This window comes from Rathayibacter sp. AY1C5, from assembly GCF_002931705.1.
Classification (GTDB): domain Bacteria; phylum Actinomycetota; class Actinomycetes; order Actinomycetales; family Microbacteriaceae; genus Rathayibacter.
The window spans coordinates 1-57,671 of the sequence record NZ_PSWD01000014.1 but is presented as its reverse complement, the minus strand read 5'-3'; the positions used below and the strand labels follow the sequence as shown (position 1 = coordinate 57,671).

Sequence of the window (57,671 nt, the reverse complement as noted above, 5' to 3'; positions counted from 1 at the left end):
CATCGCGCTGATGCTCTCGCCGTCGCGGATGACGACCCGGTGGACGCCGCGCACCTCGCGGGACTTGGCCTGGACGCCCAGGCGTCCGGCGGCTCCGACGATCGCCATGGCCGCCTCGTTGCCGGGGCAGACGATCTCGAGCGCCGCGGAGCGGCCCGGGTCGGTCAGCGAGCCCTGGGCGAGGAAGGCGCCGCGCCACAGGGCGGCGAGCTCCTCGCGGGAGCCGGTCGTGAGGCGGTTGGGCAGGCCGCGGACGGGCCGGCCCCGCTGGTCGAGGAGGCCGGTCTGCCGGGCGAGGGTGTCCCCGCCCTCGACGACGCGCACCAGCCAGCTCGTGGTCCTCCGGGATCCGCCGGCCGAGACGATGCTGCCCTCGCTGCGGACGCCGTACAGCTCGGCGAGGTCGCGGCGCACGCGGGTCGCGAGCGGGGCGGAGTCGAGCTCGACCTCGACCGCGAGGCGGTTGGAGATGATGTGCAGTCCTCCGGAGAAGCGGAGGATGGTCGCCAGTTCGGCGGCACGGACGGTGTTCTTGCGCGAGACGATCGCGACCAGTTCGCCCTTGACGTCTGCGGTGAGGGCCACGGAGTCTTCCTTACGTCGGGTGCGCGGCTGAGCGCGCGGGGATCATTCTCGGCCGAGGTCGCGGTGCGCCACGTTGACGGCGACGCCCGGCAGCTCGGCCAGACGGGCCGCGACACGGCCCGCGACCGCGACGGAGCGGTGCTTGCCTCCCGTGCAGCCGATCGCGATGGTCGCGTGGCGCTTGTTCTCGCGCTGGTAGCCGTCGAGCACGGGGCGCAGGGCCCGGGAGTAGGAGTCGATGAACTCCTCGGCGCCCTGCTGGGCCAGCACGTAGTCTCTCACCTCTTCGTCGAGACCCGTGTGCGGACGCAGCTCCGGGATCCAGTACGGGTTCGGCAGGAACCGCGCGTCGGCCACCATGTCGGCGTCCGTCGGCAGCCCGTACTTGAAGCCGAAGCTCATCACCGTGACCTGGAGGCCCGCGCGGCCGGCCTCGGCGAAGCGCTCGGTGATGCTGGTGGCCAGCTGGTGGATGTTGAGGTCCGAGGTGTCGATGACGATGTCGGCCGACTCCCGCAGCTGAGCGAGGCGCGTCCGCTCGGCGGAGATGCCGTCGAGGAGGGTCCCCCGGCCCTGCAGCGGGTGCGGACGGCGCACCTGCTCGAAGCGGCGGACGAGCGCGGCGTCGGTGGCCTCGAGGAACACCACTCGGAGGTCGACCCCGGCGCGCAGCTCGCGGACGATGTCGCCGAGGTCCTCGAAGAAGTCGCGTCCGCGGACGTCGACGACCGCTGCGATCTTCGGCAGCGTGTCCCCTGCACGCTGCGCCAGGTCGACCAGCGGGCGCAGCATCTGCGGCGGCAGGTTGTCGACGACGTACCAGCCGAGGTCCTCCAGCGCGTTCGCGGCCGTGGACCGGCCCGCTCCGGACATCCCCGTGACGATCAGCACGTCCTGCTGCTCGCTCTCCGTGCTCATGCGCTCTCCGTGCTCGTGTCTGCTCGTGTCCTCGGTGCCGGGCACCGGCCGCTCTCCCCCGGAGCGCGGGCCTCCAGCCTAAGGCGTGCCCCCGACGGCGAACCCGTCCGGATGCAGGTGCGCGTGGATCGCGCCCGCCAGCGTCGGGCCGATGCCCTTGACCTCGGCGATCTCGGCCTCGCCCGCCTCGCGGAGCCGGGCGACGGATCCGAAGTGCTTCAGCAGGTCGCGAACTCGCGTGCCTCCGAGCCCGGGCACCTCGGCCAGCTGCGACGAGATGTCGCGCTTGCGACGCGTCCTCTGGTGGGTGATCGCGAAGCGGTGCGCCTCGTCGCGGATGCGCTGGAAGAGGAAGAGCGCATCGCTGTTGCGCGGCAGGATGACGGGGAAGTCGGAGTCCGGCAGCCAGATCTCCTCGAGGCGCTTGGCGATCCCGCAGAGGGTGATGCCGGTCACCCCGGACTCGTCGAGCGCGCGCTGCGCGGCTGCGACCTGCGGCTGGCCGCCGTCGACGATCAGCAGCTGCGGGGGGTACGAGAACTTGCGCCGCTTGGCCTCGCCGGTCTCGGGGTCGACCGCCGCGGGCTCGACCGGCTCGCGGAGGTACGCGAGGCGGCGGGTGAGCACCTGGTGCAGCGACTCGGTGTCGTCCGTCGACTCCGCGATGGAGAACCGCCGGTACTGGTCCTTCCGCGCGAGCCCGTCCTCGAAGACCACCATCGAGGCGACGATGTTGGTGCCGCTGAGGTGGGAGACGTCGTAGCACTCCATCCGGAGCGGCGCCTCGCTCATGCCGAGGGCGTCGCGGATGTCCTCCAGGGCCTGCGTCCGAGCGGTGAAGTCGGCGGAGCGGCGGGTCTTGTAGAGCATCAGCGAGTGCTTCGCGTTCTGCGTCGCCGTCTCGAGGAGGGCGGCCTTGTCTCCGCGCTGGGCCGCTCGGAGGCGCACGTTCGTGCCGCGCAGTCCGCTCAGCCACTCCTCGAGCGCCTCGGTGTCCTCGGGCAGCTCCGGCACGACGACCTCCCGGGGCGGGACGTCGCCGGTCTCGTAGGCGGCCTGGAGGGCCGTGTCGACGAGCTCCGCCGTGCTCATGTCGAGCTCCTTGTCGACGACCCAGCCCCGCTCGCCGCGGATGCGCCCGCCGCGGACCCGGAACTGCTGCACGGAGGCGGCGAGCTCGTCGTGGACGATCGCGTAGAGGTCGACGTCCACGTTGTCCTTGAGCACGACCGCGCTCTTGGCGAGGACCGCGTCGAGGGCGGCGGCCTGATCGCGCAGCTTGCCGGCGCGCTCGTACTCCATCGCCGCGGCGGCCTCGCGCATCTCCTTCTCGAGCTCGCCGATCATCCGGCGGTCGTGGCTGCCCATGAAGGCGACGAAGCGGTCGACCATCTCGCGGTGCTCGGCGAAGGTGACACGGTGGGAGCAGGGCCCGCCGCAGCGGCCGATCTGCGACGCGAAGCAGGGCTTGCCGCTCTGCATGGCGCGCTTGTAGTTGGAGTCGTTGCAGGTCCTGATCGGGAACGCCTTGATCATCAGGTCGATCGTCTCGTGGATCGCCCAGATCTTCGGGTAGGGCCCGAAGTAGCGGGCCTTCCTGATCTTGGCGTTCCGCGTGACCATCACCCGCGGGGCCTCGTCGCCGAGCGTCACCGCCATGTAGGGGTAGGACTTGTCGTCGCGGAACTTGACGTTGAAGGGGGGATCGAACTCGTTGATCCAGGTGAACTCGAGCTGCAGGGCCTCGACGTCGGTGCCGACGACGGTCCACTCGACCCCGGAGGCCGAGGTGACCATCCGCCGGGTGCGCTCGTGCAGGCTCGGCAGCGGGGCGAAGTAGTTGCTCAGCCGCGCGCGGAGGTTCTTGGCCTTGCCCACGTAGAGCACCCGCCCCCGGGCGTCCGTGAAGCGGTACACGCCGGGGAGGGTCGGGATCTCACCCGGCTTCGGCCGGAAGTCGACTGTCTGCGCCATGCCTCTCGCTCGCGTCAGCCGAGGATCTCGGCGAGGAACATGCCGGTGTGGCTGCCCTCGACCTTCGCCACGTGCTCGGGGGTGCCCACCGCGACCACCTGTCCGCCGCCGGCGCCGCCCTCGGGACCCATGTCGATCAGCCAGTCGGCGGACTTGATGACGTCGAGGTTGTGCTCGATGGTGATCACCGTGTTGCCCTTGTCGACCAGGCCGTTGAGGACGAGGAGGAGCTTGCGGACGTCCTCGAAGTGCAGGCCCGTCGTCGGCTCGTCGAGCACGTAGACGCTGCGGCCGTTGGAGCGGCGCTGGAGCTCGGTGGCCAGCTTGACGCGCTGCGCCTCGCCGCCGGAGAGCGTGGTCGCGCTCTGGCCGAGGCGGACGTAGCCGAGGCCCACCTCCACCAGCGTGCGGAGGAAGCGGTGGATCGCCGTGATCGGCTCGAAGAAGTCGGCCGCCTCGGCGATCGGCATGTCGAGCACCTCGGCGATGTTCTTGCCCTTGTAGTGCACGGTCAGGGTGTCGCGGTTGTAGCGCGCTCCCCCGCAGACCTCGCACGCCACGTAGACGTCGGGCAGGAAGTTCATCTCGATCTTGATGGTGCCGTCGCCCGAGCAGGCCTCGCAACGGCCGCCCTTGACGTTGAAGCTGAAGCGGCCGGGCAGGTACCCCCGCGCCTTCGCCTCGGTGGTCTCGGCGAAGAGGTTGCGGATGCGGTCGAACACGCCCGTGTAGGTGGCGGGGTTCGAGCGCGGCGTGCGGCCGATCGGGTTCTGGTCGACGTGCACGACCTTGTCGAGGTTCTCGAGGCCGGTGACGCGCGTGTGCTTGCCCGGCACCTTGCGGGCGCCGTTGAGCTGGTTGGCGAGCACGCGGTAGAGGATGTCGTTCACGAGGGTGCTCTTGCCGGAGCCGGAGACCCCGGTGACCGCGACGAACGTGCCGAGCGGGAACTCCGCGTCGACCTTGCGGAGATTGTTGGCGTTCGCCCCGACGACCTTGATCATCCGCTTGCGGTCGATCTTCCGCCGCTTCTTCGGGACCTCGATCGCCTTGCGGCCCGAGACGTAGTCGCCGGTCAGCGAGTGGGTGTTCTCGAGCAGCGACTCGTAGGAGCCGGAGTGCACGACCTTGCCGCCGTTGACCCCGGCGCCCGGGCCGATGTCGACGATCCAGTCGGCGGTGCGGATGGTGTCCTCGTCGTGCTCGACCACGATCAGCGTGTTGCCCAGGTCGCGCAGCTTGATGAGGGTGTCGATCAGGCGGCGGTTGTCGCGCTGGTGCAGGCCGATGCTCGGCTCGTCGAGCACGTAGAGCACGCCGGTCAGCCCGGAGCCGATCTGGGTCGCCAGGCGGATGCGCTGCGCCTCGCCGCCCGACAGGGAGGCGGCGGCGCGCGAGAGGTTGAGGTAGTTGAGCCCGACCTCGATGAGGAAGTCGATGCGCGCGCGGATCTCGCGCAGCACCTGCGCGGCGATGTGCGCCTCGCGGTCGGTCAGCTCGAGCCGGCTCATGAAGTCCTGGGCGTCGCCGAGGCTGAGGTCGGCCACGTCCGCGATGCTCGCCCCGTGCACGAGCACGGCGAGCACCTCGGGCTTGAGGCGGGAGCCCTTGCACACGGGGCAGGGCACCTCGCGGAGGAACTCGGACCAGCGGGTGCGCTGGACGTCGGTCTCGGCCTGGACGAACTGGCGCTCGATGTAGGGCACGACGCCCTCGAAGCCCGAGGTGTAGCTCATCTCGCGGCCGTAGCGGTTCTTCCACTTGACCTTGACCTCGAAGTTGTCGCCGTGGAGGACGGCCTGCTGCACCTCGGTGCTGAGGCGCTTCCACGGGGTGGTGAGCGTGAAGCCGAGGTCGCGGGAGAGGCCGTCGAGCAGCTTCTCGTAGTACTGGAACAAGCCCTTGCCCTGGGTGGTCCAGGGGATGATGACGCCCTCGGCGATGCTCAGGTCGGGGTCGCCGAGCAGCAGCTCGTCGTCGACCGACATGCGCGTGCCGAGGCCCGAGCACTCCGGGCAGGCGCCGAAGGGCGCGTTGAAGGAGAAGGTCCGCGGCTCGATCTCGGTCAGCGAGATCGGGTGGTTGTTGGGGCAGGACAGCTTCTCGGAGTAGGTGGTCCAGGCGCCATCGCCCTCGCCGTCGACGTAGTTGATCTGCACGATGCCGTCGGTGAGCCGCAGGGCCGTCTCGAGCGAGTCGGTGAGGCGCCCGAGGATGTCGGGGCCGGCCACGAGCCGGTCGACCACGACGGAGATGTCGTGCTTGTACTGCTTCTTGAGCACCGGCGGCTCGCTCAGCTGGACGAGCTTCCCGTCCACCATGGCGCGGGAGTAGCCGCCCGCGGTCAGCTCCTTGAAGAGGTCGACGAACTCGCCCTTCTTCTGGGAGACGACGGGGCTGAGGATCTGGTAGCGGGTACCGGTCTCGAGCTCCATCAGCTGGTCGGCGATCTGCTGCACGGTCTGCGCGGAGATCCGCTCGCTGCAGATGGGGCAGTGCGGGACGCCGATGCGCGCCCACAGCAGACGCATGTAGTCGAAGATCTCGGTGATCGTGCCGACGGTCGAGCGCGGGTTGCGGTTCGTCGACTTCTGGTCGATCGAGACCGCGGGGCTGAGGCCCTCGATGAAGTCGACGTCCGGCCGGTCCACCTGCCCGAGGAACTGGCGGGCGTACGCGGAGAGGGACTCGACGTAGCGCCGCTGGCCCTCCGCGAAGATCGTGTCGAAGGCCAGGGAGGACTTGCCCGAGCCCGAGAGACCGGTGAACACCACCATCGAGTCGCGCGGGATCTCGAGGTCGACGTTCTGCAGGTTGTGCACCCGCGCGCCGCTCACCACCAGCTTCGAGGACGACTCGTCGAGCGAGGAGACGAAGCGGTGGAAGGAGGGAGAGGGGGTGGAGGAGGGGTCCGTAACGGCGTTCAGGATCGACACTCCGAAAGTGTATGCGGAGCCACCGACATCGCCCGTGCCGTTCGCTGGGCGCTGATCCGCGGGCCCCTCCCCTTGCGGATCAGCGCCCCCGATCAGGACAGGTGCCCGGCCTTCTCCATCTGGCGGAGCTCGCGCTTGAGCTCCTGGACCTCGTCCCGCAGCCGGGCCGCGAGCTCGAACTTGAGCTCGCCCGCCGCCTGGAGCATCTGCCCGTTGAGGTCGGAGATGATCGCCTCGAGGTCGTTGCCGCCGTTCGCGGCGAGACCCTGACGGCGCAGGTTCGGCGTCGGGCTCGTCTTCTTGGCGTCGCGCCCGGCGAGCAGCTTGGCGGTGTCGGCCCCCTCGCGGGCGAGGGCGTCGGTGATGTCGGCGATCTTCTTCCGCAGCGGCGTCGGGTCGATGCCGTGGTCGAGGTTGTAGGCGACCTGCTTCTCGCGTCGGCGGTCGGTCTCGTCGATCGCGAGCCGCATCGAGTCCGTCACCTTGTCGGCGTACATGTGGACCTCGCCCGAGACGTTGCGCGCCGCACGGCCGATCGTCTGGATGAGCGACGTGGACGAGCGGAGGAAGCCCTCCTTGTCGGCGTCGAGGATCGCCACAAGCGAGACCTCGGGCAGGTCGAGCCCCTCGCGCAGCAGGTTGATGCCGACCAGGACGTCGTACACGCCCGCTCGCAGCTCCGAGAGGAGCTCGACGCGCCTCAGGGTGTCGACGTCGGAGTGCAGGTAGCGGACCCGGACGCCGGCCTCCGTGAGGAAGTCGGTGAGCTCCTCGGCCATGCGCTTCGTCAGCGTCGTGACGAGCACGCGCTCGTCGCGCTCGGTGCGGCGCTTGATCTCCTCGAGCAGGTCGTCGATCTGGCCCTTCGTCGGCTTGACGACGATCTCGGGGTCGATCAGGCCGGTCGGGCGGATGATCTGCTCGACGATGCCGTCGGCGATGCCCATCTCGTAGCGGCCCGGGGTCGCCGAGAGGTAGACGGTCTGACCGACGCGCGACTTGAACTCCTCCCACTTCAGGGGCCGGTTGTCCATCGCCGAGGGCAGGCGGAAGCCGTGCTCGACCAGCGTGCGCTTGCGGGACGCGTCGCCCTCGTACATCGCACCGATCTGCGGCACCGTCACGTGCGACTCGTCGATCACGACGAGGAAGTCGTCCGGGAAGTAGTCGAGCAGGCAGTGCGGGGCCTCGCCCGACTCGCGGCCGTCGATGTGGCGGGAGTAGTTCTCGATGCCGGAGCAGAATCCGATCTGCTGCATCATCTCGAGATCGAAGGTCGTGCGCATCCGCAGGCGCTGCGCCTCGAGGAGCTTGTTCTGCTTCTCGAGGTCGGCCAGGCGCACCTCGAGCTCCTGCTGGATGGTGTCGATCGCACGGTGCATGACGTCCTGGCTGGCGACGTAGTGCGAGCCGGGGAAGACCGACACGGAGTCGAGCTTCCGGACGATGTCGCCGGTGAGCGGGTGGAGCGTGTAGAGCGCCTCGATCTCGTCGCCGAACATCTCGATCCGGATCGCGAGCTCCTCGTACATCGGGATGATCTCGATCGTGTCGCCCCGCACCCGGAAGGTGCCGCGGGCGAAGTCGACGTCGTTGCGCGCGTACTGCATCGACACGAACTTGCGGATGAGGCGGTCCCGGTCGACCCGCTGGCCGACCTGGAGCGCCACCATCGCCTCGAGGTACTGCTCGGGCTGGCCGAGGCCGTAGATGCACGAGACGGTCGACACCACGATCACGTCGCGGCGGCTCAGGAGCGAGTTCGTGGTGGAGTGGCGCAGCCGCTCGACCTCGGCGTTGACCGAGCTGTCCTTCTCGATGAAGGTGTCGGTCTGCGGGACGTAGGCCTCGGGCTGGTAGTAGTCGTAGTACGAGACGAAGTACTCGACGGCGTTGTTGGGGAACAGCTCGCGGAACTCGTTGGCGAGCTGCGCGGCGAGGGTCTTGTTGTGCGCGAGCACGAGCGTGGGGCGCTGCACGGCCTCGACGAGCCAGGCCGTGGTCGCGGACTTGCCGGTCCCGGTGGCGCCCAGCAGGACGACATCGGTCTCGCCGGCGTTGATGCGGGCGCTCAGATCGGCGATCGCGCCGGGCTGGTCACCGCTCGGCTTGTACTCGCTGATGACCTCGAACGGGTGCACGGCACGGGTTGGCTCCATGGTTCGAAGCGTAGCCGCGACCACCGACACCGGACGGCGCGTGCGCTGGCGGCGAACGGGGGTGCGCTCTCCGGCCGGGCCGCTCGGCCACGAGGGCGGGTGTCCGGGACGGACCGTCAGCGGGCGAGACGCTCCCACAGCGCGTCGGTCCGAGCGAGCGTCTCCTCCAGCGTGCCGGAGGAGTCGATCACGACGTCGGCGAGGGCGAGGCGCTCCTCGTCGCTCGCCTGCGACGAGACCCGCGCACGAGCCTCCTCCTCGGTCAGTCCCCGGAGGGCGACGAGACGCTCGATGCGGAGGTGCTGCGGCGCGTGCACGACGACCACCTCGTCGAACTCCCCCGCTCCACGGCCCTCGGCGAGGAGGGGGACGTCGTAGACGACCACCGCGGCCGGGTCCGCCTCGGCGGCCTCCGCGAACAGCCGCTGCGAACGGAGGGTCACCGCCGGATGGGTGATCGCATTGAGGTCGGCGCGGGCCGCCGCGTCCGAGAAGACGATCGCGCCGAGCGCCGGGCGGTCGAGCGCGCCGTCCGCGCGGATCACGGACGGGCCGAAGCGCTCGGCGATCGCCGCCAGCGCCGGCTCCCCCGGCTCGACGACCTCGCGCGCGAGGACGTCGGCGTCGACCACCACCGCTCCGTGCTCGGCGAGACGGCGGGCGACGGTGGACTTGCCCGAGGCGATGCCTCCGGTGAGGGCGACGAGATGCACCCGGCCACCCTACCCAGCGCCGTCGCCCGGAACGCCGAACGGCCGGCCCCCGAGGGGACCGGCCGTTCGATGCGATGTGCTCGCGATCAGTTGTTCGAGGACAGCTTCTCGCGGAGCGCGGCGAGCGACTCGTCGTCGGCGAGGGTGCCGCCGGTGGTCGACTCGCTGGTGAAGCCGGCGCCGACCGAGACGCCCTCGGAGACGGTGGCCGCCTCCTCCTGCGACTTGGCCACCTGGGCCTTGTGGGCCTCCCAACGCGCCTGAGCAGCGGCGTACTCCAGCTCCCAGGCCTCGCGCTGCGACTCGAAGCCCTCGCGCCACTCGTTGGTCTCGGGGTCGAAGCCCTCGGGGTACTTGTAGTTCCCCTGGTCGTCGTACTCCGTGGCCATGCCGTAGAGCGCCGGGTCGAACTCGGTGCCCTCGGGGTCGACGTTCTCGTTCGCCTGCTTGAGCGAGAGGGAGATGCGGCGACGGTCGAGGTCGATGTCGATGACCTTGACGAACACCTCTTCGCCGACCGACACGACCTGCTCGGCGAGCTCGACGTGCTTGCCCGACAGCTCGGAGATGTGGACGAGGCCCTCGATGCCGTCCGCGACGCGGACGAAGGCACCGAACGGGACCAGCTTCGTGACCTTGCCCGGCGCGACCTGTCCGATCGCGTGGGTGCGGGCGAAGACCTGCCACGGGTCCTCCTGGGTCGCCTTGAGCGAGAGCGACACGCGCTCGCGGTCGAGGTCGACCTCGAGGATCTCGACGGTGACCTCCTGGCCCACCTCGACGACCTCGGAGGCGTGCTCGATGTGCTTCCAGGAGAGCTCGGAGACGTGGACGAGACCGTCGACGCCGCCGAGGTCGACGAACGCACCGAAGTTGACGATCGACGACACGACGCCCTTGCGGACCTGACCCTTGTGCAGGTTGTTCAGGAACGTGGTGCGGCTCTCGGACTGGGTCTGCTCGAGGAGCGCGCGACGCGACAGGACCACGTTGTTGCGGTTCTTGTCGAGCTCGAGGATCTTCGCCTCGATCTCCTGGCCGAGGTACGGCGTGAGATCGCGGACGCGGCGCAGCTCGATGAGCGAGGCCGGGAGGAAGCCGCGGAGGCCGATGTCGACGATGAGACCGCCCTTGACGACCTCGATGACCGAGCCGGTGACGACGCCGTCCGACTCCTTGATCTTCTCGACGTCGCCCCACGCGCGCTCGTACTGCGCACGCTTCTTGGACAGGATCAGGCGACCCTCCTTGTCCTCCTTCTGGAGGACGAGGGCCTCGACGCTGTCGCCCACGTTGACGACCTCGGAGGGGTCGACGTCGTGCTTGATGGAGAGCTCGCGCGAGGGGATGACGCCCTCGGTCTTGTAGCCGACGTCGAGGAGGACCTCGTCGCGGTCGATCTTCACGACGGTGCCTTCGATGAGGTCTCCGTCGTTGAAGAACTTCAGAGTCTTTTCGACCGCGGCAAGAAAGTCTTCAGCAGACCCGATGTCGTTGATCGCGACCTGCTTGGTTGCCTTGTCGGTCGTTGCGGTTGTCATTAAGGGATGCTCCAGGATGGATGGGTCTCGGGCGGCGGCCGCCTGCGGGCCTCGCGGCTCGGCGGAGTGGTGACCACTGCGGTGGTGAGGGATGTGCCTCCGGCCCGGGAACCGCGCTCGGCCGGCCGGAGGACCGGCCTTCCTCGCGCGCCGCGGGCACGGCGGCGCCACAGATGTGACACCCCAGCTTAGACGCCCCGGGAGGCGCACGGCAATCTCGCCGCGCCCGTCCAGGCGCGGGTTCCGGAGTCAGCCGGCGAGGGAGGAGCGGAGGGTGTCGAGACCGACGCCGCCGAGGTCGAGCGCCCTCCGGTGGAAGGCCGCGAGCGAGAACGCGGCGCCCTCGCGCGCCTCCGCCTCGTCGCGCAGCTGCTCCCAGATCCGCTGCCCGATCTTGTAGGACGGAGCCTGCCCCGGCCAGCCGAGGTACCGGTTCACCTCGAAGCGCACGAACGCGTCGTCCATGTTCACGTTGGCCCGCATGAAGTCGAGGGCCGACTCGGCGGTCCAGACGGTGCCGGAGCCCGGCATCGGCTTCTGGAGGTGCACGCCGATGTCCAGCACGACGCGCGCCGCGCGCATCCGCTGGCCGTCGAGCATGCCCAGGCGGTCGGCCGGGTCGTCGAGGTAGCCGAAGCGCTCCATCAGCCGCTCCGCGTAGAGCGCCCAGCCCTCGGCGTGGCCGGAGGTCCCGGCGAGCTGACGGCGCCAGGTGTTGAGGCGGGCGCGGTTGTGGACGGCCTGGCCGATCTGCAGGTGATGGCCCGGGACGCCCTCGTGGTAGACCGTGGTCAGCTCCCGCCAGGTGGCGAACTCGGTGACTCCGGCCGGGACCGACCACCACATCCGCCCCGGGCGCGAGAAGTCGTCGCTCGGACCGGTGTAGTAGATGCCGCCCTCCTGGGTCGGCGCGATCCTGCACTCGAGGCGGCGCACCTCCTCCGGGATGTCGAAGGCGGTGCCGGCGAGCTCGCGGACGGAGCGGTCGCTGGTCTCCTGCATCCACGCCTGCAGAGCGTCGACGCCGTGCAGAGTGCGGGCCGGGTCCGCCTCGAGGTGGGCGATCGCCTCGGCGACGGAGGCGCCGGGCAGGATCTCGCGCGCGATCGCCTCCTGCTCGGACGTCATGCGGGCCAGCTCCTCGATCCCCCACTCGTAGGTCTCGTCGAGGTCGACGACAGCGCCGAGGAAGCGGCGGGAGTGCAGCGCATACAGCTCCCGGCCGACGGCGTCCTGCTCGGTCGCGGCGGGGGCGAGCTCGCCCCGGAGGAACTGCGCGAGCGACCCGTAGGCGGCCGAGGCACGGCGGGCGCCGTCCTCCAGCCGCTGAGCGAGCGACGCGGGCAGGGATCCGGCGGCGGGAGCGGCCTCCGCGGCCAGCTCGGCGAAGAACCCGCGGGGAGCGGCGATCTTCCGCGCCTGCTCGGCGACGAGCTCGACCTGGCGGCGGGCGGGGACCACGCCGGTGCGGATCCCCTCGCGCAGGGTCTCCGCGTAGCCCTCGAGGGCGGCCGGCACGGCCAGCAGCCGCTCGGCGACCGCCTCCCAGTCGGCGACCTCGTCCGTCGGCATCAGGTCGAAGACGTCGCGCAGCTCCTGCGCCGGGGACGCGATCACGTTGAGGTCCCGCAGCGGCAGACCGGCGTCGTGCCCCTCCAGGGAGAGCCGGAGCTCGGCGCCGAGGTCGGCGACCGTGACGCGGTCGACGTCGTCCACGGGGTCGGCGGCCTCGAGCTCGGCGAGGGCCGAGGCGGTCGCCGCCCGGGCCTGCTCGAGACCGGCCGGCGAGTAGTCGCCCAGACGGCCGTTCGCGCCGCTGCGTCCGATCGCGGTGCCGAGGGTGGGGTCGAGGTCGACGAGCGTGTCGACCCAGCGCTCGGCGACGGCGTCGACGGCGGTGGGCTCGCGGGGGGTGTCGGTGCTCATGCCTCCGAGCCTAGCCAGGCCCTGCGGCCGGCTCAGTGCGCGGCGACGTCCCAGTCGGACCCGTGGCCCACCTGCACCTCGAGCGGGACGCTCAGGTCGGCGGCACCCGCCATCCGGCCGCGGACGATCGCCTCGAGCGGCTCCTCCTCGCCGGGGGCGACGTCGAAGATCAGCTCGTCGTGCACCTGGAGGAGCATCCGAGAGCCGAGCCCCTGCTCGTCGAGGTCGGCCTGCACGCCGATCATCGCGCGCTTCATGATGTCGGCGGCCGAGCCCTGGATCGGCGAGTTGAGTGCCGCCCTCTCGGCGTTGTCGCGGAGGACGCGGTTCGCGCTCTGCAGGTCGGGGAACGGACGCCGGCGACCGAAGATCGTCTCGGTGTAGCCGGTCTCGCGGGCCTGCTCGACGACGCTGCGGAGGTAGTCGCGCACCGCGCCGAAGCGGACGAAGTAGTCGGTCATCAGCTGCTTGGCCTCGGCGCTCGAGATGCGCAGCTGCTTCGACAGGCCGAAGGCGCTCAGGCCGTAGGCGAGGCCGTACGACATCGCCTTGACCTTGTTGCGCATGGCCGAGGTGACGTCGCCCGGATCGACGCCGAAGATCCGCGACCCGACGAAGCGGTGCAGGTCCTCGCCGGAGTGGAAGGCCTCGATCAGCCCGGCGTCGCCGGAGAGGTGCGCCATGATCCGCATCTCGATCTGCGAGTAGTCGGCGGTGAGGAGGGTGCTCGCGTCCGCTCCGTGGACGAAGGCGGTGCGGATGCGGCGGCCCACCTCGCTGCGGACGGGGATGTTCTGCAGGTTCGGGTCGTTGGAGGAGATCCGGCCGGTGGCCGTGCCGGTCTGGTCGTAGCTGGTGTGGATCCGGCCGTCGGCGGTGACCGACTTCTCGAGCGTCTCGATGATCTGCTTGAGCTTGGTCGCGTCGCGGTGCTCGAGGAGCAGCCCGAGGAACGGGTGCGGGTGGGACTCCTGCAGGTCGGCGAGGGCGGAGGCGTCGGTGGTGTAGCCCGTCTTCGTGGCCCGGGTGCGCGGCATGTCGAGCTCCTCGAAGAGGACCTGCTGCAGCTGCTTGGGCGAGCCGAGGTTCATCTCGTGGCCGATCTCGGCGAACGCGCGGCTCGCGAGGTCGGCGGCCGAGACGGTCAGCTCGGCGCGGAGGCGCGCCAGCACGTCGGCGTCGATCGCGACGCCGGTGAGCTCCATCGTCGCGAGGACCTGGACGATCGGCAGCTCGATGTCGACGAGCACCGAGAGCATCCCCTCGCCCAGCCGCTCGCGCAGCGGAGCGACGAGCCGGTACGCGTACCAGGCCTCGGTGGCGGGCCCCATCGGCTCGACGGTGGGGACCAGCTGGTTCGGGTCGCCCTGCGCCATGGTCTCGTCGAGGTGCTGCGCGACCTGCGCCGCGAGCGTGGCCGGATGCCCGGTGGGCTGCACCAGCCAGGAGGCGACGCGGGTGTCGAACGCGAGCCCCGCGACGGGGAGTCCGGCCCTCCGCAGCGCCTTGATCTGGGGCTTCGCGTCGGCGAAGTACTTGGGGGCGGGCCCGGCCAGCCACTGCTCGAGCGCGGTGTAGTCGGGCCGCTCGGCGGCCCACGGGACGAACGCCGTCTCCTTCTCGACCGCGAGGCCCACACCCTCGAGCCCGCCGGCTCCGAGCAGGACCTGCACGGCGACCGGCGCGGTGCCCTTCGCCGACACGCGGTCGAGCCAGTGCGCGAGCTCCTCGTCGACCAGGGTGCGGACGGCGGGTGCGGAGGTCGTGACCACGTCGCCCGCCAGGGCCGCGGCAGCGCCGTCGACGCCCTCCTCCGCGGCGATCGTGAGGACCCGCTCCTGCAGGGTCTTGAACTCGAGGCGGCTGAAGATCTCGCGGACCGCGTCGGGATCGATCGGACGGCGCGTCAGATCGTGCGGCCCGAGGGGGAGCTCGACGTCCGTCACCAGCCGGTTGAGGCGGCGGTTGCGGAGCGCGTTCTCCTTCTGCTCGCGCAGCTTCTCGCCGACCACGCCCTTGATCTCGTCGGCGTGGGCGATGATGTCGGCGACCGTGCCGTACTGGTTGACCCACTTCGCGGCCGTCTTGGGGCCGACCTTGTCGACGCCGGGCAGGTTGTCGCTGGTCTCGCCGACGAGGGCGGCGATCTCGGGGTACTGGTGCGGCTCGACGCCGTACTTCTCGAACACCTTGTCGCGGTCGTAGCGGGTGAGCTGCGAGACGCCCTGGGTGGAGGGGTAGAGCAGGGTGACGTCCGGGGTCACCAGCTGGATGGTGTCGCGATCGCCCGAGACGACCAGCACGCGGAAGCCGGCCTCGGCCCCCTGGCGCGCGAGCGTCGCGAGGATGTCGTCGGCCTCGAAGTCCTCCTTCGAGACGGTCCGGATGTTCATGGCGTGCAGCGCCTCCTCGAGGAGGGGGACCTGGCCCTTGAACTCGGGCGGCGTCTCGCCGCGGGTGCCCTTGTACTCCGGGTACTCGCGCGTGCGGAACGAGTAGCGGGAGATGTCGAACGCGACGCCGAGGTGGGTCGGCTTCTCGTTCTTCAGCAGCAGGATCAGCATCGAGAGGAAGCCGTGGATGGCGTTCGTGTGCTGGCCCTCGCGGGTCTGGAAGCTGTCGACCGGGAGCGCGTAGAACGCCCGGAACGCCAGGGAATGGCCGTCGACGAGCAGGAGGGTAGGCTGTTCCGGATCTGACACAGGGCCAGACTACACAGCGCCTCCGACACCGGATCGGCCCGCTCGCGCCCGCCGGTCAGGGTCGCTCCGAGGCTCCAGCGCGAGGAGCGACGTGACCGAGCCGACCCCCACCACGACCGCCTGGATCCGCCCGCCCGCGCTCGACCTGGTCGCCGGGATCGGCCGCGGCATGGGCGAGCTCGCCGAGCGGATGGGGATCCTCTGGCACGAGCTCACCCCGCAGCACTCGGTGGCCTCGATGCCCGTCGAGGGCAACCGGCAGCCGGTCGGCATCCTGCACGGCGGCGCGCACGTCGTGCTCGCCGAGTCGATGGGCTCGATCGCGGCGAACGTGCACGCCGGCGCGGGCCGCCTGGCGATGGGCATCGAGCTGAACGCGAGCCACAGCCGGTCGGTCCACTCGGGCTTCGTGATCGCCACCTGCGACGCGATCCACCTGGGCTCCACCCTCACCACCCACGAGATCGTCGTGCGCGACCAGGAGGGGCGCCGCCTCTCCACCGTGCGGATCACCAACATCATCCGCGACGCCCGCTGACGGGAGCGGACGGGTCCCCCTCGCGGGAGCGGAGGGCGACGACCACGCCCAGGACCGCGACCGCCGTCGGGACCGCCCGTGCCTGCGAGCGACAGGGGATCGACCGGTCGGCCGCGCCGCTCGGGGACCCGGCACCGCGGCGAGCGGCACTGTCAAGCGACGGCGCGCGACTGTGCCCGGTGGTGCCCGAAGGGCGACACTGAGCGGATGAGCCTTCGCCATCTCCTCAAGAGCCTCCCGTCCATGCCCTCCGACCTGCCCTCGTTCGATGCGGAGGCGGCTCCGGCCGATCCTCTCGAGCTGTTCGCGCAGTGGCTCGAGGAGGCGAAGGACGCGGGCCAGCTCCTCCCCCACGGCGCCACGCTCTCCACCGCCTCCGACGACGGCACCGTCTCGGCGCGCGTGCTCGTGCTGCGCGAGATCGACGAGGCGGGCTGGGCGTTCTCCACCCATGCCACCAGCCCCAAGGGACGCGCCATGGAGGAGAACCCGCACGCCGCGCTGACCTTCTTCTGGCCGGTCCAGGGCCGTCAGGTCCGGGTCGAGGGCCGGGTCGAGCGCGCCTCCGCGCAGGAGTCGGCCGACGACTTCCGCCGCCGCTCCGAGGCCGCTCGCACCGCCCTGCTCGTCGGACGCCAGAGCGAGCCGATGCGCAGCGCGCAGGACTTCGGCCTCGTCACGCTCCAGACCAGCGTCGCCGTGGGCTGCTCGCCCGCGACGCTCGACCGGGAGTGGGCCGTCTACCGCGTCGTGCCCGAGCGCATCGAGTTCTGGCAGGGCTCGACCGCGCCGGAGCAGGATCACACCCGTCTCGAGTACCGCCCGGGAACGACGGAGGCGGGCGGCTCCCCGTGGGAGCGCACCCGCCTCTGGCCCTGAGGCCTTGGGCCCTCGGGCCCGGCCTCGCGCTAGGCCTTCTTCGTGCTCAGCTGCTCGATGATCGCCTGCGCGACGTCGTGCATGGTGAGCCGGCGGTCCATGGAGGCCTTCTGGATCCAGCGGAACGCCTCGGGCTCGGTGAGCCCCATCTTCTCGTTGAGCAGGCCCTTGGCGCGGTCGACGAGCTTGCGGGTCTCGAAGCGCTCGACCATGTCGGCGACCTCGGCCTCGAGGGTGAGGATCTGGGCGTACCGCGAGAGGGCGATCTCGATCGCGGGCAGCAGGTCGTTGGGCGTGAAGGGCTTCACGACGTAGGCGAGCGCTCCGGCCTCGCTGGCGCGCTCGACGAGCTCCTTCTGGCTGAAGGCGGTGAGCAGGACGACGGGCGCGATGTGCGCCTTCGAGAGGCGCTCGGCCGCCGAGATGCCGTCGAGCTGGGGCATCTTGACGTCCATGATGACGAGATCGGGGCGCAGCTCGGTGGCGAGGGCCACAGCGGTCTCGCCGTCGCCGGCCTCGCCGACGACCTCGAAGCCGTTGTCGCGGAGGATCTCCACGATGTCGAGGCGGATGAGGGATTCGTCTTCGGCGACGACGACCCGACGGGGTGCGGTCGACGAGGGTTCCTGGTCAGTCACGCCGATGAGCCTACGGTATTCTCGACGGGCTGGTGATGAGCCGGTGTGGCGGAATGGCAGACGCGGGGCACTCAAAATGCTCTGTCCGAGAGGGCTTGTGGGTTCGAGTCCCACCACCGGTACCCGCCTGGTCGCGCGGTGCGCGCCTCCGCTCGCTAGCGTCGTCGGATGAGCACCGACCCCTGGCCCCTGTTCTCGCTGGAGCTGCGCACGCCGCGGCTCGAGCTGCATCCGGTCCGCGACGCCGACCTCGGCCCTCTCGCCGAGGCAGCCCTCGCGGGCGTGCACGAGAGCGGCCGCTCGCCGTTCCCCTCCCCCTGGGCCGAGGCGCCGGCGGAGCGCCTGCCCGGCGAGCTCGCCCGCTTCCACTGGTCGCAGCGCGCGCAGACGACGCGGGAGTCGTGGCGCGTCGCGTTCGCCGTGGTCGAGGACGGCCGGGTCGTCGGCTGCCAGGACGTGGTCGCCGAGTCCTTCGCCGCCACCCGCACCCTGACCTCGGGCTCGTGGCTCACCCGCTCGGCGCAGGGCCGCGGCCTCGGGCGGGAGATGCGCGCCGCCGTGCTCCTCCTCGCCTTCGACCACCTCGGAGCCGAGGTCGCCGAGAGCGCCGCTCTCGCCTGGAACACCCGCTCGATCCGGGTCTCGGAGGCCCTCGGCTACCGGCCGAACGGGACGCACCGGATCGTCGGTCCGGACGGTGCGCCGGTCGAGGAGCTGCGGTTCCGCGTCACACCGGAGACCCTGGTGCGGCCGGAATGGACGCTGGAGGCCTCGGGGATCGACGCCGCACGAGCGGTCCTCGTCCAGGACCCGCTCGGTCCGCCCTCCCCCGTCTGATTCACCAGAACATCGTGCCCGGCGAGCCCTTGAACGGACCGACCACGCGCGAGGTGATCCAGCCGCCGTAGAAGTCGCCCGGCTGCGGCTGGACCGCCTCGCCGTCGACGGTGCAGGAGTCCATCCGGGCGGGGTAGAGGGCGACCGTGTCGACGAGGGCCTCGAAGCCGTCCATCGGCTCGGGGTACGTCCAGCCCGCCGCCTCCGCGACCGCTCCTCCTCCCCCGCGCACGGTCAGGTAGGAGGCCGCGCCCTTGAACTCGCAGATGCTGCGGCCGGGCGCGGGCTCGAGCGCCCCGGGCGCGAACGAGGACACGGGGAGGTAGTAGACGGGAGGGTGGCTCGTCTCGAGGACGCGGAGAGCGTCGCGGGACTCGGCGACGACGACGCCGCCCAGCCGCACGACCACGTGCTCGGCGGTGGTCTCGACCCTCGGGGGTCGCGGGTAGTCCCAGACGGATTCCTGGCCCTCGGCGGGCGGCACGCGCTTCATCCCGCTCACGCTACGCGGCGGGGAGCGGTGCTCCGGCGCCTCCCAGAGGATGCCCGGGCGGACGCCGCGGCCCCGCGGATCGCCGCCGCCGGGACGCGCGGGGGCCCCGGTCGCGTAACGTCGTCCCTGCGGCGGAACCCCGAGCCCGCGCGCAGAAGGAATCCAGAGTGCCCACCGAATGCATCCACGGCCTCGACATCGCGCTCTGCGACGTCTGCACCCCGAAGAAGCTCCCCGAGCAGGTCGGCCGTGCCACCCGCGCCCCCGCGCGCGTGCCCGGGACCTCCCGTGCGGCCACCGCCCGCGCCGCCGCCCGCGGCACGGCGCGCGAGAAGCCCCTGCCGAAGGTCGACATCGCCGCGCAGCGGATCTACCACGTCACCCACCTCGACAACCTCGAGGCGATCGTCGCCGCCGGCGCGATCCTGGCGGACCAGCAGCTCCAGGAGCGCCCCGCGATCGACGTCAGCGCCGAGACCACCCGCGAGCACCGCCGTGCCGTGCAGGTGAAGGACGGCGTCAGCGTCGCCGGCTTCGTGCCCTTCTTCCTCTCCCCCGACGCCGCCCTCTGGGCCGACCTGCGCGGCGAGCGGGTCGCTCCGCACTGGTCGCCGAGCGCCCACGAGACCACCGCCTCGCAGTACGTCGTCCTGGTGGGCTCGCTCGCCTCCGCCCCGGTGCTGAGCGACGGCGACGCCTCCCACGTCCTCACGCGCTTCACCGAGGGCGACGCGCTCGTGCGCACCTTCGCGCGCCTCCTGGTCGACGAGCCGGCCCTGCGCAGCGCGGAGGCGCTCGTGCCCGAGCGCTTCCCGCTCGAGGGCGTCGCGACGGTCGGCGTGGCGTCGGTCGCCGCCCGCAACCGCGTCAAGGCTCTCTTCGAGGGCATCGACGCCTCTCCCCGCGTCGCCGTCTACCCGCCGTGGTTCCACCCGGTGGCCGAGGAGGAGTGACCCGGCGCTAGTCGGCCTCGAGGAGGTCGAGGCGGTCGGCCAGGTACCGGCGCAGCGGCATCAGTCCCTGCTCGCCCAGACCGGGCGCCCAGCGCACGAGCACCTCGGAGCCGCGCAGGGCCAGCGGCTCCTGGCCCGACTCGAGCGCTGCGGCGTCCAGTGCGAGGCGCCGCCAGCCGTAGTTGACGATCTCGCCCTCCTGGAACGGACCGTCGAAGGCGGCGCGCCGGATCTCGCGGCGCGCCTCCTGCGACTCGGACTGGTTGTTGGCGTGCAGCGGAGCAACGGCACGAGTGACCGATCCCGTCGCGAGGAGCTCGCCCTCGCGTCCGAGGAGCACCACGCCGAGGCGCCACGCGCGGGTCACCGGCGCCATCACCGGCTTGCGGCGGAAGCCGAGGATCGCGCGCGGCGTCCGCAGCTCGGCGACGGCCTGGTCGGCGATGCCGCGGGCGTCGAGCTCGGCGGAGACCTCGCGCAGGAGCGCGGCCAGATCGGCGGCGGCCTGCTCGGCCCCGGGTGCTGCGGGCATCGCTCCTCCTCGGCTCGTCCCGCCAGCCTACGGGCGCGGTGTGCACCGGCCACCCCGCTCCGCACCGCTAGCATCGCCTGACGACACCGAGGAGGACGAGCGATGCGCGTCATCATGATGGGCCCGCCCGGCGTGGGCAAGGGCACCCAGGCGGCCGTGCTGTCGCGCGAGCTGGGGGTGCCGGCGATCTCCACCGGCGATCTGTTCCGCGCGCACGTCGCCGACGGCACCGACCTCGGACGGCGTCTGCGGGCGCTCGTGGAGGCCGGCGAGTACGTGCCGGACGAGCTGACGAACGCCCTGGTCGCCGAGCGCATCGCCGAGGAGGACGCCCGGGACGGGTTCATCCTCGACGGCTACCCGCGCACGCTCGCCCAGGTGGACGCGCTTGCGGAGCTCCTCGAGGAGCGGGGCACGCCGCTCTCGTGCGTCGTGCTGCTGACGGCCGACGCGGACGTGGTCCTCGAACGGCTGCACGTGCGGGCGCAGGAGCAGGACCGCGCCGACGACGACCCCGAGGTGGTGCGGAACCGGATCGAGGTCTACGAGCGCGAGACGGCTCCTCTGGCGGAGGTCTACGACGAGCGCGAGCTCCTGGTGCGGATCGACGGCTCCGCCACGCAGGACGAGGTCGCCGCGAGGATCATCGCGGCGTGCCGGCCCGAGTGAGCCGACCCGCCGCGACGCGGGGTCAGATCGCCGAGGCGAGGACCTCGTCGAGCTTGGCCGAGGCCTCCTCGTCGGTGCCCTTCAGGGCGAGCGAGAGCTCCGACACGAGGATCTGACGCGCCTTGAGGAGCATCCGCTTCTCGCCGGCCGAGACGCCGCCCGCCTGCTCGCGGCGCCACAGGTCGCGGACGACCTCGCTGACGCGGTACACGCTGCCGCTGGCCATCTTCTCCTGGTTGGCCTTGAAGCGGCGGGACCAGTTGCTGGCCTCCTCCGCGACGTCGCTGCGCAGGACGTCGTAGACCGCCTGGACTCCGGCGTCGTCGATGATCTCGCGGACGCCGACGAGCTCAGCGTTCTCGACGGGGAGGGTGATGGTGAGCTCGCTGGTGTGCACGTTCATCGTCATGAACGTCTTCTCGACGCCCTTGACCGAGCGCTTCTCGAGCCCGGTGATCGTCACCGCTCCGTGGTGCGGGTAGACCAGGGTCTCGCCGACCTCGAATGTCATCATGTCGTGCCTTTCGTCGTGGGGCGTGGTGGGAGTGACAAGTCCAGGGGGCGCAGCGGCGCCGCGGCGAGCCAGGCCGGGAGCAGCGCGACGAGGTGCTCGACCAGCTCCTCGTCGGTGCCGTCGAGGGAGCCGGCGAGCCAGGCGCCGACCACGGAGAGGACGCCGCCGGCCGCGAAGACCGCGGTGAGCTCGGGGTCGACCGCTGCGGGGACGTCGACCCGGGCGAGCACCTCGCGGTGCAGGGCGAGCGCCGTGTCGAGCACGGCGTCGTCGGAGGCGACCCGGGCGGAGGCCCGCGCGCGGAGCCGGGCATGGAAGGCGTGGCGGTCGACCAGCCGCTCGACGAGCCGCGAGTAGCCGCGCTGCAGGGCGTCGGCTCCGGAGCGGTCGGCGGGATCGCCCTCGGCGACGTCGGCGACCACGAGGTCCTGGCGGAGCAGCGCGGAGGCGACTCCCGCCGCGTCGTCGAAGTGGGCGTAGAACGAGCTGCGGCTGATCCCGGCCTCGCGCACGATGTCGCTCACCGCGATGCCCTCGGCCCTCTCGCCGTCGCTCTGCATGACGAGCCGCTCGACCGCGTCGAACACGCGGCGGCGGGTGCGCCGGGCTCGCGGATCGGCGGAGCCGAGCGCCGAGGGGGACTCCGCCGCGGGCACGGAGGCGAGGCGGGCGGGAGTCATCGGTGTCAGTCTACCACTTCCCGGACAGGTGTACGGGAAGAGCGTCAGGCGCCGGTGCGCACCTGGTCGAGGCCGGCGATGCGGTCGATCGCGGCCTGCTCGCTCGGCGAGACCCGGCCGAGATACCGGCCCAGGAACACGAACAGCAGGCGGTTCGCCGTGATCGCGGGCCACCACGGGCGCCGGAGGCCCAGGAGCCTCCGCACCTCGGGGCTGAGCGAGGCGACCGCGCCGGCGAACAGCAGCGGGTAGACCACGCCCGCCTCGCCCGGCAGCCGGATGTCGCGAAGGAAGCCGACCGCCTCGTGCACGCGTGCGTCGGGCTTGAGCTCGCCGGCGAATCCGGCGAGCTGCGCGCGGAGCTCCGCGACGCTCTCGGGCGGATCCTCCACTCCGAGCAGCCGGCCGGAGGCGGCCCACTCGCGCACGTAGGCGTCGGGGCCGCCGGGGATCCGTCCGCCCCAGATCTCGTGGGCGCCGAGGAACGCGTCGGTGAAGGCGTCGTGCACCCAGAGCAGCAGGCGGGGGTCCTGCGCCGAGTAGGAGCGCTCACGCCCGCCGGCGTCCTCGTAGGAGCCGACGATCCGCTCGTGCACGCCGGTCACCCAGCGCGCCGCTCCGCTCGCCGCGGCGGTGTCGCCGAAGCTGGTGGTCAGGACCCAGCGGACCGTGTTGTCGAGGCGGCCCATCGGGTCCTCGCGGTAGCGGGAGTGGTCGTGCACACCGGCCATCGCTCCGGCGTGGAGGGTCTGCATGAGCAGAGCCCGCACTCCGGCGATCATCGTGGGCAGGCCGCCGTTGACCGCCCAGACCGCGCTGCCCGGTCCGAAGAGCCCGGCGTCGTCGCCCTTCTCGAGGGCGACGATCCAGTCGGCGCGGGGGCGGGGGCGGCGGCGTCTCATCCGCTCAGTGTGCGCTCGGATCCTGGGCCGCGGCTGGCCGTTCTGTCACCCTTCGTGGGGCCGTGGTCACTCGGCCAGCAGTTCGCGGACGTCGTCGGCCGACAGCGCCCGGGCGAAGAGCTCGCCCTCGTCGAGCACCGCCGTGCTGAGGCGGCCCTTGCGCTCCTGGAGGCGCACGATCTTCTCCTCGATCGTGTCCGTCGCCACCAGCCGGTACACGTTCACCCGCCGCTCCTGGCCGATGCGGTGCGCGCGGTCGACGGCCTGCGCCTCGGCCGCCGGGTTCCACCACGGGTCGAGGATGAAGACGTGGTCGGCCTCGGTGAGGGTGAGCCCGGTGCCGCCCGCCTTCAGGCTGATCAGGAAGACGGGCGCGGCTCCCGAGCGGAACTCCTCGATCACTCCCGCGCGGTCCCGCGTGGAGCCGTCGAGCTGCACGAACGGGACGCCGCGCCGACGCAGCCGCTCCCCCGCCCGCTCCAGGTACGAGGTGAAGGTGCTGAAGACGAGGGCCCGACGGCCTTCCGCGATCACGTCGTCGAGCTGCTCGACGAGCACGTCGAGCTTCGCGGACGGGACGTGCCGGTAGGCCGGGTCGACCAGGGACGCGTCGAGCGCGAGCAGGCGCAGGAGGGTGAGCGATCGGAACACCGTGAAGCGCTGCCGGTCGAGGTCGTCGACCAGGCCCAGGAGCTTCCGCCGCTCGCGCTGGAGGTAGCCGTCGTAGAGCACCCGGTGGGCGGGCGTCAGCGCGACCTCGATCGTCTGCTCCTGCTTCTCGGGGAGCTCCGGCGCCACCGCCTCCTTGGTGCGGCGGAGCAGGAACGGACGCAGTCGCCGGCGCAGTCTCTCGAGGCGGCGGCGCGCGCCCTCGGTGTGGCTGACGGTCCGTCCCTCGGACAGATCGGGCGAGGCGATGCCGACGGGCGCCTCCGCGTGCAGGATCGGCCGGGTGTACTCCTCGCGGAAGCGGCGCAGCGGCGGCAGGAGCCCGGGCGCCACCAGGGCGAGGACCGCCCAGAGCTCGTCGAGCGAGTTCTCCAGCGGTGTGCCGGTGAGCGCGAGCGTGACGGGCGCGCCGACCCCGCGGGCGGCCCGGTGCGTCTGCGAGGCGGGGTTCTTGACGAACTGGGCCTCGTCGAGGATCAGCGCCGACCACGTCCTCGACGCCCAGCGCTCGCCGCCGAGGCGCAGGACCGCGTAGCTGGTGAGGACCACGTCCGCGTCGGCCGGGATCGCGTCGAGCGCGCCCTCCCGCGAGCTCGCGACGACGTGGACGCGCAGGGCGGGCGCGAAGCGCTCGGCCTCCGAGCGCCAGCCCGGCACGACCGAGGTGGGGGCGACCACGAGGAACGGCGCGCGGCGGATCCCGGCGCGGCCCGCCTCCTCGACCGCGTCGAGCATCATGGCCAGCGCCTGCAGGGTCTTGCCGAGGCCCATGTCGTCGGCCAGGATCCCGCCGAGCCCGTGACGGAGGCGGTGCACGAGCCAGGCGTAGCCCGCCCGCTGGTACGGACGCAGCCGGGCGGTCAGGCCCTCCGGCGGCTCCACGTCCTCCGGCGACCCGGCGGCCAGCGCGGAGTCGAGCACGGCGCGCCACGCGTCGGAGGGGACGCTCTCGTCGGCGAGCTCCTCCAGCTCGTTCCACAGCCCGGCCTGGTGCCGGCCGAGCCGCGGTCCCGTCTCCCACTCCTCGAGCTCGTCCGCCCGGGTCAGCAGCTCCCGGAGCCGGTCGAGGCCGGGGTGCGCGAGCGAGAGGTAGGAGTGGTCGACCAGGCGGATGCGGTCGCCGCCCGCGGCCAGAGCGCGGAAGAGGGGCAGGAACGGCACGGTCGCGTCGCCGATGGTCACGACGACGCCGAGGTCGAACCAGTCGGCGCTCTCGGTGTCGACCGCGGTGATGGTGAGCGTGAGCGGTCCGGTCAGCAGGCGGTAGTCCGGGGCCGCGCCCTCGCGCTCGATCCGGACCCCGCCGATCCCCTCCAGCTGCGGGAGCTGCTCCACCACGAACACCGCCGCCTCGGCCCCGCGCAGGACCGCGCTCGTCCCCGGCTCCGGCACGAGAGCGGACCCGGCCTCGCCGAGCACCGAGCGCACCCGGCGGAGCACCGCGCGCTCGAGAGCCGCGTCGGCCGTGCCGTCGAGCTCGCCCGCGCGATCGGGCGAGCGGCGCCAGTGCCAGCCCACCCTGACGGCGCGCCGCGGCTCGAACGAGACCGTGCAGACCAGGCGCGGGGGCTCCGGATCGTCCAGGACGAGGTCGACGCCCTCCTCGCGCACCGCGACGCGGCCGCGGAGGGCGGGGAGGTGCTCGCCGACGAACTCGGGCACGTCCTCCGCCGGGACCTCCGTCTCCTCGGGGTGGTCGAGGAGCCGCAGCTCCTCGTCGTCGAAGGGCAGGGACGCGGGCGCGAGCAGGAGCGAGGACGGATCGCCGCCCTCGACCGCGTAGACGCCGTGCCGGGCGACCGGACGCGCCGACTCGGGCGCGTGCTCCGCGCCGTCGATCCGCAGGACGGGCCGCAGCCGGAGCGCTCCCTCCTCCGCCGAGACCGTCACCGCCACATGCGCGGGACCGGCGAGACGGACCGCGCCCTTCTCCGGGGCGAGCAGCGGGATCCCGGCGGCCTGCGCCTGCTCGAGCAGCCGCCAGAGCAGTGGGCTCTCGTAGTCGTCGAGGTGGATCCAGTCGGGGTCCTGCCCGAGGTGGACGGTGCGCGTGGCGCGGTGCAGAGCCGCGAACTCGGCGAACCAGCGCTGGTGAGCGGGGTCGAGCGAGAGCCGGTGGGTCTGGAAGTTCAGCGACTTCCAGGTGAGGGTGGTGCGGTTCCAGGCGCCCCCGCGCCCACGGACGGCGGGGCGGGTGGCCAGACGGTGGTCGCGGCGCTCGTCGGGGTCGTAGGTCTTCGCCGTGACGCGCTCGCTCGCCGGCGCCCGCCACGGATCGTCGGCCCGGCGCACCAGCCGGCGCAGCTCGAACTGCAGCCCGATCGGAGTGAGGACGGTCGGCGACTCGGCCTCGGCGGATCCGCTGAGCTCGCCGACGCGGGCGCGCCAGGAGGAGGGGGTCGACTCGGGAGGCACCGCCCCATGCTGCCACGCGCCGCCGACACCCCCGCCCGCACCGCGTGACGGGCAGAATCGGAGGATGACCAGCAGCGACTCCCCCGCGCCCACCGTCCTCACCCTCGGCAGCGAGAGCCTGCGCCTCGCCCTGACGACCGCCGGGGCCGAGATGACGTCCCTCCGCGACGACGAGGGCCGCGAGTACCTGTGGCAGGCCGGCCCGGAGTGGCGCCGGCACGCTCCCGTCCTGTTCCCGATCATCGGGCGCCTCCCCGGCGACACGCTGCACCACGACGGCGCGGACCACCGGATGGGGCAGCACGGCTTCGCGCGGGACCGGGTCTTCGAGCTCGCGGGCGTCTCGGCGGACGAGGCGGTGTTCCGGCTCCGGAGCGACGACGCCACGCGCGCGGTGTTCCCCTTCGACTGGACGCTCCTCATCGCCTACGCCGTGACCGGCGCCTCGCTCCGGATCACCCAGACCGTCGAGAACAGGGGTCCCTCTCCGCTGGGCTTCTCGCTCGGCAACCACCCGGCCTTCGCGCTGCCGCTGCCCGAGGGCCGCGGCGAGCACCGCATCCGCTTCGCGCAGCCCGAGCCGGAGGGGTACCGCCGCGCTCCGGAGAACCTGCTGCTCGAGGCGCGCCACCCGGCGCCGCTCGAGGACGGGGTCCTGACAGTGGACGACGCGCACTTCGAGGAGGGCGTGATGATCTTCGACGAGCCGCGCCGGCGGACCCTCCGGCTCGAGGCCGACGGCGCCGCCCGCGCGATCGTCGTCGACACCGGGGACTTCGACGTGGTCGGCGTGTGGAAGCCCGTCGGGGCCCCGTTCGTCTGCCTCGAGCCGTGGCGGAGCGTCCCGACCCCCGAGGGCTGGGACGGCGACATCGTCGACAAGCCGCGCCAGGTCGTCCTCGAGCCGGGCGGCCGACGGTCGCTGTCCTACAGCATCGCGCTGAGCTGAACGTCCGCGCGCTGGATCTGCGCGTCGAGCAGCTCGAAGCGGCGGATGATCAGCCCCTCGCGGGTGGCCCAGGGGCAGATCACCAGCGTCTCGATTCCGAGGGCGTCCATGGCCGCCTCCGCGACGAGAGCGCCCGCGAGCAGCTGCGGAGCCCGCAGAGCGGAGACGCCGGGCAGCGCTGAGCGATCGGCCGCGCCGATCGCGGCGAGGCGGGCGGACCACAGCCGGAGGTCGACCAGGTGCAGCTCGCGGCGCACCAGCGGACCGGCGGCGCTCGGAGCGGCGCCGGTGATCCGCGCCAGAGACCGGAAGGTCTTCGACGTGCCTGCGACCAGGTCGGGGCGCCCCAGGGCGAGGAAGCCGCGGACGGGCTCCGCGAGCACCTCGCGGGCGTGACGCCGGGCGGCCTTCACGCTCGTGGCCGAGGCGGGATCGCCGACCAGCAGGTCCCGCGTCACCCGCCCCGCTCCGAGCGGGACCGACACGGCGAGCTCGGGCACCTCGTCCACGCCCATCGAGAGCTCGAACGAGCCGCCGCCGATGTCGAGGTCCAGGATCGAGCCCGCGCCCCAGCCGAACCAGCGGCGCACGGCGAGGAAGGTGGCCGACGCCTCGGCCTCGCCGCCGAGCTCCTGGAGGTGCACGCCCGTCTCGGCGCGGACCCGGTCGAGGACCGCCGCGCCGTTGCCGGCCTCGCGGATCGCCGAGGTCGCGAACGCCAGCAGGTCCTCCGCGCGGTGCTCGCGGGCGACCTCGGCGGCCTCGGTCACGAACGCGATCAGCTCGCGCTGGCCACGCTCGGTGATCTCCCCCGCCTCATCGAGGTGCGCCACGAGAGCGAGGCTCCGCTTGTGCGAGCGGTAGGGCACCGGGCGGGCGCCGGGGTGCGCGTCGACGAGGAGCAGGTGGACCGTGTTGGAGCCGATGTCGAGCACGCCGAGTCGCATGGGTCCACGGTATCCGCCCGCGGAGGCGCGTCCCGCCACGCGGGCCGCCGGGGAACGCCGGAGGGCCCGGCCGCTCGCGCGACCGGGCCCTCCGGAGGGTGCTGGACTCAGTGGTCCCAGTTCTCGGCCCTGTCGGCCGAGCTGGACGAGCCGACGATGTGCACCCGCATGTCGTTCGTCGTGCCGGCGCGCCCGGGGGGCGATCCGGAGACGACGACCACGGTCTCGCCCGCCTGGGCGAGGCCCTCGCGGAGCAGCACCGCGTCCACCTGCGCGAACATCGCGTCGGTGTGGTTGACGCGCGGCGTGACGAAGGACTGGACGCCCCAGTTCAGCGCCATGCGGCGGCGGACGGCCGGCTCGGGGGTGAAGCCGATGATCGGGATGCCGTGGCGCAGGCGCGTCATGCGGCGGACCGAGTCGCCCGACTCCGTGAACACGCAGAGGAACTTCGCCTCGACGAACTCCGCGACCTCGGCGGCGGCCAGCGTGACGGATCCGCCCTGGGTGCGGGGCTTGCTCCCCAGCGGGGGGATGCGCTCCAGGCCGTGCTCCTCGGTGGACTCGACGATGCGGGCCATGGTCTGCACGGTGACGACGGGCCAGGCTCCGACGCTGGTCTCGCCCGAGAGCATGACCGCGTCCGCGCCGTCGAGGATGGCGTTCGCGACGTCCGAGGCCTCGGCCCGCGTGGGGCGGGGGCTCTCGATCATCGACTCGAGCATCTGGGTCGCGACGATGACCGGCTTCGCCCAGCGGCGGGCGAGCTCGACGGCGTGCTTCTGCACGATCGGCACCGCCTCGAGGGGCAGCTCGACGCCGAGGTCGCCGCGGGCGACCATGATGCCGTCGAAGACGTCGATAATCTCCTGCAGGTTGTCGACCGCCTGCGGCTTCTCGATCTTGGCGATGACGGGAGCCTTGCGGCCCTCCTCCGCCATGATCTCGTGCACGCGCTCGATGTCGCTGGCGTTGCGCACGAAGGAGAGGGCGATGATGTCGGCGCCGAGGCGGATCGCCCAGCGGAGGTCGTCCTCGTCCTTCTGGGAGAGGGCGGGGACGTTGACCGCGACACCGGGCAGATTGATGCCCTTGTTGTTCGAGACGTTGCCGGGGACGACGACCTCGGTGACGACCCGGGGGCCCTCGACGGCGGTGACGCGGACAGCGACCTTGCCGTCGTCGATGAGGAGCATGTCGCCCGGGTTCACGTCGTCCGGGAGGCCCTTGAACGTGGTGCCCGAGAGCTCGCGCGTGCCGAGGACGTCCTCGGTGGTGATGGTGAAGACGTCGCCCTCGGCGAGGGCGTACGGGCCGCCCTCGAACTTGCCGAGGCGGATCTTCGGACCCTGCAGGTCGACGAGGATCGCGACCGCGCGCCCGGCGTCGTCCGCGGCCTTCCGCACGATGCGGTAGATGCCTTCGTGGACGTCGTAGCTTCCGTGACTGAGGTTCATGCGGGCCACGTCCACGCCGGCGTCGATGATCGCACGAATGGTCTCGTACGACGACGTTGCCGGGCCGAGGGTGGCGACGATTTTCGCTCGTCTCATTGAGGGGGTGCTCCGTTGTTCTGCGCCCGGAGGCGCGTCGTTAGCGGGGAGGGTGAGCTGATTGCTGGCGGGCCGAGACTATCGCGTCCCGGGGACTAGAGCGTGAAGCCCCGGTCGTTGGGGCCGACCGGCGCCGGCAGCTGGGTCGTGCCCTCGAGGTAGCGGTCGACCTCGGCCGCGACGGAGCGGCCCTCCGCGATCGCCCAGACGATCAGGGACTGGCCGCGCCCGGCGTCGCCGGCCACGAAGACGCCGGGGACGGTGGTCTCGAAGGCGTCGCCGCGCGCGACGTTGCCGCGCTCGGTGAAGGGGACGTCGAGCTGGCGGCCGAGGTGGTCCGCCTCCGGGCCGGTGAAGCCGAGGGCGAGCAGGACCAGGTCGGCCGGGATTTCGCGCTCGGTGCCCGCCTTGGGGACGCGGCGTCCGTCGAGGTACTCGGTCTCGGCCACGCGCACCGCGCGGACCTCGCCGCCCTCGTTCGCGAGGAACTCCACGGTCGACGCGAGGAACATCCGCTCCCCGCCCTCCTCGTGGGCGCTCGAGACCTCGAACACGGTCGGGTCCATCGGCCAGGGCTGGCTGTCCGGGCGCTGCGACGGCGGCTGCTGCCCGATCGCCAGGTTCGTGACCGACGCGGCCTTCTGGCGGTGGGCGGTGCCGATGCAGTCCGCTCCGGTGTCTCCTCCGCCCAGGACGACGACGTGCTTGCCCTCGGCCGAGATCTGCTCGAAGACGCGGTCGCCCGCGATCGCGCGGTTCGACTGCACGAGGTACTCCATGGCGAAGTGCACGCCGTCGAGGTCGCGACCCGGGATCGGCAGGTCGCGCGGTACGAGAGCACCGGTGGCGACCACGACCGCGTCGTAGCGCGCCCGCAGGTCGTCCCAGGTGATGTCGGAGCCGATGTCGACGCCCGCGCGGAACCGGGTGCCCTCGGCCTTCATCTGGTTCAGGCGGAGCTCGAGGTGCTTCTTCTCCATCTTGAAGTCCGGGATCCCGTAGCGCAGGAGACCGCCGATGCGGTCGTCGCGCTCGTAGACCGCGACGGTGTGCCCGGCGCGGGTGAGCTGCTGAGCGGCGGCGAGCCCCGCCGGGCCGGAGCCGACGACCGCGACGGTCTTGCCGGTCAGGCGCTCCGGCGGGTGCGGCTGCACCCAGTCGTTGCCGAAGGCCTGATCGATGATCGAGACCTCGATCTGCTTGATCGTGACGGCGGGCTGATTGATGCCGAGCACGCAGGACGACTCGCACGGCGCCGGGCAGAGCCGGCCCGTGAACTCCGGGAAGTTGTTCGTCGCGTGCAGGCGCTCGATCGCCTGGCGGCCCTCGCCACGCCACATCAGGTCGTTCCACTCGGGGATGAGGTTCCCCAGCGGGCAGCCCTTGTGGCAGAACGGGATGCCGCAGTCCATGCAGCGGCCCGCCTGCCGGCGCAGCACGGCGGAGTCGCCCTGCTCGTAGACCTCTTTCCAGTCCATCAGGCGGACGGACACGGGACGCCGCTTGGGCAGCTCCCGGTCCTGCACCTTCAGGAACCCCTTGGGATCAGCCACCGGTCACCTCCAGAATCCGTCCCCAGACGACGTCGCCGTCGGGGTCGAGCCCCTCCTCCACAGCGGATGCGCGCGTCGCGAGCACCGCGGCGAAGTCGCGGGGCAGTACCTTGACGAAACGCGAGACCGTTCCGTCGAAATCGTCGAGCATCCCCTGGGCCAGGGTCGACTCGGTCTCCGCGACGTGCCGCTCGAGCAGGTCGCGAAGGATCTCCACGTCGGCGCTGCCGAGCTCGGAGAGGGTCAGCTCGCCGGAGGCGATCGCGTCGCGGTTCACGAGCTCGCGGCGCAGGCCGTGGATGTAGGCCGTGCCGCCCGACATGCCGGCGCCGAGGTTCCGCCCGGTCTCGCCGAGGATCACCGCCAGGCCGCCGGTCATGTACTCGAGCGCGTGGTCGCCCACTCCCTCGACCACCGCGGTGGCGCCGGAGTTGCGGACCAGGAAGCGCTCGCCGACCATCCCGCGGATGAACATCGTGCCCTGGGTCGCCCCGTAGCCGATCACATTGCCCGCGATCACGTTCGTCGAGGCGTCGAAGGTGCTGCGGCGGTCCGGCCGCACCACGATCTGGCCGCCCGAGAGGCCCTTGCCGACGTAGTCGTTGGAGTCGCCCTCGAGCCGCAGCGTGATGCCGGCGGGGAGGAACGCTCCGAGCGACTGCCCGGCCGAGCCGCGGAGCGATACGACGATGGAGTCGGCCGGCAGGCCGTTCTCGCCGAAGCGGACGGTGACCTCGTGGCCGAGCATGGTGCCGACGGCGCGCTCGGTGTTCTTGATCTCGCGCTCGATCCGCACGGTGCCGCGGTGGTCGAGCACGTTCGCCGCGAGGCGGATCAGCTCGTTGTCGAAGTGGTGCTCGAGCTCGTGCTCCTGCGCGCGGCCGTGGCGGCGCGGCTCCTCCGCCGTGAAGACCGGTCCGACGAGGATCGGCGTCAGGTCGAGCCCGCTCGCCTTCCAGTGCTCGATCGCCTGGTCGACGTCGAGCAGCTCGCGGTGTCCGACGATCTCGTCGACGCTCCGGAAGCCGAGCTGCGCGAGGTACTCGCGCACCTCCTGGGCGATGAACTCAAAGAAGTTGACGACGAACTCCGGCTTTCCGGAGAACCGCTGGCGCAGCTCCGGGTTCTGCGTCGCGACGCCCACCGGGCAGGTGTCGAGGTGGCAGACGCGCATCATGATGCAGCCCTCGACGATCAGCGGGGCCGTCGCGAAGCCGAACTCCTCGGCCCCGAGCAACGCGCCGATGACGACGTCGCGACCGGTCTTCATCTGGCCGTCGACCTGCACGACCACGCGATCGCGCATGCCGTTGAGCATCAGCGTCTGCTGGGTCTCGGCCAGGCCGAGCTCCCAGGGCGTGCCCGCGTGCTTGAGCGAGTTCACCGGGCTCGCGCCGGTGCCGCCGTCGTGACCCGAGACGAGGATCACGTCGGCGAGGGCCTTCGCGGTGCCGGCGGCGACCGCTCCGATGCCCGACTGGCTGACCAGCTTCGCGTGGATGCGCGCCGACGGGTTCGCCCGCTTGAGGTCGAAGATCAGCTGCTTCAGGTCCTCGATCGAGTAGATGTCGTGGTGCGGCGGCGGCGAGATCAGGCCGACGCCGGCGGTCGCGTGCCGGGTGCGCGCGATCCACGGGTACACCTTCGTGGGCGGGAGCTGACCGCCCTCGCCGGGCTTGGCACCCTGGGCGAGCTTGATCTGGATGTCGTCGGCGTGGGTGAGGTACATGCTCGTGACGCCGAAGCGGCCCGAGGCGACCTGCTTGATCGCGGAGCGGCGCTCCGGGTCGAGCAGCCGCTCGGTGTCCTCGCCGCCCTCGCCGGTGTTCGACTTGGCGCCCAGGCGGTTCATCGCGATGGCGAGCGTCTCGTGCGCCTCCGGCGAGATGGAGCCGTAGCTCATCGCGCCCGTCGAGAAGCGCTTGACGATCGCCTCGACCGGCTCGACCTCGTCGATCGGGATCGGCGTGCGCCCCGCGGTGTCGAGCTTGAACATGCCGCGGAGGGTCATCAGCGAGCTCGCCTGGTCGTCGACCATCTTCGTGTACTCGCGGAAGACGTCGTAGCGGCGGTTGCGCGTCGAGTGCTGCAGGCGGAACACCGTGTCCGGGTTGAACAGGTGCGGGGCGCCGTCGCGGCGCCACTGGTACTCGCCGCCGACCGCCAGGCGCTCATGCGCGACGATCGCGCCGTCCTCGGGGTACGCGGCGCGGTGACGCGCGGCGTTCTCCTCGGCGACGACGTCGATGCCGATGCCGCCGAGCTTCGAGACGGTGCCGGTGAAGTACTGGTCGACGAACGCCTGGCTGAGGCCGACGGCCTCGAAGGTCTGCGCCCCGGCGTAGCTCGACACGGTGGAGATGCCCATCTTGGACATGATCTTCAGCACGCCCTTGCCGAGCGCCTTGATCACGTTCTTCACGGCCTTCTCCGGCGAGACGTCCGACAGCATGCCGCTGCGGACGAGGTCCTCGCAGGTCTCCATCGCCAGGTACGGGTTGACCGCGGAGGCGCCGTAGCCGATGAGCGTCGCCACATGGTGCACCTCGCGGACGTCGCCCGCCTCGACCACGAGCCCCACTCGCATCCGGTTCTCGGTGCGGATGAGGTGGTGGTGCACGGCGGCGAGCATCAGCAGCGAGGGGATCGGCGCGAGGTCCTTGGTGGAGTCGCGGTCCGAGAGCACCAGGAACTGCGCTCCCGCGGCGATGGCCTCGTCGGCCTCGTCGCACATCTCGTCGATGCGGTCCTGCATCGCGCGGGGTCCCGCGTCGACGCGGTAGAGGCCGCGGATCGTCGTGGTGATGTGGCTCAGCGGGCGCGGCGCGATGTGCTGGATCTTCGCGAGCTCGTCGTTGTCGATGACCGGGAAGTCGAGGACGACCTGGCGCGCGTGCTCGGCACCGGCGGTCAGCAGGTTGCGCTCGGGGCCGAGGCCCAGGCGGAGCGAGGTCACGACCTCCTCGCGGATCGAGTCCAGCGGCGGGTTCGTCACCTGCGCGAAGGCCTGCGTGAAGTAGTCGAAGAGCAGGCGGGGGCGCTTGGACAGGACGGCCACGGGGGTGTCCGAGCCCATCGCTCCGAGCGGCTCCGCACCGGCGCGCGCCATCGGCAGCAGGAGGAGGCGGACCTCCTCCTCGGTGTAGCCGAAGGTGCGCTGGCGGCGGTTGACCGAGGCGGGCGTGTGCACGATGTGCTCGCGCTCGGGGAGGTCCTTGAGGTTGATGCGGCCCTTCTCGAGCCACTCCTCGAACGGACCGGAGGCGGCGAGCTGCCCCTTGATCTCCTCGTCCTCGACGATGCGGCCCTGCTCGGTGTCGACCAGGAACATGCGGCCGGGCTGCAGGCGTCCCTTGCGGACCACCTTCGCGGGGTCGATGTCGAGCACGCCGATCTCGCTGGCGAGCACCACGAGCCCGTCGTCGGTGACGACGTAGCGGCCGGGTCGGAGCCCGTTGCGGTCGAGGGTGGCGCCGACGAGCTCGCCGTCGGTGAAGACGATCGCGGCCGGGCCGTCCCACGGCTCCATGAGCATCGAGTGGTACTCGTAGAACGCGCGGCGCTTCGGGTCGAGCGCGCCGTCCTGGTTCTCCCAGGCCTCCGGCACCATCATCATGATCGCGTGCGGGAGCGACCGGCCGGCCAGATTGAGCAGCTCGACGGTCTCGTCGAACGAGGCGGAGTCGCTGCGGCCGGGCGAGACGATCGGGAACAGCGGGGCCAGGTCGCCCAGCTCGCGGCTCTTCAGCTGCGACTGGCGCGCGCGCATCCAGTTGCGGTTGCCCTGCACCGTGTTGATCTCGCCGTTGTGCGCGATCATCCGGAACGGCTGAGCGAGCGGCCACGAGGGGAAGGTGTTGGTGGAGTACCGGGAGTGCACCAGCGCGAGCTTCGACGCGAAGCGCTCGTCGGACAGGTCCGGGTAGAACGGCTCCAGCTGGAGCGTCGTCACCATCCCCTTGTAGACGAGCGTGCGGCTCGAGAGCGACATGAAGTAGACCTCGAGCTCGCGCTCGACGCGCTTGCGCAGGCGGAAGGTCAGGCGGTCGAGGCGCACGGAGGAGAGGGGCGTGCCGCTCTCGTCGGTCAGCTCGCTCCGGATGAACAGCTGCTCGATCGCCGGCATGGCGGCCCGGGCGAGCGTGCCGATCTCGTCGGGCTGCACGGGCACGGAGCGCCAGCCGACCACGGCGAGGTTCTCCTCGCGGGCGATGTCGGCGATCGTCGACTTGACCCGCTCGCGCTCGAACACGTCCACCGGGAGGAAGGCGTTGCCCACCGCGTACTGGCCCAGCGGCGGGAGCTCGAAGGGAGCGACCGCGCGGAGGAACTCGTCCGGGATCTGCGTGATGATCCCCGCGCCGTCGCCCGTTCCCGCGTCGGAGCCGACGGCGCCGCGGTGCTCGAGGTTGCGCAGCGCGTTCAGCGCGGCGTCGATGATGTCGTGGCCGGCGGTGCCGCGCATGGTGGCGACCATCGCGAGACCGCACGCGTCCTTCTCGGCGGCCGGGTCGTACATCCCCTGCGCCGGCGGCATGCCCAGGAAGGGCACGGCGCGGGCCGGGGTCGAGGGCTGGGCGGAGGCCATGGGAACCGTCCTCACGGGGGTGATGGCTGATCGGGACGTCGCTGGCCCGCGGTGGTGGAGGAGGAGCGGCTCCCCGATCGGGAGGGCCGCAGGGTTCTGCCGTGGCGCGAGCGTCGCGCGCCGCCGGCGGTGCCTGCACGACGACCCGCCCGCGGCAGCGCTCGTGGCTGCGCCGCGATGGGGCGGTCGTGGAGGTGTCGGGCACCCGGGAGGCGGTCGCGGAGGCTCCGCGACCTCCGTCAGGTGCGGGAGACCGTCGGCTTCTCGGCGTCGGTGCCGGAAGCAGGGGTGGTGGTGTCGTCGGAGTCGGACTCGACGTCCTCGAATTCTACCGCAGCCGGGGCGGGCGTCCACTCGCGACCCGGCCGGTAGGCCGAGGGCTCGGCGCCCGGGTGCTCGCGCTTCTGGATCACCACGAGGACCAGGCCGATGACCACGGCGATGAGCGCGGCCCAGACGTTGGTGCGGATGCCCCAGAAGAACTCGCTCGGGTCGATCCGGATGGACTCGAACCAGACGCGGCCGATCCCGTACCAGATCAGGTAGGCGGCGAAGACGGTGCCCCACTGCAGCTTGAGACGGCGCTCGAGCAGGAGGATGACCGCGATGCCGACGACGTTCCAGAGGATCTCGTAGAGGAAGGTCGGGTGGAAGAGCGTGCCCGCCGGGAGGCCGACGGGGAAGGCCGGGTTGGTGGTCTCGATCTCGAGGCCCCAGGGCAGGGTCGTGGGCAGGCCGAAGAGCTCGTGGTTGAACCAGTTGCCCAGGCGCCCGAGCGCCTGAGCGGCGAGCATGCCGGGGGCGAGGGCGTCGGCGAAGGTCCAGAAGCGCACTCCTGTCCAGCGGCAGCCGATGAACGCGCCGACCGCGCCTCCGATGAGCCCGCCGAAGATGGCGTTGCCGCCGTTCCAGATGCGGACGACCTCCCACGGGTCGGCGCCGTCGTAGAAGTAGTCGCCGGGGTGGGTGAGCACGTGGTAGGCGCGGGCGCCGACGATGCCGAGCGGCACGGCCCAGATGATGATGTCGAGCACGACCCACGGCTCCGCGCCGCGGCGCTTGAGGCGCTGGTTCGTCATGATCGTCGCCACGATGATCCCCGCGAGGATGCAGAGCGCGTAGGTGTGGATCGCGAGCGTGAAGGTGCCGATCGTGAGGTCGTACTGACTCCACGCGTCGGGGGGGCTCGGAATGCTCAGCGGTACGGACACCGGTACTCGACCTTTCGAAGGAGGGGGTCCCCCGGGCACGGCTCGGCCGCGCCCCGGTGGGCATCCCGATTGTAGCGGGAGGGTGTCAGCGCGCGGAGCGCAGGCGGGTGCCCTCGGCGAGGCCGCGGGAGATCTCGGCGACCGCGTCGACCCCGCCGGACGCCAGCGCCCGCACCAGGGCGGATCCGACGATGGCGCCGTCCGCGTAGGCGAGGATCTCGGCGACCTGCTCGCCGGTCGAGATGCCCAGGCCGACGCACGCGCTCTCGGAGCCGGCGGCGCGGAGGCGGTCGACCAGGGTGCGAGCCGCGGAGTCGACATCGGTGCGCGCGCCGGTGATGCCCATCGTCGAGACCGCGTAGACGAATCCACGGCTCGAGTCGACGGCCTGGCGCAGGCGCGTGTCCGTCGAGGACGGCGCCGCGAGGAACACGCGGTCGAGTCCGAGCCGCTCGGAGACGGCGAGCCACTCGGCGCCCTCGTCCGGGATCAGGTCGGGCGTGATGAGGCCGGACCCGCCGGCCTCGGCCAGATCGGTGGCGAAGCGCTCGACCCCATACTGCAGGACGGGGTTGTAGTAGGTCATCACCAGGACCGGCACGTCGACGCGCGCCCGGATCTCGCGGACGGCCTCGAAGCCGTGGCGGAGGCGGAAGCCGCCCGCGATGGCGGCCTGGGTCGCCTCCTGGATGACGGGTCCGTCCATCACCGGATCGGAGTAGGGCAGACCGAGCTCGATCGCGTCGACGCCGTTCTCGGCCATGGCCACGGCGGCGTCGATGCTGGTCGGCAGGTCGGGGAAGCCGACGGGGAGGTAGCCGATCAGGGCGCCCGCCGCCTCCTCGTTCCGGCGCCGGACGGTCTCGGCGACGCTCGGTCCGCGGCCGCTCACGACTGCACCGCGCCCTGGTCCATGAGGCCGAAGTAGTGCGCAGCGGTCGTCATGTCCTTGTCGCCGCGGCCCGAGAGGTTGACCAGGATGGTGGCCTCGGGGCCGAGCTCGCGCCCGAGCTCCAGCGTGCCGGCCAGCGCGTGCGCGGACTCGATCGCCGGGATTATCCCCTCGGTGCGGCTGAGCAGCATGAGCGCGTCCATCGCGGCCGAGTCGGTGACCGCGCGGTAGTCGGCGCGGCCGATGCTCGAGAGCCACGCATGCTCCGGGCCGATGCCCGGGTAGTCGAGGCCGGCCGAGATCGAGTGCGACTCGACGGTCTGGCCGTCCTCGTCCTGGAGGAGGAAGCTCCGGGCGCCGTGCAGGACTCCAGGGCGGCCCTTGCTGATGGTCGCCGCGTGGCGGGGGGTCTCGATCCCGTCGCCGCCGGCCTCGAAGCCGACGAGGCGGACCTCGGGGTCGTCGAGGAAGGCGTGGAAGATCCCCATCGCGTTGGAGCCGCCGCCGACGCAGGCGGTGACCGCGGTGGGAAGCGAGCCGGTCAGCTCGAGGACCTGCTCGCGCGCCTCCTCGCCGATGATCTTCTGGAAGTCGCGGACGAGGGCCGGGAACGGATGCGGGCCCGCGACGGTGCCGAAGATGTAGTTCGTGGTGCCGACGTTCGTCACCCAGTCGCGCATCGCGTCGTTGATCGCGTCCTTGAGGGTGCGCGAGCCGGTCGTCACGGGGATCACCTCGGCGCCGAGCAGGCGCATGCGGGCGACGTTGAGGGCCTGGCGCTCGGTGTCGACCTCGCCCATGTAGACCACGCAGTCGAGGCCGAACAGGGCGGCGGCCGTGGCGGTCGCGACGCCGTGCTGGCCCGCTCCCGTCTCGGCGATGACGCGGGTCTTGCCGATCCGCTTGGTGAGCAGCGCCTGGCCCAGCACGTTGTTGATCTTGTGCGAGCCGGTGTGGTTGAGGTCCTCGCGCTTGAGGATGATCCGTGCTCCGCCGGCGTGCTCGGCGAACCGCGGCACCTCGGTGATGATCGACGGACGGCCGGTGTAGCTGCGGTGCAGCTCCATCAGCTCGGCCGCGAACGCGGGATCGACCTTCGTGCGCTCGTACTCGGCGCTCAGCTCGTCGAGGGCCTCGACGAGGGACTCGGGGACGTAGCGTCCGCCGAACTCGCCGAAGTAGGGGCCGAGTTCATCCCGGAGTGCCATGGGGGTACCGCCTATCGGTGTGGTCAGTGCGCCAGGAAGCCGGCGAGGGTGGAGACGGGGTCGCCGCCGGTGACGAGAGCCTCGCCCACGAGGACGACGTCGGCTCCGGAGCCGCGGTAGTGCGCGACGTCGTCGGCGGTGAGGACGGCCGATTCGGCCACCTTCACCGCATCGTCGGGGAAGCGCTCGGAGAGGCGGCCGAAGAGGTCGCGGTCGAGCTGGAAGGTGGAGAGGTCGCGGGCGTTCACGCCGATGAGCCGCGCGCCGAGGTCGGCGGCCCGCTCGAGCTCGTCGGCCGAGTGCGTCTCGACGAGCGGGGTCATCCCCAGCTCGAGCACGAGGGCGTGCAGCTCGGCGAGCAGGGGCTGCTCGAGCGCGGCGACGATGAGGAGGACCAGGTCGGCTCCGGCCGCGCGGGCCTCGAGGACCTGGTACGGCTCGGCGACGAAGTCCTTGCGCAGGACGGGGATCGACACGCGCTCGCGGACCGCCTCGAGGTCCGCGAGGGACCCCTTGAAGCGGCGCTCCTCGGTGAGGACGCTGATCGCGCTCGCTCCCCCGAGCTCGTACTGCCCGGCCAGCTCGGCGGGGACGGGGATGTCGGCGAGGGCTCCGCGCGACGGGCTGGCGCGCTTCACCTCGGCTATGATCCTGACGCGCTCGGCGGGGGCCAGAGCGGCCAGGGCGTCGAGGGCGGGCGCCTGGGCGAGCGCGCGGCGCTCGACGGCTTCGAGCGGGGCGCTCTCGCGGCGCCGGGCCGCGTCGGCCAGGGCGCCGGCGGTGAGGTCGGCGAGCACCTAGGCGCGCGCCTTCGGGTTCGCCTTCGCGCCGTTGACGCCGTAGCCCGCCTTGGCCATGCCCATGCCCACGAGCAGACCCACCACGACCAGGCCGGCCGAGAGCCAGACCACCAGGGGCACGTCGAACCAGAACGCGATCGTGCCGATCGTGAATCCGACCAGCATGATGACGACGGCCGTCCACGCTGCGGGCGAGTGGCCGTGGTTGTCGTCGTCGTGCTCGGTGCTCATGGGTCTCCTCCTGGGGGTGCATCGGGACCAGAGCAGTCTAGCGTGAGGCGCCTGAGCGCCCGGCCCCGGACTCGCCTGCGCAGCCCCTGCAGGAGGCGGGGATGCCGGACCGCCGGACACGTCCCCGGCCGGTGTCAGCGGCCCGAGGTGGGGTCGTCGCCGCGCGAGAGCTCGTCCCACGAGACGACCGGGTCGATGTCGCCGTCGTCCGTCTGCACGGTCGACGCGCCGTGGCCGTAGCCGTCGGCGGGCTCGAAGCGGGACGCGCGCTTCCGCGCCGCTCCCGGCCAGCGGCGCGAGGTCGCGAGGACGCCGATCCCGAGCAACGCGGTGAGCACGCCGCAGACCAGGGCGACGACGGGCCAGGCCGTCGCGGAGGACGAGGCCACGAGCGCGGCGACGGACTGCTCCCCCGCGATGGCGGTCGCCTCGGTGACCAGCGAAGCGCCGGCGCGCACGGGGTCGCCCAGTGCCGTCGCGGCCGTGAGCACCACCGAGGCGCCGAGGACGGCCTCCAGCAGACCGAGCACGATCCGGAAGACGGGGCCGGCGATGGCGAGGGCCGCGGCGAGAGCGAGGCCCGCGAGCGCCAGGGCGGAGAGCGCGGGCGCGGCGACGGTCCCGGCCACGTCGATCCGCTGGCCCTCCCCCTCGATCGCGGCCAGGGTCAGCGTGGACCAGGTCTGAGTGGAGGAGGTCAGCTCGAGCGCGGCGAGGAGCACGACCCCGAGGATCGCCGTGTACTTCAGCCGCCGTCCGCTCATGCTCACTCCGCCGGGCCGAGGCCGGTGAACGGCACGAGGGGGTCGACGTCGAAGCAGGCGTGCTCGCCCGTGTGGCAGGCTGCGCCGATCTGCTCGACCTGGACCAGCAGAGTGTCGGCGTCGCAGTCGAGGGCGGCACCCCGCACGTACTGCGCGTGCCCGGACGTGTCGCCCTTGCGCCAGTACTCCTGGCGCGAGCGCGACCAGAAGGTGACGCGGCCCTCGGTGAGGGTCCGCCGGAGCGCCTCGCGGTCCATCCAGCCCATCATGAGCACCTCGCGGGTGTCGTGCTGCTGGATGATCGCGGGCAGGAGCCCGGTCGGATCGAAGGCGGCGCGGTCCAGGACGGCGTCGAGCTCGGCGGGGGTCATCGGATCTCGATCCCGGAGGCCGCGAGCGAGCGCTTGACGTCGCCGATCGTCAGCTCGCGATTGTGGAAGACGGAGGCGGCGAGCACGGCGTCGGCCCCCGCGTCGACGGCCGGAGCGAAGTGCTCGACGGCGCCGGCGCCTCCAGAGGCGATGACGGGCACGGAGCTCAGCTCGCGCATCGCGGCGATCAGCTCGAGGTCGAAGCCCTGCTTGGTGCCGTCGGCGTCGATGGAGTTGACCAGCAGCTCCCCGGCGCCGCGCTCGACGGCCTCGGCCGCCCAGGCCAGGGCGTCGAGCTCGGTCTCGCGGCGTCCGCCGTGAGTGGTGACGACGAAGCCGGACGCCGTGGCGTCGCTCCGCTTGACGTCGAGCGAGAGCACGAGCACCTGCGCGCCGAAGACGTCGGCGATCTCGCCGAGGAGCTCGGGCCGGGCGATCGCGGCGGAGTTGACGCCCACCTTGTCGGCGCCGTGCGCGAGCAGTCGCGAGACGTCCTCGGCGCTGCGCACGCCTCCGCCGACCGTGAGCGGGATGAAGACCTGCTCGGCGGTCGCCCGCACCACGTCGTAGGTGGTCGAGCGGTCGTCGACCGTGGCGGTGACGTCGAGGAAGGTCAGCTCGTCGGCGCCCTGCTCGAAGTAGAGGCGGGCGAGCTCGACGGGGTCGCCCGCATCGCGCAGGTTCTGGAAGTTGACGCCCTTCACGACGCGGCCGGCGGCGACGTCGAGGCAGGGGATGACGCGGACGGCGAGACTCATCGGCTCCCTCTCTACAGGCGCGCGGCGTGGATGGAGGTGACCAGGATCGCGCGGGCGCCCAGGTCGTACAGGCGGTCCATCACCTGGTTCATGTCCGAGCGCGGCACCATCACGCGGACGGCCACCCACTCGGCGTCGTGCAGCGGCGAGACCGTCGGCGACTCGAAGCCCGGGGCGATCGCCGTGGCGCTCTCCAGGAGCGCGACGGGGCAGTCGTAGTCGAGCAGCACGTACTCGCGGGCGACCAGCACGCCCTGCAGGCGGCGCAGCAGCACCGGGATGCCCTCGGGCTCCCCCGCGGCGGAGACCAGGACGGCGGTCGAGTCCAGGATGACCGGGCCGAAGATCTCGAGGCCGGCCTTGCGGAGCGTGGTGCCGGTCTCGACGACATCGGCGATGACGTCGGCGACGCCGAGCTGGATCGCGGACTCGACCGCGCCGTCGAGGCGGATCAGCGTCACCTCGACGCCGTGCTCCCGGAGGAAGCGGCCCACGAGGCCCGGGTAGCTGGTCGCCACGCGGAGGCCGTCGATCTGCGCGAGCTCGTCGTAGCGGCCGGCGGGCCCGGCGAAGCGGAAGGTGGAGTTCGCGAAGCCGAGGCTCGCGATCTCGCGCGCCTCGGAGCCGGAGTCGATCAGGAGATCGCGGCCGGTGACCCCGACGTCGAGAGCGCCGGAGCCGACGTAGGTGGCGATGTCGCGCGGGCGCAGGTAGAAGAACTCGACCCCGTTGCGCTCGTCGACGACGTGCAGCTCCTTCGGGTCGCGACGGCCGGTGTAGCCGGCCTCCGCGAGCATCTGACCGGCGGTCTCCGAGAGGGAGCCCTTGTTGGGGACGGCGACGCGCAGGAGCGCCGGGGCGGGGGTGGTGGTCACGGGACGTCCTTCATGACTCGACGGCTGTTCAGGGGGCGGCACGGCTCCTCGGGGAGCGTGCGGGCGCGACGGCGCGGAGCGGAGGCGCACCCCGGCGAGCGGGGCGGGGCTCACAGATGCCGGTAGACGTCGGCCGTCGTCAGTCCCTTGGCGAGCATGAGCACCTGCAGGTGGTAGAGCAGCTGCGAGATCTCCTCGGCGGTGCGCTCGTCGCCCTCGTACTCGGCGGCCATCCACACCTCGGCGGCCTCCTCGACGATCTTCTTGCCGATGAAGTGCACGCCGGCGTCGAGCTCGCGGACGGTGCCCGAACCCTCGGGACGGGCGGCGGCCTTCTCGCCCAGCTCAGCGAAGAGGTCGTCGAAAGTTTTCACCGGGGAAGTCTATACGGCGGCCGGGCGCGGGCCGCCTCAGTGCCGGTGCAGGTGAGCGGTCGCCGTCTCGCGCAGCGACGCGATCGCGGCCTCCGGGTCGTCCGCGCCGAAGACCGCGGAGCCCGCGACGAAGGTGTCGGCTCCTGCCTCCGCTGCGATCTCGATCGTGCCGGGAGCGATCCCGCCGTCGACCTGGAGCCAGACATCGAGCCCGGTGCGGTCCACCACGTTCCGGAGCGTGCGCAGCTTGGGCATCGTCTCCTCCATGAAGGTCTGGCCCCCGAAGCCGGGCTCGACCGTCATCACGAGGACCTGGTCGAACTCGGGCAGGAGGTCGAGGTAGTCGTCCACCATCGTGCCCGGCTTGAGCGCGATCCCCGCCCGCGAGCCGATCTCGCGCAGGCGCCGCGCGAGTGCCACGGCGTCGCGCGCGGCCTCGGCGTGGAAGGTCACGGAGTAGGCGCCGGTCTCGGCGTAGTCGGGGGCCCACCGGTCGGGGTCGTCGATCATCAGGTGCAGGTCGAGCGGGCGGGGCGAGACGTCCTGGAGACGCTGGACCATGGTCAGCCCGAAGGTGAGGTTCGGCACGAAGTGGTTGTCCATCACGTCGACGTGCACGAGGTCGGCTCCGGCGATGCGCTGCAGCTCGGCCTCGAAGTTCACGAAGTCGGCGGAGAGGATGCTGGGGTTGATCCGTGCGGGCATGCGTCCAGCCTAGATCGGAGCGTCCTCCGCGTCCGCCCGGCCGAGCGCGTTCCCGCTCTGGGAAGGGAGGGTTCAGGCGTCTCCGGACGCCGCCTCGAGGGGCCGGCGGCGGAGGAGCTGCACGAACATGGCGTCGGTGCCGTGCCGGTGCGGCCAGAGCTGCACGTGGAGGGGGCCGTCCGGCAGCGGGAGCGCGTCTGCCGTCACCGCGCGCAGCACGGCCGGCGTGTCGACGAGCTCGAGCTCGTGCCGCTCCTGCGCGAGGGCGAGCACGCGCCGGGTCTCGCCGAGGTGCGGCGAGCAGGTCACGTAGGCCAGCAGCCCGTCGGGAGCGAGAGCCCTCACCGCGGAGTCGAGCAGCTCGCCCTGGCGGGCGGCCAGCGGCTCCACGTCGGCCGCGGACTTGCGCCAGCGCGCCTCCGGCCGCCGCCGCAGCGCACCGAGACCGGTGCACGGCGCGTCGAGGAGGATGCGGTCGAACGATCCCGGCTGCTCGTCGCCCAGGTCGCGCCCGTCGCCGGTGCGCACCTCGACCGACGGATCGACGGCGGCCAGCGCCTGCCGCACCAGGCCCGCGCGGCCCGGAACCACCTCGTTGGCGAGCAGCGCCGCCCCGCCTGCGCGCGCCTCCGCCGCGAGCAGCGCCGCCTTGCCGCCGGGTCCCGCGCACAGGTCGAGCCAGCGCTCGCCCGGGCGGACCGGCCGTGCCCGGGAGAGCGCCAGAGCGGCGAGCTGGGAGCCCTCGTCCTGCACGCGCACGCGGCCCTCGTGCACCGCGGGGAACGCCTCCGGGTCGCCGCCGGTGCTGGTCATGCCGACCGGCGAGAAGCGGTCGGATTCGGCGCCGGCGATCTCGCCGGGAGACGCCAGGCCCGGCAGAGCCACCAGGTTCACCCGCGGAGCCGCGTTGTCGGCGGCGAGCAGCGCGTCGAGCTCGTCGGCCGCCCCCTCCGCCGCCAGCGCCCGTCGCAGGGCGCGCACGATCCACACGGGGTGGGAGCTCAGCGCGGCGATCCGGTCGTCCCCGGAGACCGCGGCCGCGGAGACCCGCTCGCGCCACTCGCCGGCGCCCGAGCGCGAGACCGCGCGCAGCACGGCGTTGGCGAAGGCCACCGCTCCCCGCGAGGAGCCGGCCGCGACGAGCGCGACGCTCTCGTTCACCGCGGCGTGCGGGGCCACGCGGGTCGCGAGCAGCTGGTGCACGCCCAGGCGCAGCGCGTCGAGCACCGGCGCATCGATGCTCTCGACGGACCGGCCGGCCGCGAGGGCGATCACGCGGTCGTAGTAGCCGGACATCCGCAGAGTGCCGTAGCAGAGCTCGGTGGCCAGTCCCGCGTCGGCGGGCGAGAGGCCGGCGGCGCTGATCCGCGCGGGCAGGACCAGGTTGGCGTAGGCGTCCGACCCGCTCACCGCGAGCAGGACGTCGTAGGCGACCCGCCGGGCGGGAGCGGCCTCGCGACGGGCGCTCACGCGAGCACCGTGCTCTCGCGCAGGCCGCGGGCCCAGGCGGCGCCGGCCATCGGGGTCCTGCCGGCGGGCTGGACGGTGACCAGCTCGACCGCTCCGTCCGCGGTGCCGACGAGGGCGCGCCCCGAGTCGAGGCGGACGACGCCGGGAGCGAGGTCCCCCTCGGCCGCGCGGACCGCGAGCACCTTGAGGCGCGCGTCCCCCACCGCGGTCGAGGCTCCGGGCTCGGGAGTCGTTCCGCGCACGAGCGCGAGGACCCGCGCGGTCGGGAGGCTCCAGTCGATCCGGCCGTCGGCGGCGTCGAGCTTGGGAGCGGGGGTCGCCTCTCCGGCCTGCGGAGTCGCGACGGCCGTGCCCTCCTCCAGCGCGTCGACCACGCCGAGGGTGAGGCCGGCGCCGCTCGCGGCCAGCTCCGTCAGCAGCTCGCCCGCGGTGCGCTCCCCCGCGTCGACGGCGAGCTCGGCGTACACGTCACCGGCGTCGAGCTCGGCGACCAGCTGGAAGACGCTCGCGCCGATCCGCGTGTCGCCCGCCATCAGCGCCCGCTGGACGGGAGCCGCCCCGCGCCAGCGCGGCAGCAGGGAGAAGTGCAGGTTGATCCAGCCCAGGCGCGGCACCGCCAGCAGGCGCTGCCGGACGAGGCCGCCGTAGGCCACGATCACGCCGAGGTCGGGGGCGAGCTCCGCGATCCGGTCGGTCACGTCCTCGTCGAGGCGGTTCGCCCGGATCACCGGGATCCCCAGCTCCTCGGCCACGACGGCGACCGGCGAGGGGGTGAGCACGCGCTTGCGTCCCACCGGGGCGTCCTCCCGGGTGACCACGGCCACGACCTCGTGCGCGGAGGCGGCGAGGTCGCGGAGGGTCGGAACGGCGGCGGCGGGCGTGCCGGCGAAGACGAGGCGCACGGGGGTCTCCTGGGGAGTCAGAGGATGTCGGGGTCGTCGAGACGGACCCGGAGCCGGGGGGCCGGCCGGAAGCGGCCGGGCGTGGTCGGCGGGCGACGACGGCGCGTGGCGTTGCGGATCACGGCGGAGCGGAGGCGCGCGGCCACATCCGCACCGCGAGCGTAGTCGAACCGGACGATCGCCCGGACGGAGCCGTCCTCGAGCCCGACAGGACCGAGGACCTCGTGCCGGTCGTCCTCGTCGAGCGCCTCGAGCGCCTCCTCCACCGCGTGCGCGTCGCCGCTCACCGTGGCCAGGCGCACCGCGGGCGGGAAGCGCAGAGCGCGCCGCTCCTGGAGCTCGGCCCGGAGGTACTCGGCCTGCCGCCAGGTCGCCAGGGCGGTCGCGAGCCGGCCGCCGACCCCGACCAGGAGGACCGGCGCGCCCGGGCGGGCCAGCGCCGCGGCGTTCGACCAGGTGCGGAGCGCGTCGTCGGCGACCCGCAGGCTCTCGCGGGCCAGCATCCGCTCGCCGTCCAGCAGCAGGACGGCGTGGTAGCCGCCGTCGGCCCGCGGCTCCGCCCCGCGCGTGGCCACGACGAGCGCGGGCTCGTCGGGGAGGGTGAGCACGGGGCGCTGCCCGTCGGCGACGATCACCTTGGCACCCGGGAAGGCGCGTCCGAGCTCCTCCGCGGTGCGGCCCGCGCCGAGGGAGACGAGGCGCAGAGCCGTCGCCTCGCAGACGGAGCAGGTCCAGTCGGCCGCGATCAGGCCGCACCAGCCGCAGCTCGGCCGCCCGCCCTCGGAGTGCACGCCGAGCGGACCCTGGCAGCGGTTGCAGCGTGCGACGGTCCGGCAGCGGGCGCAGGCGACCACCGGCGCGTAGCCGGGGCGCGCGACCTGGACGAGCACGGGACCGGAGTCGAGGGCCTTCCGCGCCTCCCGCCAGGCGGAGGAGGGGATGCGCGCTGCCGCGTCGTGCTCGTCGGCCGCCCACTGCTGGGCGGTCGGCACGACGTGCGGGCGGCGGCTCGGCCGCGGCTCCACCTCGGTCGCGAAGCCGATCTCGACGAGCCGCTCGACCTCGACCGTGCGCGTGTTGCCGAGCAGGACGAGGCCGGCGCCGCTCTGCTCCTGCCGCACCAGGGCGACGTCGCGCGCGTGCGCGTAGGGCGCGAGCGGCTCGGCGAAGAGTGGATCGCCGTCGTCCCAGAGCCCGATCAGGCCGAGGGCGGAGGAGGGCGCGTAGAGGACGGAGCGGTTGCCGACGACGACCCGCGGCCCGGGATCGAGGCAGCGGACGAAGGCGGAGTAGCGCTCGGCGCCCTTCTGCCGCGCATCGAGGCGCACCACCGCCTCCGCGGGGACGAGGGCGGCGAGGGCCAGCTCCAGCTGCTCCTGGTCGCGGTAGTCGGGGACGGCCAGGATCGCGTCGCGGCCCGCGGCGAGCGTGTCCCGGGCGAGCTCGGCGAGCGTGACGGCCCAGCCGCCGACCCACGCGCCCGAGTCGAGCCTCACCGGAGCGGGCACGGCGCCGACCGCCAGCCGGGCCCCCTCGGCGAGTCCCGCGAAGGAGGCGTCGGGGTAGCCCGTCACGCCGCCCGCCTCGACCGCGGGCGCCGCAGGAGCGGGACCCGCGGCGAGTCGCGCCTTCTCGACGCGGACGTGGCGGCGCGGCACGGCCAGGCGCAGCACGTCGCTCGCGCCTCCGGAGGCGCGGTCGGCCACCCGGCGGGCGAGGGCCCAGACCTCCGGGGTCAGCACGACGAGCGGCGAGACCAGCTCCTCGATGCCGCTGAGCGCTCCGGCGTGCTCGGTCCCCTCCCCCGTCTCGACGACGAACGCGTCGGCGATCCGGCCTCCGGTCCGCAACGGCACCCGCACGCGCACGCCGGGGACCACCTCGCCGCGCAGCGCCTCCGGCACCGCGTAGTCCAGGAGCCGGTCGAGCTGCGGGAGGGGCGAGTCCAGGAGCACGCGCGCGACGGCTCCGCTCGTCGCCATCGCCGCCGCGCCCGCTACGAGAGGCCCGCGGCGGAGCGCAGGTCGTCGACCCGGTCGAGGCGCTCCCAGGTGAAGTCGGGGAGCTCCCGGCCGAAGTGGCCGTAAGCCGCGGTCTGCGCGTAGATCGGGCGGAGCAGGTCGAGTGCGTGGATGATCGCGGCCGGGCGCAGGTCGAAGACCGAGCGGATCGCCTCGGTGATCGTCTCGTCGGAGACGGTGCCGGTGCCGAAGGTCTCGACGTAGAGGCCGACCGGGGCCGCCTTGCCGATGGCGTAGGCGACCTGCACCTCCAGCCGCGAGGCGAGCCCCGCGGCGACCGCGTTCTTGGCGACCCACCGCATGGCGTAGGCGGCCGAGCGGTCCACCTTCGACGGGTCCTTGCCCGAGAACGCGCCGCCGCCGTGGCGGGACGCTCCGCCGTAGGTGTCGACGATGATCTTGCGGCCGGTGAGCCCGGCGTCGCCCTGAGGGCCGCCGATCTCGAAGCGGCCCGTCGGGTTGATCAGCAGGCGCACGGCGGAGGAGTCGAGGTCGACCGTCTCGAGGACGGGGCGGATGACGTGCGCCGCGATGTCCGCGTGGATCGTCTCGGTGCTGACGTGCTCGGCGTGCTGGGTGGACAGGACGACGGTGTCGATGGTGGACGGCGTCGTGCCGTCGTAGCCGATGGTGACCTGGGTCTTGCCGTCGGGTCGGAGGTAGTCGAGCTCGCCCGACTTGCGGACGGCGGCCAGGCGCTCGGCGAGGCGGTGCGAGAGCCAGCTCGGCAGCGGCATGTACTCGGGGGTCTCGTCGGTCGCGAAGCCGAACATCAGGCCCTGGTCGCCCGCGCCCTGGCGGTCGAAGGCGTCCTCGCCCGCCTCGGAGGAGCGGACCTCGAGCGCCGTGTCGACGCCCGCCGCGATCTCGGGCGACTGCTGGCCGATCGAGACCGAGACGCCGCAGGAGCGGCCGTCGAAGCCCTTCTCCGAGGAGTCGTAGCCGATCTCGACGATCGTGTCGCGCACGATCTTGGGGATCTCGACGTAGCCGCTCGTGGAGACCTCGCCCGCGACGTGCACGAGCCCCGTCGTGACCAGCGTCTCGACGGCGACCCGGCTGTGCGGGTCCTCGCGGAGCAGGGCGTCGAGGATGCGGTCCGAGATCTGGTCGCAGATCTTGTCCGGGTGGCCCTCGGTGACGGACTCGGAGGTGAACAGGCGGAGGGGACCGGAGGTCATGCTTCTCTTCTCGTCCCGGCTCGTGCGGACCGGGGTCGTTCGTACCGGGAGTGGCCTGGCGGGCGCGATGCCGGGCGGCAGGCGATCGGCGCCTGGGCGGGCGGACCGGCGGGGCTAGCGCACGACCGCGTCGAGGACGCGATCGGCCACCTCCGCCTTGCTGCCCGAGGCCTCGCCAACTATATCGCCGGCCCGATCGAGGACCACGACGGCGTTGCTATCGCTCTGGAAACCCTCGGCCCAGCCCACCCTGTTGAGGACGAGCAGGTCGCAGCCCTTCCGGGCGATCTTGGCGCGGCCGAGGGCGAGCATCGCGTCCCGGTCCGGCTCGGTCTCCGCGGCGAAGCCGACGACGATCTGCCCCTCCCGCCGGGAGGCGGAGATCTCGGCGAGGACGTCCGGGTTCTTGACGAGCTCGAGGACGAGACGGTCGCCCTGCTGCTCCTTCTTGATCTTCGCGTCGGCGACCGCGGCGGGCCGGTAGTCGGCGACGGCCGCGGCCATGATCACCACGTCCGCGCCGGGGGCCGCGGCGAGGGCGGCCTCGCGCAGCTCGAGCGCGGTGCCCACCGGGAGGACCGTGACGCCCTCCGGCGCCGGCACGTCGAGGTTCGCGGCGAGGAGGGTGACCTCCGCGCCCCGGGCCGCAGCGGCCAGCGCGAGCGCGACGCCCTGCCTGCCGCTGGAGCGGTTGCCGACGAAGCGCACCGGGTCGAGGGGCTCGCGGGTGCCGCCGGCGGTCACGAGGACGCGCACGCCCGCGAGGTCGCGGCGGGCGGAGGCTGAGCGGGCGTGGACGGCGAGGGCCTCCGCCACGATCGTCTCGGGCTCCTCCATACGGCCGGGGCCCGAGTCGGCGCCGGTGAGGCGGCCGACCGCGGGGCCGACGACGTGCACGCCGCGGGAGCGGAGCACCGCCGTGTTCGCGACGGTGGCGGCGTTCGCCCACATCTCGGTGTGCATCGCGGGGGCGACCACGAGCGGGGCGGTGCTCGCGAGCACCGTGTTGCCGAGCAGGTCGTCGGCGAGGCCGGCAGCGAGTTTGGCGAGCGTGTGCGCCGTCGCGGGCGCGATCACGATGAGGTCGGCGGCCTGGCCGATGGCCACGTGCCGGACCTCGGCGACGCCCTCGTAGAGCTCGGTGTGCACCGGGTTCCGCGAGATGGCCTCGAGGGTGGGCTTCCCGACGAAGCGCAGCGCGGCCTCGGTCGCGACGACGTGCACGTCGTGCTCCGCGAGGACCAGCGCGCGGACGACTCCGACGGCCTTGTACGCGGCGATGCCGCCGGTGATGCCGACGACGACGTTGAGCCGTCGGCCGGCCTCGAGAGAGGAGCCCACCCGGAGGGGACTACTCGGCGAGGGGCTTGGCGACGAGCTTGTCCTCGTTGATCTCGTGCAGTGCGACCGAGAGGGGCTTGTCGTCGATGGTGGAGTCGACCAGCGGGCCGACGTTGTCGAACAGGCTGCCCTCGTGGAGGTCGGCGTAGTAGTCGTTGATCTGGCGGGCGCGCTTGGAGGCGAAGATCACCAGCGCGTACTTGGAGTCGACCTTCGAGAGGAGCTCGTCGATGGGCGGGTCGATGATGCCGAGGTTGTTGGCCATGGGTGTCTCCTTGCAGGCGCATCAGCGCCGATCTGCGGCTCCGGAGCAACACGGCGCGCGGGCTCCGAGGGGCGTGTGCCCGGTGGGACCCGGGGCGTCGGCCCGGAGGTGGTCGGTGGCCCGGTGTCAGCGGCCCGGGTCAGCGGGCGCGCCGTCGGCACGAGGCGACATCAATTCTACGACCTCGCGGGCCGCTTCGGGCACGGTGCTGTTGACGACGGCGAAGTCGAACTCGTCCTGCGCGGCCAGCTCCACCTTCGCGGTGGCCAGACGGCGCTCCTGCTCCTCCGCGCTCTCGGTGCCGCGGCCGACCAGCCGGCGGACCAGCTCGTCCCAGGTCGGCGGCAGGAGGAAGACCAGCCGCGCGTCCGGCATCCGCTCGCGCACCTGGCGGGCACCCTGGATGTCGATCTCGAGCATCACCTGCCGGCCCTGCTCCAGCGCGGCGTCGATGGGGCCGCGGGGCGTGCCGTAGCGGTGAGCGTTGTGGACGACGGCGTACTCGAGGAACTCCCCCGCCGCGACCATCCGGTCGAACTCGGCGTCGTCGACGAAGTAGTAGCTGACGCCGTCCACCTCGCCCGGACGCGGGGCCCGGGTGGTGGCCGAGACCGAGAGCAGGACGTCCGGGTAGTTCTCGCGGATGTAGGTCGACACGGTGCCCTTGCCGACAGCGGTCGGACCGGCGAGGACGAGCAGGCGGTTGCGGCCGGGGCGGCGCTGCCGCGACTCCCGCTCCTCCAGGAACGACGACAGGCCCTCGACCTGGCGCCGGCCGAGCCCGCCGAGGCGCTTCGACTCGGCGATCCGCAGCTGGTCCATCACCCGGGGCGTCTTCACCACGCCGAGTGCGGGCACGGCGCGGAGCAGCTCGCTGACGCGCATCCGCCCCTCGACTCCGAGCGGCTCGGCCTGGGCCGCCGCGAGCACGGCGGTCGCGGGGCGGCGTCCGGCGGCGACGGCCTTCTTGACGGCGGCGCGGGCACGGCGCGCCGCGATCGCGGCCTCGGAGGCGGCGCGCCGGTCGACCTCGGGCGGCGAGGGACGGCGCACGGCCTCCGGGCGCGAGGAGGCGCCGGGATCGGGGCTGACGGTTTCAGCGGACAAGGGTCTCCTGGATGTCGGTCGCGCGGCGGGTGATCTCGGCCGCGATCCCCGAGGGGCCGGCGCCGAGCACGCTCCGCGACTCGCTGACGATGGTGGCGGCGCTCAGCGCGCCGAACAGCCGCTGCGCGTCCGCGACGGCCGCGCCCTGGTGGCCGAAGCCGGGCGCGAGCACCGGGAGTGCGGGGTGCAGCGGCTCGTCGATGCCGATGCCGAAGTCGCCCAGGGCGACCGTGGCGCCGAGCACCACGCCGACCGAGCCGATCGACGCGCGAGCGTGAGCGTCGTTCCAGGATGCCACGTCCGCCACGACCGCGCGTGCCACGGTGGATCCCGCCCGGCCGCCGTCCTGCACGAGGGCGCGCTGCACGGGGCGGGCCTCGGGGTTGGAGGTGGCTGCGAGGACGAACACGCCCTTGCCCGCCTCCTCGGCGAGGGTCAGCATCCCCTCGAGGGAGCCGAGCCCCTGGTAGGCCGCCGCGGTCATGGCGTCCGCCTCGAGCGGCGAGCCGGGCCGGAGCCACGCCTCGGCGTAGGCGGTGACGCTCGTGCCGATGTCGCCGCGCTTGACGTCGGCGATCACCAGCAGTCCGGCCTCGCGGGCGTCGGCGAGCACGCGCTCGAGCGCGGCGTAGCCCGCCGAGCCGTGCCGCTCGAAGAACGCGATCTGCGGCTTCACCACGCCCGCACGGCCGGCCGCCGCCTCGACGACCGTTCGGCCGAAGCTCTCGAGCCCGGCCGCGTCGTCGGCGAGGCCCCACGCGTCGAGCAGGTACGCGTGCGGGTCGATCCCGACGCAGAGCCGGCCGTGCGCGGCGAACGCCGCCTCGAGGCGCGAGCCGAAGGAGGCGGTGCCCGCCGCGCCGCCGCTCACGCGGTGCGCTCCGCGCGGCGCAGGGCGTAGTCCTGCAGGCTCGTCACCTCGAAGGGCTCGTTCGCCGCGTCGAGCGAGGCGACCGCCGCCGCGAGCTGGGCGATCGTGGTGAACAGCGGCTTGTCCGCGGCGACCGCGGCGGCGCGGATCTCGTAGCCGTCGGCGCGGGTCGCTCCTCCGCTGGGCGTGTTGATCACCACGTCGACCTCGTCGCGGGCGATCAGCTCGACGATGGAGGGCGCGTCGCCCTCGGCGGTCTCGCTGTACTTGCGGACCACGCGGGCCTGGATCCCGTTGCGATTCAGCACCTCGGCCGTGCCCTCGGTCGCGAGGATGTCGAAGCCGAGCTGACGCAGGCGCAGCGCGGGCAGGACGATCGAGCGCTTGTCGCGGTCGGCGACCGAGATGAAGACGGTCCCGCTCGCCGGCATGCCGCCGTACGCGGCGTCCTGGCTCTTCGCGAAGGCGCGCGGGAAGTCGCGGTCGATCCCCATGACCTCGCCGGTGGAGCGCATCTCGGGCCCGAGCAGCGAGTCGACGATCTGGCCCTCCTTGGTGCGGAAGCGCTTGAACGGCAGGACCGCCTCCTTCACCGCGATGGGAGAGTCCATCGGGACGTCGGAGCCGTCGCGCTCGGGCAGCAGACCCTCGGCCTTCAGCGCGGCGATGGTCTCGCCCACCATCAGGCGCGACGCGGCCTTCGCGAGCGGGATGCCCAGCGCCTTCGACACGAACGGCACGGTGCGCGAGGCCCGGGGGTTCGCCTCGAGCACGTAGAGCACGCCCTGGCCGATCGCGAACTGGACGTTCAGCAGTCCTCGGACGCCGACGCCCTGCGCGATCGCGAGGGTCGCCTCCCGCACCTGGTCGATCTGGCGGCGGCCGAGCGTCACCGGCGGGAGCGTGCACGCCGAGTCGCCGGAGTGGATGCCGGCCTCCTCGATGTGCTCCATCACTCCTCCGATGTAGAGCTGCTCGCCGTCGAAGAGCGCGTCGACGTCGATCTCGATCGCGTCGTCGAGGAAGCGGTCCACCAGCAGCGGGTGCGCCTCGTCGATGATCCCCTCGCCGGCCATCCGCTCGAAGTAGTCCTCGAGCTGGGGCGTGCCGTAGACGATCTCCATGCCGCGCCCGCCGAGGACGAACGACGGACGGACGAGGACCGGGTAGCCGATCTCCACCGCGACCTCGCGGGCGCCGTCGAGGTCGGTCGCGGTGCCGTTGCGCGGAGCGAGAAGTCCCGCCTCGTCGAGGATCCGCGAGAACGCGCCGCGCTCCTCCGCGAGGTCGATGTTCGCGGGGGTGGTGCCGAGGATGGGCACGCCGGCCGCCTCGAGGCCCGCGGCGAGCCCGAGCGCCGTCTGGCCGCCCAGCTGCACGACGACGCCGACGAGCTCGCCGGACTGCGACTCCGCGTGGATGACCTCGAGCACGTCCTCGAGAGTCAGCGGCTCGAAGTAGAGGCGGTCCGAGGTGTCGTAGTCGGTCGAGACCGTCTCGGGGTTGCAGTTGATCATGATCGTCTCGAAGCCCGCGTCCGAGAGCGCGAACGAGGCGTGCACGCAGGAGTAGTCGAACTCGACCCCCTGGCCGATGCGGTTGGGGCCGGAGCCCAGGATGACGACCTTGCGGCGGTCGGCGGCGACGACCTCCGTCTCCTCGTCGTACGAGGAGTAGTGGTACGGCGTGAGCGCCGGGAACTCGCCCGCGCAGGTGTCGACGGTCTTGTAGACCGGGCGCACGTCCAGCGCGTAGCGGGTGCGGCGGACCTCCGCCTCGTCGAGCCCGCGGAGCTCGGCGATCTGCGCGTCCGAGAAGCCGTGGTCCTTCGCCAGGCGGAGGAGTCCGGCGTCGAGGCCGTCGTGCTCGCGCACCAGGTCGGCGATCTCGTTGATCAGCACGATCTGGTCGAGGAACCAGGGGTCGATCTTCGTGGACTCGAACGCCTGCTCGACCGTGGCTCCCAGGCGCAGCGCCTGCTGCACGGTGACGATGCGGCCGTCGGTCGGGGTCCTCGCGATCTCGAGGAGCTCCTCGACCGAGCGCTCCTGCGCGCCCCAGTGGAACGACGAGCCGCGCTTCTCGAGCGAGCGGAGCGCCTTCTGCAGCGCCTGCGCGTAGTTGCGGCCGATCGCCATCGCCTCGCCCACCGACTTCATGGTCGTGGTCAGCGTCTTGTCGGCGGCCGGGAACTTCTCGAACGCGAACCGCGGGACCTTCACGACCACGTAGTCCAGCGTCGGCTCGAAGCTCGCCGGCGTCACCTTGGTGATGTCGTTCGGGATCTCGTCCAGGCGGTAGCCGATGGCGAGCTTCGCGGCGATCTTGGCGATCGGGAAGCCGGTCGCCTTGGAGGCGAGGGCGGAGGAGCGGGAGACGCGCGGGTTCATCTCGATCACGATGATCCGGCCGTCCGCCGGGTCGATCGCGAACTGGATGTTGCAGCCGCCGGTGTCCACGCCCACGTCGCGGATGATCCGGATGCCGATGTCGCGCAGCTTCTGGTACTCGCGGTCGGTGAGGGTCAGCGCCGGTGCGACGGTGATCGAGTCGCCCGTGTGCACGCCGACGGGGTCGACGTTCTCGATCGAGCAGACGACGACCGTGTTGTCGGCCGTGTCGCGCATGAGCTCGAGCTCGTACTCCTTCCAGCCGAGGATCGACTCCTCCAGGAGCACCTCGGTGGTGGGGCTCTGGTGCAGGCCGTCGCCGACCATCCGCACCAGCTCCTCGCGGGTGTAGGCGAAGCCGGAGCCCAGGCCGCCCATGGTGAACGACGGGCGGATGACGAGGGGATAGCCCAGGTCCTCGGCGTACTCGATCGCCTCGTCGACGGTGTGCGCGATGTAGGACTTCGCGACGTCGGCGCCCGCGTCCAGCACCAGCTGCTTGAAGATCTGCCGGTCCTCGCCGCGGTTGATCGCCTCGAAGCTCGCGCCGATGAGCTCGACGCCGTACTTCTCGAGGATCCCGAGGTCGTGCAGCTGGATGGCCGCGTTCAGGGCCGTCTGCCCGCCGAGGGTCGGCAGGATCGCGTCCGGCTTCTCCTTGGCGATGATCGCCTCGATCGCCTTGGGCGTGATCGGCTCAACGTAGGTGGCGTCGGCGAAGTCGGGATCGGTCATGATCGTCGCCGGGTTGGAGTTGACGAGGATCACGCGCACCCCCTCGGCGCGCAGCACGCGGCAGGCCTGGGTGCCGGAGTAGTCGAACTCGACGGCCTGTCCGATGACGATCGGGCCGGAGCCGATGACCAGGACGCTCTGGATGTCTTCCCTGCGCGGCATTACTTCTGCTCTCCGATGCTGCTGGTCGTGGGGATGTCGGTGGGCTCCGAGGCCCCGCGCCCGGCCGTGCGCTGCACGACCATCTCGCGGAAGCGGTCGAAGAGGTGGTTGGAGTCGTGCGGGCCGGCCGCCGCCTCCGGGTGGTACTGCACCGAGAAGGCGGGGATGTCGAGGCAGCGCAGGCCCTCCACGACCGAGTCGTTGAGGGAGTAGTGGCTGACCTCGACGCGGCCGAAGCCCTCGGGCGAGTCCAGCTCGCCCTCGATCGGCGCGTCCACGGCGAACCCGTGGTTCTGCGAGGTGATCTCCACGCGGCCGGTGAGCTTGTCGAGCACGGGCTGGTTGATCCCGCGGTGGCCGAACGGGAGCTTGTAGGTGCCGAAGCCGAGAGCGCGCCCCAGCAGCTGGTTGCCGAAGCAGATGCCGAAGAACGGCAGGTCGGCGCGCAGGGTGGTGCGCAGCAGCTCGACGTGGCGGTCCGAGGCCTCGGGGTCGCCGGGGCCGTTGGAGAAGAAGAGCGCGGACGGGTCGAGCGCGAGCACCTGCTCGGCGGTCACCGACTCGGGCAGCACGTGGACGTCGAAGCCGCGCTCCGCGAGGTAGTTGACCGTCGAGGTCTTCACCCCCAGGTCGATGACCGCGACCGAGCCGACGCGCTCGCCGCGGGCGGGCACCGTGTACTGCTCGTCGGTCGAGACCGAGGAGGAGAGGTTGAGCCCCTGCATCTGCCGGCCGCCGAGGACCAGCGCGAGCTGCTCCTCCTCGGGGAGGGCGAGGTCCTCGCCGGAGAACACGCCGGCGCGCATCGAGCCGGCCGAGCGGATGTGGCGGGTGATCGCCCGGGTGTCGACGCCGGAGATCCCGACGATGCCGTCGGTCTCCAGGTCGTCGCCGAGGGAGCGCTGCGCGCGGAAGTTGGAGACGACGCGGGAGGGGTCGCGGACGACGTAGCCGGCGACCCAGATGCGGCGCGACTCCATGTCCTCGTCGTTGGTCCCGGTGTTGCCGATGTGGGGCGCGGTCTGCACGACGATCTGGCCGGCGTAGCTCGGGTCGGTCAGCGTCTCCTGGTAGCCGGTCATGCCGGTGGCGAAGACGATCTCGCCCAGGGTGCGGCCTCGGGCGCCGTAGGCCTGTCCCCGGAATCGTCGTCCGTCCTCGAGGACGAGGACGGCGGTGGGTTCGGTGCTGAGGCGTGTCGTTGGCACGGACTAGGAGCCCTTCTGGGTCGTGTCGGGGCCGCCGTCCTCGTCCTCGAGGACGGACGACGATTC

At 72.4% G+C, this 57,671-nt stretch carries 47 protein-coding genes and 1 tRNA gene (1 of these 48 running past the window's edge); 7 read left to right on the top strand and 41 right to left on the bottom strand.

The window, feature by feature from the left end:
- The 9 genes from whiA to polA all read right to left on the bottom strand — a co-directional run.
- Positions 1 to 585, bottom strand: the 5' portion of a protein-coding gene (whiA, locus tag C5C57_RS11270) for a DNA-binding protein WhiA (RefSeq protein ID WP_104246800.1). It extends 396 nt beyond the left edge of the window; only the first 585 of its 981 coding nucleotides appear in the window; it begins with the start codon at positions 583 to 585; its stop codon lies beyond the left edge, outside the window.
- 42 nt (positions 586 to 627) lie between these two features.
- On the bottom strand, positions 628 to 1,503 hold the full coding sequence (gene rapZ / locus C5C57_RS11265; protein ID WP_097166020.1) for an RNase adapter RapZ: 876 nt from the start codon (positions 1,501 to 1,503) through the stop codon (positions 628 to 630).
- A gap of 78 nt (positions 1,504 to 1,581) precedes the next feature.
- Positions 1,582 to 3,477: an excinuclease ABC subunit UvrC gene (gene uvrC / locus C5C57_RS11260; RefSeq protein WP_104297634.1), complete on the bottom strand. Its 1,896-nt coding sequence runs from the start codon at positions 3,475 to 3,477 to the stop codon at positions 1,582 to 1,584.
- 14 nt (positions 3,478 to 3,491) lie between these two features.
- The gene (gene uvrA / locus C5C57_RS11255; protein WP_244229661.1) at positions 3,492 to 6,317 is read right to left on the bottom strand and encodes an excinuclease ABC subunit UvrA; all 2,826 of its coding nucleotides are present in this window, start codon (positions 6,315 to 6,317) and stop codon (positions 3,492 to 3,494) included.
- A 188-nt stretch (positions 6,318 to 6,505) separates the two neighbouring features.
- Entirely contained in the window at positions 6,506 to 8,572 is a 2,067-nt protein-coding gene (uvrB, locus tag C5C57_RS11250) for an excinuclease ABC subunit UvrB (protein WP_104297633.1), read from the bottom strand.
- Between the two features lie 116 nt (positions 8,573 to 8,688).
- Complete coding sequence (gene coaE / locus C5C57_RS11245) at positions 8,689 to 9,285, bottom strand: dephospho-CoA kinase (RefSeq protein ID WP_104221899.1); 597 nt, start codon at positions 9,283 to 9,285, stop codon at positions 8,689 to 8,691.
- 86 nt (positions 9,286 to 9,371) lie between these two features.
- Entirely contained in the window at positions 9,372 to 10,826 is a 1,455-nt protein-coding gene (rpsA, locus tag C5C57_RS11240; protein WP_104225298.1) for a 30S ribosomal protein S1, read from the bottom strand.
- 249 nt (positions 10,827 to 11,075) lie between these two features.
- A complete protein-coding gene (locus C5C57_RS11235) occupies positions 11,076 to 12,752 on the bottom strand; it encodes a DUF885 domain-containing protein (protein WP_104273124.1) in 1,677 nt (558 codons plus the stop codon).
- A gap of 32 nt (positions 12,753 to 12,784) precedes the next feature.
- On the bottom strand, positions 12,785 to 15,454 hold the full coding sequence (polA, locus tag C5C57_RS11230) for a DNA polymerase I (protein WP_104273125.1): 2,670 nt from the start codon (positions 15,452 to 15,454) through the stop codon (positions 12,785 to 12,787).
- A 91-nt stretch (positions 15,455 to 15,545) separates the two neighbouring features.
- On the opposite strand from polA, the gene C5C57_RS11225 reads away from it, so the two are divergent.
- Together C5C57_RS11225 and C5C57_RS11220 are read left to right on the top strand one after the other, a co-directional pair.
- The gene (locus C5C57_RS11225; RefSeq protein ID WP_374953047.1) at positions 15,546 to 15,992 is read left to right on the top strand and encodes a PaaI family thioesterase; all 447 of its coding nucleotides are present in this window, start codon (positions 15,546 to 15,548) and stop codon (positions 15,990 to 15,992) included.
- 207 nt (positions 15,993 to 16,199) lie between these two features.
- Positions 16,200 to 16,871 (top strand): pyridoxal 5'-phosphate synthase, encoded by a 672-nt coding sequence (locus C5C57_RS11220; RefSeq protein ID WP_104221891.1) that lies wholly within the window; start codon positions 16,200 to 16,202, stop codon positions 16,869 to 16,871.
- A gap of 29 nt (positions 16,872 to 16,900) precedes the next feature.
- Here C5C57_RS11220 and C5C57_RS11215 read toward each other — a convergent pair whose 3' ends face one another.
- On the bottom strand, positions 16,901 to 17,509 hold the full coding sequence (locus tag C5C57_RS11215) for an ANTAR domain-containing response regulator (RefSeq protein WP_104221889.1): 609 nt from the start codon (positions 17,507 to 17,509) through the stop codon (positions 16,901 to 16,903).
- A gap of 39 nt (positions 17,510 to 17,548) precedes the next feature.
- On the opposite strand from C5C57_RS11215, the gene C5C57_RS11210 reads away from it, so the two are divergent.
- Together C5C57_RS11210 and C5C57_RS11205 are read left to right on the top strand one after the other, a co-directional pair.
- Positions 17,549 to 17,631: transfer RNA gene (locus tag C5C57_RS11210), tRNA-Leu, on the top strand.
- Positions 17,632 to 17,677: 46 nt separating this feature from the next.
- Positions 17,678 to 18,346, top strand: a complete 669-nt coding sequence (locus C5C57_RS11205) for a GNAT family N-acetyltransferase (protein WP_104246795.1) — start codon at positions 17,678 to 17,680, stop codon at positions 18,344 to 18,346.
- Position 18,347: 1 nt separating this feature from the next.
- Here the strand turns inward: C5C57_RS11205 and C5C57_RS11200 are convergent, their stop codons facing one another.
- Complete coding sequence (locus C5C57_RS11200) at positions 18,348 to 18,839, bottom strand: DUF427 domain-containing protein (protein ID WP_104246794.1); 492 nt, start codon at positions 18,837 to 18,839, stop codon at positions 18,348 to 18,350.
- Positions 18,840 to 19,006: 167 nt separating this feature from the next.
- Between C5C57_RS11200 and C5C57_RS11195 the strand changes: the two genes are divergently transcribed.
- Positions 19,007 to 19,792, top strand: coding sequence for a DarT ssDNA thymidine ADP-ribosyltransferase family protein (locus tag C5C57_RS11195; RefSeq protein ID WP_104221883.1), 786 nt, complete (start codon positions 19,007 to 19,009; stop codon positions 19,790 to 19,792).
- A gap of 7 nt (positions 19,793 to 19,799) precedes the next feature.
- Here C5C57_RS11195 and C5C57_RS11190 read toward each other — a convergent pair whose 3' ends face one another.
- Complete coding sequence (locus C5C57_RS11190; RefSeq protein WP_104232649.1) at positions 19,800 to 20,324, bottom strand: hypothetical protein; 525 nt, start codon at positions 20,322 to 20,324, stop codon at positions 19,800 to 19,802.
- 102 nt (positions 20,325 to 20,426) lie between these two features.
- Here C5C57_RS11190 and C5C57_RS11185 point away from each other — a divergent pair, with 102 nt between their 5' ends.
- The gene (locus C5C57_RS11185; RefSeq protein ID WP_104297632.1) at positions 20,427 to 20,993 is read left to right on the top strand and encodes an adenylate kinase; all 567 of its coding nucleotides are present in this window, start codon (positions 20,427 to 20,429) and stop codon (positions 20,991 to 20,993) included.
- Positions 20,994 to 21,015: 22 nt separating this feature from the next.
- On the opposite strand, the gene C5C57_RS11180 is transcribed toward C5C57_RS11185, so the two are convergent.
- The 4 genes from C5C57_RS11180 to C5C57_RS11165 all read right to left on the bottom strand — a co-directional run bounded on the left by C5C57_RS11180 (position 21,016) and on the right by C5C57_RS11165 (position 26,173).
- The gene (locus C5C57_RS11180; protein ID WP_068257183.1) at positions 21,016 to 21,504 is read right to left on the bottom strand and encodes a CarD family transcriptional regulator; all 489 of its coding nucleotides are present in this window, start codon (positions 21,502 to 21,504) and stop codon (positions 21,016 to 21,018) included.
- On the bottom strand, positions 21,504 to 22,187 hold the full coding sequence (locus C5C57_RS11175) for a TetR/AcrR family transcriptional regulator (protein WP_104297631.1): 684 nt from the start codon (positions 22,185 to 22,187) through the stop codon (positions 21,504 to 21,506). The genes C5C57_RS11180 and C5C57_RS11175 overlap by 1 nt, the downstream gene beginning before the upstream one ends.
- A gap of 44 nt (positions 22,188 to 22,231) precedes the next feature.
- Positions 22,232 to 23,089, bottom strand: a complete 858-nt coding sequence (locus tag C5C57_RS11170; RefSeq protein WP_104263169.1) for an oxygenase MpaB family protein — start codon at positions 23,087 to 23,089, stop codon at positions 22,232 to 22,234.
- Between the two features lie 66 nt (positions 23,090 to 23,155).
- Positions 23,156 to 26,173 carry a DEAD/DEAH box helicase gene (locus tag C5C57_RS11165; RefSeq protein ID WP_104297637.1) on the bottom strand — a complete coding sequence of 1,006 codons (3,018 nt, stop codon included), beginning with the start codon at positions 26,171 to 26,173 and terminating at the stop codon, positions 23,156 to 23,158.
- Between the two features lie 64 nt (positions 26,174 to 26,237).
- On the opposite strand from C5C57_RS11165, the gene C5C57_RS11160 reads away from it, so the two are divergent.
- Positions 26,238 to 27,122, top strand: a complete 885-nt coding sequence (locus C5C57_RS11160; protein ID WP_104260725.1) for an aldose 1-epimerase family protein — start codon at positions 26,238 to 26,240, stop codon at positions 27,120 to 27,122.
- On the opposite strand, the gene C5C57_RS11155 is transcribed toward C5C57_RS11160, so the two are convergent.
- From C5C57_RS11155 to carA, 25 genes are all read right to left on the bottom strand, one after another.
- On the bottom strand, positions 27,101 to 28,069 hold the full coding sequence (locus tag C5C57_RS11155; protein ID WP_104246791.1) for an exopolyphosphatase: 969 nt from the start codon (positions 28,067 to 28,069) through the stop codon (positions 27,101 to 27,103). The genes C5C57_RS11160 and C5C57_RS11155 overlap by 22 nt on opposite strands.
- 107 nt (positions 28,070 to 28,176) lie before the next feature.
- The gene (pyk, locus tag C5C57_RS11150) at positions 28,177 to 29,622 is read right to left on the bottom strand and encodes a pyruvate kinase (RefSeq protein ID WP_104221869.1); all 1,446 of its coding nucleotides are present in this window, start codon (positions 29,620 to 29,622) and stop codon (positions 28,177 to 28,179) included.
- 95 nt (positions 29,623 to 29,717) lie between these two features.
- Entirely contained in the window at positions 29,718 to 31,175 is a 1,458-nt protein-coding gene (locus C5C57_RS11145; RefSeq protein ID WP_104246790.1) for a glutamate synthase subunit beta, read from the bottom strand.
- Positions 31,168 to 35,763: a glutamate synthase large subunit gene (gene gltB, locus C5C57_RS11140; protein ID WP_104221865.1), complete on the bottom strand. Its 4,596-nt coding sequence runs from the start codon at positions 35,761 to 35,763 to the stop codon at positions 31,168 to 31,170. Before gltB ends, C5C57_RS11145 begins: the two co-directional genes overlap by 8 nt.
- Positions 35,764 to 36,002: 239 nt before the next feature.
- Positions 36,003 to 36,974, bottom strand: a complete 972-nt coding sequence (gene lgt / locus C5C57_RS11135; RefSeq protein ID WP_258059820.1) for a prolipoprotein diacylglyceryl transferase — start codon at positions 36,972 to 36,974, stop codon at positions 36,003 to 36,005.
- A gap of 85 nt (positions 36,975 to 37,059) precedes the next feature.
- On the bottom strand, positions 37,060 to 37,866 hold the full coding sequence (trpA, locus tag C5C57_RS11130) for a tryptophan synthase subunit alpha (protein ID WP_104246788.1): 807 nt from the start codon (positions 37,864 to 37,866) through the stop codon (positions 37,060 to 37,062).
- Entirely contained in the window at positions 37,863 to 39,074 is a 1,212-nt protein-coding gene (trpB, locus tag C5C57_RS11125) for a tryptophan synthase subunit beta (RefSeq protein ID WP_104225310.1), read from the bottom strand. The genes trpA and trpB overlap by 4 nt, the downstream gene beginning before the upstream one ends.
- 23 nt (positions 39,075 to 39,097) lie before the next feature.
- Positions 39,098 to 39,871: an indole-3-glycerol phosphate synthase TrpC gene (gene trpC, locus C5C57_RS11120; protein WP_104221862.1), complete on the bottom strand. Its 774-nt coding sequence runs from the start codon at positions 39,869 to 39,871 to the stop codon at positions 39,098 to 39,100.
- The gene (locus C5C57_RS11115) at positions 39,872 to 40,105 is read right to left on the bottom strand and encodes a DUF6704 family protein (RefSeq protein ID WP_104221860.1); all 234 of its coding nucleotides are present in this window, start codon (positions 40,103 to 40,105) and stop codon (positions 39,872 to 39,874) included.
- Between the two features lie 134 nt (positions 40,106 to 40,239).
- The gene (locus C5C57_RS11110; protein ID WP_104297630.1) at positions 40,240 to 40,869 is read right to left on the bottom strand and encodes a Trp biosynthesis-associated membrane protein; all 630 of its coding nucleotides are present in this window, start codon (positions 40,867 to 40,869) and stop codon (positions 40,240 to 40,242) included.
- Between the two features lie 2 nt (positions 40,870 to 40,871).
- Positions 40,872 to 41,240, bottom strand: coding sequence for a phosphoribosyl-AMP cyclohydrolase (hisI, locus tag C5C57_RS11105; protein WP_104221855.1), 369 nt, complete (start codon positions 41,238 to 41,240; stop codon positions 40,872 to 40,874).
- Positions 41,237 to 41,998, bottom strand: a complete 762-nt coding sequence (hisF, locus tag C5C57_RS11100) for an imidazole glycerol phosphate synthase subunit HisF (protein ID WP_104246786.1) — start codon at positions 41,996 to 41,998, stop codon at positions 41,237 to 41,239. The genes hisI and hisF overlap by 4 nt, the downstream gene beginning before the upstream one ends.
- Positions 41,999 to 42,009: 11 nt before the next feature.
- Positions 42,010 to 42,873, bottom strand: a complete 864-nt coding sequence (gene hisG, locus C5C57_RS11095; protein WP_104221851.1) for an ATP phosphoribosyltransferase — start codon at positions 42,871 to 42,873, stop codon at positions 42,010 to 42,012.
- Between the two features lie 110 nt (positions 42,874 to 42,983).
- On the bottom strand, positions 42,984 to 43,247 hold the full coding sequence (locus tag C5C57_RS11090) for a phosphoribosyl-ATP diphosphatase (RefSeq protein WP_055791842.1): 264 nt from the start codon (positions 43,245 to 43,247) through the stop codon (positions 42,984 to 42,986).
- 36 nt (positions 43,248 to 43,283) lie between these two features.
- Positions 43,284 to 43,952: a ribulose-phosphate 3-epimerase gene (rpe, locus tag C5C57_RS11085; RefSeq protein WP_104297629.1), complete on the bottom strand. Its 669-nt coding sequence runs from the start codon at positions 43,950 to 43,952 to the stop codon at positions 43,284 to 43,286.
- Between the two features lie 72 nt (positions 43,953 to 44,024).
- Positions 44,025 to 45,422 carry an RsmB/NOP family class I SAM-dependent RNA methyltransferase gene (locus C5C57_RS11080; protein ID WP_258072746.1) on the bottom strand — a complete coding sequence of 466 codons (1,398 nt, stop codon included), beginning with the start codon at positions 45,420 to 45,422 and terminating at the stop codon, positions 44,025 to 44,027.
- Positions 45,419 to 46,324 (bottom strand): methionyl-tRNA formyltransferase, encoded by a 906-nt coding sequence (locus tag C5C57_RS18140; RefSeq protein WP_181027104.1) that lies wholly within the window; start codon positions 46,322 to 46,324, stop codon positions 45,419 to 45,421. The genes C5C57_RS11080 and C5C57_RS18140 overlap by 4 nt, the downstream gene beginning before the upstream one ends.
- Before the next feature lie 17 nt (positions 46,325 to 46,341).
- Positions 46,342 to 48,306, bottom strand: coding sequence for a hypothetical protein (locus C5C57_RS11070; RefSeq protein ID WP_104297627.1), 1,965 nt, complete (start codon positions 48,304 to 48,306; stop codon positions 46,342 to 46,344).
- 14 nt (positions 48,307 to 48,320) lie between these two features.
- Complete coding sequence (metK, locus tag C5C57_RS11065; protein WP_104221839.1) at positions 48,321 to 49,526, bottom strand: methionine adenosyltransferase; 1,206 nt, start codon at positions 49,524 to 49,526, stop codon at positions 48,321 to 48,323.
- A gap of 114 nt (positions 49,527 to 49,640) precedes the next feature.
- A complete protein-coding gene (coaBC, locus tag C5C57_RS11060; protein ID WP_104237507.1) occupies positions 49,641 to 50,867 on the bottom strand; it encodes a bifunctional phosphopantothenoylcysteine decarboxylase/phosphopantothenate--cysteine ligase CoaBC in 1,227 nt (408 codons plus the stop codon).
- Positions 50,868 to 50,877: 10 nt separating this feature from the next.
- Entirely contained in the window at positions 50,878 to 51,132 is a 255-nt protein-coding gene (gene rpoZ, locus C5C57_RS11055) for a DNA-directed RNA polymerase subunit omega (protein ID WP_104221835.1), read from the bottom strand.
- 126 nt (positions 51,133 to 51,258) lie between these two features.
- Positions 51,259 to 52,185 carry a guanylate kinase gene (gmk, locus tag C5C57_RS11050; protein ID WP_181027107.1) on the bottom strand — a complete coding sequence of 309 codons (927 nt, stop codon included), beginning with the start codon at positions 52,183 to 52,185 and terminating at the stop codon, positions 51,259 to 51,261.
- Positions 52,186 to 52,228: 43 nt separating this feature from the next.
- Entirely contained in the window at positions 52,229 to 53,110 is an 882-nt protein-coding gene (pyrF, locus tag C5C57_RS11045) for an orotidine-5'-phosphate decarboxylase (RefSeq protein ID WP_104246781.1), read from the bottom strand.
- Positions 53,107 to 56,397 carry a carbamoyl-phosphate synthase large subunit gene (gene carB, locus C5C57_RS11040; protein ID WP_104221829.1) on the bottom strand — a complete coding sequence of 1,097 codons (3,291 nt, stop codon included), beginning with the start codon at positions 56,395 to 56,397 and terminating at the stop codon, positions 53,107 to 53,109. Before carB ends, pyrF begins: the two co-directional genes overlap by 4 nt.
- Positions 56,397 to 57,605 carry a glutamine-hydrolyzing carbamoyl-phosphate synthase small subunit gene (carA, locus tag C5C57_RS11035; RefSeq protein ID WP_104225321.1) on the bottom strand — a complete coding sequence of 403 codons (1,209 nt, stop codon included), beginning with the start codon at positions 57,603 to 57,605 and terminating at the stop codon, positions 56,397 to 56,399. The genes carB and carA overlap by 1 nt, the downstream gene beginning before the upstream one ends.
- Between the last annotated feature and the right edge of the window lie 66 nt (positions 57,606 to 57,671).

Coding starts and splice junctions, on each gene's coding strand:
- pyk (WP_104221869.1), bottom strand. CDS start 29,622: ATGAGACGAGCGAAAATCGTCGCCACCCTCGGCCCGGCAACGTCGTCG.
- rapZ (WP_097166020.1), bottom strand. CDS start 1,503: ATGAGCACGGAGAGCGAGCAGCAGGACGTGCTGATCGTCACGGGGATG.
- C5C57_RS11070 (WP_104297627.1), bottom strand. CDS start 48,306: ATGGCGACGAGCGGAGCCGTCGCGCGCGTGCTCCTGGACTCGCCCCTC.
- rpe (WP_104297629.1), bottom strand. CDS start 43,952: ATGCCCGCACGGATCAACCCCAGCATCCTCTCCGCCGACTTCGTGAAC.
- rpsA (WP_104225298.1), bottom strand. CDS start 10,826: ATGACAACCGCAACGACCGACAAGGCAACCAAGCAGGTCGCGATCAAC.
- trpB (WP_104225310.1), bottom strand. CDS start 39,074: ATGGCACTCCGGGATGAACTCGGCCCCTACTTCGGCGAGTTCGGCGGA.
- gltB (WP_104221865.1), bottom strand. CDS start 35,763: ATGGCCTCCGCCCAGCCCTCGACCCCGGCCCGCGCCGTGCCCTTCCTG.
- C5C57_RS11170 (WP_104263169.1), bottom strand. CDS start 23,089: ATGAGACGCCGCCGCCCCCGCCCCCGCGCCGACTGGATCGTCGCCCTC.
- hisF (WP_104246786.1), bottom strand. CDS start 41,998: ATGAGTCTCGCCGTCCGCGTCATCCCCTGCCTCGACGTCGCCGCCGGC.
- C5C57_RS11235 (WP_104273124.1), bottom strand. CDS start 12,752: ATGAGCACCGACACCCCCCGCGAGCCCACCGCCGTCGACGCCGTCGCC.
- C5C57_RS11205 (WP_104246795.1), top strand. CDS start 17,678: ATGAGCACCGACCCCTGGCCCCTGTTCTCGCTGGAGCTGCGCACGCCG.
- C5C57_RS11220 (WP_104221891.1), top strand. CDS start 16,200: ATGAGCCTTCGCCATCTCCTCAAGAGCCTCCCGTCCATGCCCTCCGAC.
- rpoZ (WP_104221835.1), bottom strand. CDS start 51,132: ATGGCCAACAACCTCGGCATCATCGACCCGCCCATCGACGAGCTCCTC.
- C5C57_RS11155 (WP_104246791.1), bottom strand. CDS start 28,069: ATGCGACTCGGCGTGCTCGACATCGGCTCCAACACGGTCCACCTGCTC.
- C5C57_RS11175 (WP_104297631.1), bottom strand. CDS start 22,187: ATGACTCCCGCCCGCCTCGCCTCCGTGCCCGCGGCGGAGTCCCCCTCG.
- C5C57_RS11180 (WP_068257183.1), bottom strand. CDS start 21,504: ATGACATTCGAGGTCGGCGAGACCCTGGTCTACCCGCACCACGGAGCG.
- metK (WP_104221839.1), bottom strand. CDS start 49,526: ATGACCTCCGGTCCCCTCCGCCTGTTCACCTCCGAGTCCGTCACCGAG.
- uvrB (WP_104297633.1), bottom strand. CDS start 8,572: ATGGAGCCAACCCGTGCCGTGCACCCGTTCGAGGTCATCAGCGAGTAC.
- C5C57_RS11160 (WP_104260725.1), top strand. CDS start 26,238: ATGACCAGCAGCGACTCCCCCGCGCCCACCGTCCTCACCCTCGGCAGC.
- carB (WP_104221829.1), bottom strand. CDS start 56,397: ATGCCGCGCAGGGAAGACATCCAGAGCGTCCTGGTCATCGGCTCCGGC.
- C5C57_RS11115 (WP_104221860.1), bottom strand. CDS start 40,105: ATGAGCACCGAGCACGACGACGACAACCACGGCCACTCGCCCGCAGCG.
- uvrC (WP_104297634.1), bottom strand. CDS start 3,477: ATGGCGCAGACAGTCGACTTCCGGCCGAAGCCGGGTGAGATCCCGACC.
- C5C57_RS11200 (WP_104246794.1), bottom strand. CDS start 18,839: ATGAAGCGCGTGCCGCCCGCCGAGGGCCAGGAATCCGTCTGGGACTAC.
- C5C57_RS11110 (WP_104297630.1), bottom strand. CDS start 40,869: ATGAGCGGACGGCGGCTGAAGTACACGGCGATCCTCGGGGTCGTGCTC.
- hisI (WP_104221855.1), bottom strand. CDS start 41,240: ATGACCCCCGCCGAGCTCGACGCCGTCCTGGACCGCGCCGCCTTCGAT.
- C5C57_RS11190 (WP_104232649.1), bottom strand. CDS start 20,324: ATGCCCGCAGCACCCGGGGCCGAGCAGGCCGCCGCCGATCTGGCCGCG.
- C5C57_RS11185 (WP_104297632.1), top strand. CDS start 20,427: ATGCGCGTCATCATGATGGGCCCGCCCGGCGTGGGCAAGGGCACCCAG.